Origin of the sequence: Cryobacterium sp. Sr3, from assembly GCF_004402835.1 — a bacterium.
GTDB lineage: Bacteria > Actinomycetota > Actinomycetes > Actinomycetales > Microbacteriaceae > Cryobacterium > Cryobacterium sandaracinum.
This window is the reverse complement of record NZ_SOFA01000042.1, coordinates 57,672-114,314: the sequence shown is the minus strand read 5'-3', so window position 1 is coordinate 114,314 and position 56,643 is coordinate 57,672. Positions and strand designations below refer to the sequence as shown.

Genomic DNA, 56,643 nt, shown 5'->3' with positions numbered 1-56,643 from the left:
GGATTGTGACTCGGTCCGCTCAGGCGCCGGGGGAGAATTGCCCAGCCCCAGCCCCAGCCCCAGCCCAGCCCCAGCCCCAGCCCCAGCCCCGGCCCCGGTCGCACCGCTCACCGAGCGGGAGCGGGTGCTGCTGCGCGAGCTGCCCTTCCATCAATCCGTGGCGGACATCGACCGCAAGCACAATGTGAGCCCGAACACCGTCAAAACTTATCTGCGCAACATCTATCAGAAGCTTGAGGACACCGACCGCACCCGGGCCGTGACTATTGCTCAGGAGCGCGGCCTGCTCTGACCTGCACCCCCCGAATGGGAATGGTTCCGCCTGACCCAGACCACTAGGCTTCGAGGGTCTCGTGCCCGCGCGCGCCGCGCGAAGTGCCAGGCCACGTGCATGATCTTCGTGCCGGCGGAACGGAAGGACCCCATGTTTGAATTCCTGCTCAGCCCCATCCCCGGTCTCATCATGCTGGGTATCGTCGTCTTCCTGATCGGCCTGTTCTATGCCAAGAGCGTCTACAAGAACGCCGGGCCGGACGAAGCCCTGATCATCACCGGCAAGAAATCGAAGAAGACCATCGTCGACGGCGCCACGCTGGAGGAATCCGGGCAACGCGTCGTGCACGGCCAGGGCGTGTTCATCACCCCGTTCTTCCAGAAGGCGTTCAAGATCAGCCTGCGCAGCCGGGCGATCGAGATCACGGCCGTCGCCCAGGACCAGAACGGCGTCACCCTCACCGTGGAAGCAGTCGCCATTGTGAAGGTCGGCGACGACCCGGCCGCCATTCGTGCCGCCGCGCAGAGGTTTCTCGGCCAGGACAAGAACATCGACGGCTTCGCACAGGAAGTACTGTCGGGATCCCTGCGGTCGTCGATCGGTGGCACGAACGTGATGACCATCATCCAGAAGCGCGACGAGCTCGGCTCCTCGGTGCTGGCGACCGCCCGGGAGTCCCTGGCCAACCAGGGCGTCGACGTGGACTCGTTCGAGATTAAGGGCATCACTGACGAGAACGACTACATCCGGGACCTCGGACGCGCCGAGCAGGCCAAGGTGCGGCGCCAGGCCGAGGTTGCCGAGCACGCGGCCAACCGGGAGGCACAGGAGGCCGCCATTCTGGCCGAGCAGGCCATCGCCGAGGCCCAGAACACGCTCGCACTTCGAAAAGCGGCGCTGCAGCTGGACACCGACAAGGCCGCCGCCGAAGCCGCCGCGGCCAAGCCGCTGGCCGAGGCCAAGGCCCAGCAGGCCATCGTTCAGGAGCAGGAGCTCACCGCCCAGCGGCGCGCATCTCTCCGCAAGGCCGAGCTTGAGTCCGAGGTCAACGCGATCGCCGACGCCGAGGCGTACCGCATCCGGGTGACCGCCATCGCGGCGGCGGAGGCCGCCGTGGCCGGCGCGAACGCCGATCGCGACAGCCGCATCGCCAACGCCGAGGCCCTCCGCGCGGAGGGGCAGGCCGAGGCCGACGCCATCCTCGCCCGCGGTACCGCTGAGGCGACCGCTACCCGGCTGTCCGCCGAGGCCGTCGCCGAGCAGAGTGAGGCGCTGATCCAGCTTCGCATGGTGGAAATGCTGCCCGAGATCGCCCGCGAGCTGGCCGCTCCGATGTCGAACATCGACAACCTGACGGTCATCTCCACGGATGGCGCCAGCCAACTGACCAAGAATGTCGCTTCCGGTATCACCGAGGTCGACGGCGTGCTCAAGTCGACCATGGGTATCGGCATCCGGGAACTGCTCGGCAACCTCGTCGGTGGAGCCGCTGTCGGAGCGGCCGCGACCAAAACCGCCAAGCCACAGGCCTCACTCACGACCGCCCAGCAGGCCGACGTCGACAGCGCTCTGGCCGCGCCGGCCGTCGAGGCATAGCACGCAGTCAGGTCGGACGCTGATTCAGGCCTTCGCGCCTGGATCGCTCGCATTTCGAGGGCGTCGACCTGGTCCCGGTGCGAGTAGCGTTGATGTTCACAGAATGCCGCAGTCTGGTCCGCATGGGCTCGGGAACAAGGGGAGATTTCCAGATGACGGATGCCGCGATGGACCCGGTCTCGGCCGTTGCGCCCCTGCTGGCCGGGCGAGCGTCCTCGAGCCAGCGCTGGTCGAATCTGATATTCGTGCACTGGCGCGTGGACGCCGCTCTCGTGGCTCCGCTGCTGCCGGACGGTCTCGTGCCCGACGAATTCGACGGCGCTAGCTGGGTTGGGCTGATCCCGTTCGTGCTGGACCGGGCCACCGTCTTCGGCAGTCCGCCCATTCCCTACTTCGGCACCTTCGTTGAGGTGAACGTGCGCCTGTACGCGGTGGATGCGAACGGGCACCGCGGCGTGGTCTTCGTCTCGCTGGAGGCCTCCCGGCTGGCGGCTGTGCTGGCGGCCCGGGCATTGTTCTCGATCCCGTACATGTGGTCCCGCACCAAGCTTGAGGTCGGGGCGGGGGAATACCGCTACACCGCGCGCCGACACCTGGCCGCCGGGGCGCACACCGAGATCGTGGTGCGGCCGACTGCCCGCCCGGTCTTCGGCGACCCGCTCGCCGATTTCCTGACCGCCCGCTGGGCTCTATTCACCCGTACGCGTGGCCGCACGGTGCACCTGCGCAACCACCATGAGCCGTGGGAGCTCTTCGAGGCCGAACTGGTGAGCCTTGACGACACCCTGCTCGCCGTGGCGGGGTTCCCCGGGCTGGCCGGACGCGAGCCGGATTCCGTGCTGTATTCGCCCGGGGTCACCACCTGGTTCGGCGCCGCCGGCTGAGTCGCGGGCCGACGCTATCGAGGCAAGGTAGGACGGGGCGTTCGCTCGGCGGGCGGAACCGGTCGAGGCGCGCGTCGCTTCGGGCTGGCCCGCGCCGCGTTGGAGTCGGGTGAGATCAGTTGTCAGCATGCGAGGGTGGTGATCGTTCAGGCGTGGTCGGTGCCGACGAGGTGAGGCCGGCGTTCGAGGTGGAGGTTCTGCGTTCGGCAGGCAGGTTGCCGGCGTCGAAGTTGACGTACCAGGCCCCGCGGCATGGCGTCGCGGACGCTCTACGACCGTGCTGAGAAGGTGGCGCTGCGGTCCGATCGCCGCGGAGACGGCCCGGCGGATCGCGGTCGGGTGCCGAGCTTCACCCGGATTCTGGTGCGTCCGGAGGCGGGGGCGGTGCTCTTGGTCGGCCGCGACCGGTACATGGTGCCGGAAGACCCGAAACGGTTCCTGCGGGTGTGGGTCAAACCTGCCGGTTTCCAGGCTGCAACCGGTCGGTCGCAAACTGCGATATCGAGCATTCCCTGGATTGATAGTTCGATGGGCTGACCGCGCACGACAATCTGGCACGTCTGTCTGCGGGCTGTCATGCGCTGACGAGCGAGACCGGTTGGCGGATGTTGCACCGCGGCGGCGGCTTACGTGAGTGGACGTCGCCGACGGGGCGCAGGCTCGTGAGCGAGCCGGCCAGGGTCATCCGCTCGGCTTCGACCGAACCGTCGACCTCCTGGTGCGCAGGCTCGTGAGCGAGCCGGCCAGGGTCATCCGCTCGGCTTCGACCGAACCGTCGACCTCCTGGTGCGCCACCATGCCACGATCATGAGCGTAGTGCTGCTGGTCATCGGCGCGGCCCTGATCTGAGGGGGCCGGTCCGATCGGGGAAGCCCCCGGCCCGACCGCCTGCGCCGAGGATGTCGCCTGGGTCGCACTCTCCCGGGTGCAGCCCCACGATCGACATCTCGTGCGCATGCTCGCGCATGGAGTCGACCGCAACCGTCAAGCCGCGTTACGCGGACTCAACGCGGTCTGACACAGCGCGGACTTCATGAGCGTTGTCGTCGGCAGCGTGAGAGCGGCAGGCTCTCCCGAACGAATTCGACGGAGATTTTGTCAAAATCGGCCCTAAATCGTTTGGAAATCCCGTTTTTCCGGAGAATCTCCGTCGAATTGGTTCCGGCTGCTCACCCAGCGAGACCCCAGTGGCACAATCACGGGCTGGGGCTGGGGCTGGGGCTGGGGCTGGGGCTCGGGCCCAGACCCAGACCCAGACCCGGGCCCAGCTCAACTGAGCACAGACGCGAAGGCGGCATTTGGGATACTCGGAGAATGGTCGACGTCACCCTCACCCTTCCCGCCGGCGCTGTGCTCCTTCGGCGCGCCCTGTCCCAGGATCTGTCTGCAATCGTGGGGCTTCTCGCCGACGACTCCATCAGCGCTTCCCGAGGCGACGCCGACCGGCCGGAAGATCGCGTCGCCTACGAACGGGCATTCGCCGCAATCGACGCAGATCCGGCCCAACAGTTGCTGGTCGCGACGTCGCTTTTGGGCGAGGTGCTGGCCACCATGCAGCTCACCGTCATCCCTGGGCTCGCCCGTGTCGGGTCCACCCGGTTGCAGATCGAGGCCGTCCGGGTTCGCTCGGATCAGAGGAGCCGCGGGCTCGGCGGAGCCATGATTCGGTGGGCCGTGCAGAATGCCCCGGCCTTCGGGGCTCAACTCGTCCAGCTCACGTCGGACGCAGCGCGCGTCGACGCGCACCGGTTCTATGAACGGCTGGGCTTCACCGCGTCCCACGTGGGCTTCAAACACGCCGTGCCGACGGTCTCCTGACGGCAGCACCCCCGCGGGGCAGGATCAGGCAAGCAGGCCGAGGAACCGTCCGGCGAACCCTGCGCACGCGATCGTCGCGGTGAAGAACACGGCCACCCAGACCACGCCCGGGATGTGGGTCAGACGGGCCAGCTGGTCGGCGTCGGAGGCGGTACCGCGGCTCCGCGACCGGGACCGCTGGAGCTCGACCACGGTGCGCACAGCCCCGAGCAGCAGAAACGCCGTGATCAGCAGGGCGAAGATGCTCTGCACCGGAGGAGTGCCGAACCAGGTGATGCCGAAGACCAGTCCAGCGGTAACGAGGACGGACCACAGTCCGAACCAGTTGCGGATCTGCACGAGCAGCAGTGCCAGGGCCGCCAGCGACAGCCACAACAGGCCGATGTCGTAGCCGAGGCTGAGCATCCGTGCCGCGCCGAGCCCCAGCAGGGCAGGGGCGGTATAGCCGGCCAGCAGGGTCAGCACCATGCCGGGTCCGCGCGGGCGTCCGCTGCTGACGGTCAACCCCGAGGTGTCGGAATGCAGACGGATACCGCCGAGCCGGCGACCGCTCACCGTCGCGACCACCGCATGGCCGCCCTCGTGCGCGATCGTGATGACGTGGCGGGTGACCCGCCACGCGGCCGGCACCAGCACGAGCACGGCAGCGGCCGCGATGGTCAGCCAGGCCGTGATCGCGGGCAGAGGCTCGTTTCGGGCGGAGAGTTGCCCCCAGAGATCGACAAGCCCGTCCATGGATTTCAGCCTAGATTACCTTGGGCGGGAGCTTTATACTGATCGCAAAAGCTGGATACGAGTGAAAGGACGGTCCCCATGAGTGCTTCGGACAAGATGAAGAACTCGGCCGAGGAAGCCGTGGGCAAGGCAAAGGAGGCCGCCGGCAAATTGACCGACAACGAGCGGCTGGAAGCCGAGGGCAAGGCTGAACAGGCCAGGGCAAACCTCAAGCAGGCCGGAGAGAACGTCAAGGACGCCGTCACTGATTGAGTCGAATCCGCATCTCCACACCATCAGTGCACGTCAATCAAAAGAAAGGACGGCGAGCAGGATGAACGTACTCCTCGTCATTGTTGCCATCATCGCCATCGCGCTTCTGTTCACCGGAGGGTTCGTCGAGTCGCTCAACTTCCTCATCTGGGTCGGCATCGTGCTCGTCGTGATCGCGCTGATCGTCTGGCTTGCCCGGACGATCTCCGGGAAGCGGGCCTGACCGGGCCGCGCATGTGGTCTCCAACCCGTACCGAGAAAAAGAAAAAGCCCCGACTTTCGGGGCTTTTTCTTGGCTGTGGGCGATACCGGACTCGAACCGATGACCTCTTCCGTGTGAAGGAAGCGCGCTACCAACTGCGCCAATCGCCCCTGTGGCCTCGTACTGTAGCCACAAGTCTCGATACTAACCCAGACCGGGTGGAAGGCGCACATCGTGGGGGCCTCAACACGCCGGAACGACTCGGTTTGAATATGAACAGGACTATCGGCTAGAGTCTTCCAAGCGCGCAGAAATGCGGGCAGTTGCGGATGTGGCGCAGTGGTAGCGCATCACCTTGCCAAGGTGAGGGTCGCGAGTTCGAATCTCGTCATCCGCTCGAATGGGATCGGCCGCGAGGCCGGTTTCTTTCGGTACGAATCCCAAGTGGTGGGTTGGCCGAGAGGCGAGGCAACGGCCTGCAAAGCCGTGTACACGGGTTCGAATCCCGTATCCACCTCCAATCCCGGAAGTCGCAATGCAGGAATGATTTTCAGGAAATGGGCGATTGGCGCAGCGGTAGCGCGCTTCCCTGACACGGAAGAGGTCACTGGTTCGATCCCAGTATCGCCCACAGAGTTGGGAAACAGATAACCCCCGGTAAAGCGGGGGTTTTTTTTGCCCGCACAGCACCGGAAATCCAGGTGCAGTCGGGCCTTCCTCGGGCTCGCCGCGATGAATCGCCAGGGAGGGTGCGGCGGGTTCGGCCGGAATCGGCTAGAGTCTTTCAAGTCAGCGGAAACGTTGATAAGTGCGGATGTGGCGCAGTGGTAGCGCATCACCTTGCCAAGGTGAGGGTCGCGAGTTCGAATCTCGTCATCCGCTCGAATGGAATCGGCCGCAAAGCCGGTTCTTTTTGGTACGAAACGTATGTGGTGGGTTGGCCGAGAGGCGAGGCAGCGGCCTGCAAAGCCGTGTACACGGGTTCGAATCCCGTATCCACCTCCACTTCTGGAATGTCTTTTCAGAGAATGGGCGATTGGCGCAGCGGTAGCGCGCTTCCCTGACACGGAAGAGGTCACTGGTTCGATCCCAGTATCGCCCACAGGCAAACCCCCGGTAACTCGGGGGTTTTTCTTTGCCCAAAATGGCCGTGCCCGTCGTGGTCGAGGCGCGCCGCTAAAGTTATTGGGGTTCGAACAATACTGAAGGAGTAATACACGTGGCTGACGGCTTTGAGCTATTCACCGACCGGTCCGTTGTCGCAATGCGCGTCAACGGCGAGCTCAAGGATCTCGCCACGACGGTGACTCCGACGGATGTCGTCGAACCGGTGACCATCGGCTCGCCCGACGGCCTCAGCATCCTGCGCCACTCGGCCGCGCACGTGCTCGCACAGGCCGTGCAGACCGTGAACCCGGCGGCGCGCCTGGGCATCGGCCCGCCCGTCACCGATGGTTTCTACTACGACTTCGACGTTGAAGAGGCATTCACCCCCGAGGACATCAAGTCGCTCGAGAAGGCCATGGACCGCATCATCCGCCAGGGCCAGCGGTTCGTGCGCCGCGTCGTCACCGACGACCAGGCCCGGGACGAACTCGCCGCCGAGCCGTACAAGCTCGAACTGATCGGGCTCAAGGGCGGGGCCGCCGAGACCGTCGACAACGAGTCGGTCGAGGTCGGCGGCGCCGAACTCACCATTTACGACAACGTGGACCCGAAGACGGGGGAGACGCTCTGGAAAGACCTCTGCCGCGGTCCCCACCTGCCGAACACACGCATGATCGGCAACGGCTACTCCCTGACCCGTCTGGCCGCCGCCTACTGGCGCGGGTCCGAGAAGAACCCGCAGCTGCAGCGCATCTACGGCACCGCCTGGGCCACCAAGGACGAACTGCGGGCCTACCAAGCCCGCCAGGAGGAGGCCGCCAAGCGCGACCATCGCAAGCTCGGCGCCGAACTCGACCTCTTCAGCTTCCCCGAGGAGATCGGCTCCGGCCTGCCCGTCTTCCACCCCAGGGGCGGCATCATCCGTCAGGAGATGGAGAACTACTCCCGCAAGCGCCACACCGAGGCCGGCTACGACTTCGTCTACACGCCGCACATCACCAAGTCGAACCTGTTCGAGACGTCCGGTCACCTCGACTGGTACGCCGATGGCATGTTCCCGCCGATGAAACTCGACGCGGAGTACGACGCCGACGGCCACATGACCCGTCAGGGCGTCGACTACTACCTCAAGCCGATGAACTGCCCGTTCCACAACCTGATCTTCCGCTCCAGCGGCCGCAGCTACCGCGACCTGCCCATGCGCCTGTTCGAATTCGGCTCGGTCTACCGCTACGAGAAGTCCGGCGTCGTGCACGGCCTCACCCGCGTGCGCGGCATGACCCAGGACGACGCGCACATCTACACGACCCGCGAAGGCATGAAAGAGGAGCTCACCAGCACCCTCAACTTCGTGCTCAAGCTGCTCGCCGACTACGGCCTCGAGGACTACTACCTCGAGCTCTCCACGAAGGACCCGAAGAAGTTCGTCGGCACCGACGAGGCCTGGGCGGAAGCGACCGACACCTTGCGCGAAGTCGCCGAAGCATCCGGTCTCGAACTCGTGGCCGACCCGGGCGGCGCCGCCTTCTACGGCCCGAAGATCTCCGTGCAGGCCCGCGACGCGATCGGCCGCACCTGGCAGATGTCCACCATCCAGCTGGACTTCAACCTGCCGGAACGGTTCGACCTCGAGTACACCGCCTCCGACGGCTCCCGCCAGCGCCCGGTGATGATCCACCGGGCCCTGTTCGGTTCGATCGAACGCTTCTTCGCCGTGCTCACCGAGCACTACGCCGGGGCGTTCCCGGTGTGGCTGTCCCCGGTGCAGGTCGTCGGCATCCCCGTGTCCGAGCAATACGGTCCATACCTCGACGAAATCATCGGCCGGCTCGAGACGGCAGGCGTGCGCGCCCAGGTCGACCACTCCGACGACCGCATGCAGAAGAAGATCCGCAACCACACCAAGGCGAAGGTGCCCTTCCAGCTGATCGTCGGCGAGGATGACCGCTCCAATCGCTCGGTGAGCTTCCGGTTCCGCGACGGCACCCAGGAGAACGGCGTACCGGCCGACGAGGCCATCCGTCGCATCATCGCCGCGATCCATGCGCGCGCGCAGGTCACGACCCAGGGCCAGGTCTGAGATGGACACGCACAGCGACGAGTTCGAGGGGCTCGAGCAGTCGTCCGAGTTCGCCGCGGTTCCGGATGCCTTCCAACGGCTATGGACCCCGCACCGCCTGGTCTACATCCAGGACGGCCAGCAGCCGCACCCGGATGACTGCCCCTTCTGCCTGGCCCCGAGCATGACCGACGAGAAGGCACTGATTGTGGCCCGCGGCACGCACGCCTACGTGTTGCTGAACCTGTTCCCGTATAACAGCGGGCATCTGCTGGTCTGTCCGTACCGGCACGTCGCGACTTACGATGAGGCCAGTCCGGAGGAGGTCGCCGAGATCGGCAGTCTCACCCAGGTGGCCATGCGTGTGCTCAAGGCGGTGTCGCACTGCGACGGCTTCAACATCGGCATGAACCAAGGCCGTATTGCCGGCGCGGGCATTGCCGAGCACCTACACCAGCACATCGTTCCCCGCTGGGCGCTCGACTCGAACTTCTTCCCGATCATCGCCGGAACGAAGGCGATTCCCCGTCTTCTGGGCGATGTGCGGCGCGAAGTCGCCGAGGGCTGGCCCCAGGATGGCAACTAGCCGTATATACCCCTCCACCGGCACCCGCCGGGCGGAATCGACACCACCCAAGGAATAGAATCAAAGCTATGACTGAAACCACTTCCGCCTTTGGTTCGAGCCGCGTCAAGCGTGGTCTCGCCGACATGATGAAGGGCGGCGTCATCATGGACGTCGTCAACGCCGAGCAGGCTCGCATCGCCGAGGACGCCGGTGCTGTCGCCGTCATGGCCCTTGAGCGCGTTCCCGCCGACATCCGTTCCCAGGGTGGCGTTGCCCGCATGAGCGACCCCGACCTGATCGACAGCATCATCGCCGAGGTATCCATCCCGGTGATGGCCAAGGCGCGCATCGGCCACTTCGTCGAAGCTCAAATCCTTCAGGCCCTGAACGTCGATTACATCGACGAGTCCGAGGTGCTGAGCCCGGCTGACTACGTCAACCACATCGACAAGTGGAACTTCACGGTCCCGTTCGTCTGTGGCGCGACCAACCTGGGTGAGGCGCTTCGCCGCATCAACGAGGGCGCGGCCATGATCAGGTCCAAGGGCGAAGCCGGCACCGGCGACGTCTCGGAGGCCATGAAGCACATCCGCACCATCAAGGGTGAGGTCGCCCGCCTGTCGGCTCTGACCAAGGACGAACTGTACGTCGCCGCGAAGGAACTGCAGGCGCCGTACGAACTCGTCGCCGAGATCGCCGCCACCGGCAAGCTCCCCGTCGTGCTCTTCGTCGCGGGTGGCGTGGCCACCCCCGCCGACGCGGCCCTGATGATGCAGATGGGTGCGGACGGTGTATTCGTCGGCTCCGGCATCTTCAAGTCGGGCAACCCGCAGGCCCGCGCCAACGCCATCGTCAAGGCCGTCACCTTCTACGACGACCCCAGCGTCATCGCATCCGTCTCGCGCGGACTCGGCGAGGCCATGGTCGGCATCAACGTGTCCGATCTGGCTGCGCCGCACCGCCTCTCAGAGCGCGGCTGGTAGATACCCGTTCGTGAGCGTTGGAGTTCTCGCCCTGCAGGGTGACTTTCGTGAGCACGCCGAGGTACTGCGGTCCCTCGGCGCCGAAGTCGAACTCATCCGCCGCCCAGAGGAACTGGACCGCATCAGCGGGCTCGTGATCCCCGGCGGCGAATCCAGCGTCATGGACAAACTGGCCCGCGCGTTCGGCGTGGCGGAACCGCTGGCCGAGGCCGTGCGGGCCGGCCTGCCCGTCTACGGCACCTGCGCGGGCCTGATCATGCTCGCCGACACCGTCATCGACGGGATCGAAGGGCAGCAGAGCATCGGCGGCTTCGACATCGCCGTGCGTCGCAACGCCTTCGGTTCGCAGACGCTCTCTTTCGAGACCGACCTCGACGTGCCGGTGCTCGGTGAGCCGCCGGTGCACGCCATTTTCATCCGCGCCCCCGTGGTGGAGTCCGTCGGGACCCGGGCCCGCGCGATAGCCACGCTCTCGGACGGGCGCTGCGTCGCGGTCGAGCAGGACAACCTGCTCGGAACCTCATTCCACCCCGAGATCACCGGGGAGCACCGGTTCCACGACTATTTCCTGCAGAAGGTGGCCGCCGCCGGCTTCCGCTACTAGGCTCCGGTCATGGCCGGCTGGGTGGCGCTCCTGCGCGGAATCAACGTCAACGGGATCACGATCACGATGGCGGACCTGCGGGCCGTGTTCCGCGGGCTCGGCTACACGGATGTCCGCACGGTTCTGGCCAGCGGTAACGTGCTCTTCACGGCGGGCGAGACGGATGCCGCGGCCCTCAAGGCCACAATCGAACGCGCTCTCTCCGACAACTTCGGTTATCAGGCGTGGATCGTGCTGCTCGGCGTTGACGCACTCGACAGGGTGGCGCGGGCGTTCCCATTCGATGCGGAGCGGGACGGTTGGCATCCGTATGTCGTGTTCGGATCGGCGCGGACCGCGCTCGAGGAACTGCTCGAGGCGGCTGGGGAACCGGACCCGGAAACGGAGCAGGTTCGGCCCGGAACCGGCGTGCTCTACTGGCAGGTGCGCCGAAGCATCGGCATCAACAGTCCGTTCAGCAAGCTGAGCGGCAAGGCCCGCTACCGGTCGACCACCACCACCCGCAACCTCCGCACCCTGAACAAACTGATCGCCGCGGCCCCGGGCGCGTGAAGCCCGGCCCATCAGGCATCGCGGGTTAGAATGAGGCGCACCCCACGGTGCAACGGCCAATGGCACCAGTAGTGCAGCGACCAGCACGGCGGCGGTACCCCCGCGCCAATCGACAGCCACGTCACGACAGCCAAAGACAACGGGAGACTCATGTCCGGACATTCCAAGTGGGCGACAACAAAGCACCAGAAGGCGGTTACCGACTCGCGTCGGGCCAAGGCCTTCGCCAAGTTGATCAAGAACATCGAAGTCGCGGCCCGCATGGGTGGCGCCGACCTGTCGGGCAACCCGACCCTGGTCGACGCGATCCAGAAAGCCAAGAAGACCTCTGTTCCCAACGACAACATTGACCGTGCCGTCAAGCGCGGCGCCGGCCTGTCCGGCGAAGTAGTCGACTACACCACCATCATGTATGAGGGCTACGCCGCGCACGGCGTCGCCGTCATGATCGAGTGTTTGACCGACAACAAGAACCGCGCGGCCGCCGAGGTGCGCACCACCATGTCCAGAAACGGCGGCAACATGGCCGACCCCGGCAGCGTCGCGTACAACTTCCACCGCAAGGGCATCGTCGTCGTGCCGAAGAGCAACGGCCTCAGCGAAGATGACGTGCTCCTCGCCGTGCTTGACGCGGGCGCCGAAGAGGTCGTCGACGACGGTGAGAAGTTCGAGGTTTTCAGCGAAGCGCACGATCTCGTCGCGACCCGGACCGCCCTGCAGACCGCCGGGATCGACTACGACTCCGCCGACATCGCGTTCGTGCCCCAGCTCAAGGTAGAGGTCGACGCCGAGACCGCCCGCAAGGTGTTCCGGCTGATCGACGCCCTCGAAGAGCTCGACGACGTGCAGAACATCTACAGTAACTACGACGTGTCGCCCGAGGTCATCGCGGAGCTTCAGGCCGAAGCCGAGTAGCGCGCTGTGTCGGTCCGGGTTCTGGGCATCGATCCCGGGCTGACCCGCTGCGGCGTCGGAATCGTAGACGTCGCCGCCAACCGATCCGCGTCCCTGGTCGACGTGACCGTGCTGCGCAGCTCGCCGGACTTGCCGCTCGAGCAGAGGCTCCTGCTGATCAGCCGGGGCCTGGAAGACCTGCTCGACCGGCACAAGCCGGCGGTCGTCGCCATCGAGAGGGTGTTCGCTCAGGACAATGTCAGCACCGTGATGGGCACCGCCCAGCTGAGCGGCGTCGCGCTGCTCCTGGCCGCTCAGCGTGGGCTGACGGTCACCCTGCACACCCCGAGCGAGGTCAAGGCAGCCATCACCGGCTACGGGTCCGCCGACAAAGCCCAGGTCGGCGCCATGGTGGCGCGGGTGCTGGGCCTGGCCGAGGTGCCCAAGCCCGCGGATGCCGCGGACGCGCTGGCCATCGCGATCTGCCATGCCTGGCGCACCGGGGCGGCCGGCGGCACCCTGCCCACCAGCGCCGACGTGGTCCCCGGCACCCTGACCCCGGCCCAGAAGGCGTGGCGCGCCGCCGAGCGCAGCGCAGTGTCGCCGGTGCCCCGTAGTCTGAAGCGGTGATTGCTTCCGTTCGTGGCCTTGTCCTGTCTGCCGTGGGTTCCACGGTCGTGATCGAGGTCGGGGGAGTCGGTCTGGCCGTACAGGTCACCCCGGCCACTGCGCTCTCCCTGCGCGTCGGCACGGAGGCCCGGCTTTCGACCACCCTTATCGTGCGCGAGGACTCGCTCACCCTCTTCGGATTCCCGTCCGCCGACGAACTCGAGGTCTTCGAGCTTTTGGTCGGCGTCACCGGGGTCGGCCCGAAATCGGCCCTCGGCGTACTCGCGGTGCTCAGCCCCGTCCAGATCGCGCAGGCCGTCTCGGCAGAAGACGACGGCGCTTTCCGCAAGGTCAGCGGCATCGGCCCGAAAACGGCCAAACTGATCGTGCTCTCCCTGGCCGGCAAGGTGTTCGTGACCGTCACGGCCGCGGCATCCGCCCGCCCGGAGCCCACCAGCGCGTCGGCGAACGTGCAGGCCGCCCTGATCGGGCTCGGCTGGTCGGAGAAGGTGGCCGCCGAGGCCGTCGACGAGACCCTCGCGGAGACCGTCGAACCCGGGCAGGTCGGCGTCGCAGCGCTCCTTCGCCTCGTACTCGTCAGGCTCGGCCCGGCCCAGCAGGCATCGGAGCGTCGCCCGTGACCGGCGCACAGGGTCTGGCCGGAGATCCCGGCGTGGAGCTCACCAAGCCGGAACTCGGGGGCGACGCCGAACTCGCCTTCGAGGGTGCCCTCCGTCCGCGCAGCCTCGGCGAGTTCGTCGGCCAGCAGAAGGTTCGCGGGCAGCTGCAGCTGCTCCTGACCGCCGCTACCATGCAGAGCCGCACCCCCGACCACATCCTTCTGGCCGGCCCGCCCGGACTCGGCAAGACCACTTTGGCCATGATCATCGCCTACGAGGGCAACCGCCCGCTGCGGATGTCCAGCGGCCCGGCCATCCAGCACGCCGGTGATCTGGCGGCGGTACTCTCCTCGCTGGTGCCCGGTGAGGTGCTGTTCATCGACGAGATCCACCGCATGGCCCGCTCCGCCGAGGAGATGCTCTATCTGGCGATGGAGGACTTCCGCATCGACATCATGGTCGGCAAAGGCGCCGGCGCCACCTCTGTTCCCCTCGACCTGGCACCGTTCACCCTGGTTGGCGCCACGACCCGGTCCGGACTGCTGCCCAACCCATTGCGCGACCGGTTCGGCTTCACCGCCCACCTCGAGTTCTACACCGACGACGAACTCGAGCAGGTGCTCGGCCGGGCAGCCAAACTGCTCGACCTGTCGATCGACACGGCCGCCACCGCCGAGATCGCCGGTCGGTGCCGCGGCACGCCCAGAATCGCCAACCGCCTGCTCCGGCGGGTGCGGGACTACGCGCTGGTGCACGGTGGAGACGCCGATGTGGCCGCGGTGCACGCGGCTCTCGAGCTGTACGACGTCGACGCCATCGGGCTCGACCGGCTCGACCGGGAGGTGATGCGCATCATCCTGACCCGTTTTGGGGGAGGGCCGGTGGGTCTGAACACGCTCGCGGTGTCCGTGGGGGAGGAGTCCGAGACCATCGAGGCCGTCGTGGAGCCGTTCCTGGTGCGGATCGGCTTCCTGATGCGCACCCCGCGCGGCCGGGTGGCGACCGCGGAAGCGTGGCGGCATTTCGGCCTGACGGCGCCTCTGGTGGGCGGGCCGCCAATCCCTCTTATGCTGGATGACCTATAATTCGAGTTGGTTCGCTTCGAACCACTCGTGCTGGTTCCCCCGAGCCAGACGCACAGACTTCGGCCCTCGCGCCGCAACCGGAAGGTCCCACAGTTTTATGGATCCGTTGACTCTCGTCATGCTCGCCGTTCTCGCGGCGCTCGTGTTCTTCATGTTCCGCAACAGCCGCAAACGCCAGAAGGACCTCGCTGCCCTGCAGGCCCAGATGGTCGTCGGCGCCGAGGTCATGACCAACTTCGGCATGTACGGAACCATTCTCGCGATTGACGAGGAGGCGAACAAGGTTGCCCTCGAGATCGCTCCCGGAACCGTCGTGCAGCTGCACCGTCAGACCATCGCCCGCGTGGTGGAACCGGTCGTGGCCGAGCCCGAAGATGAGGGCGTCGCCGAGCTGAACCAGGGCAGCGCCACCGTTATGGGCGAACCTGACTTCGGTCAGCGCGTCGCCGACACCGACGAAGAGCCTAAAAAGGGCGACGCCTAACCAATCCCTCTCCATGCCCGCGCCTCGGCGCGGGCATGAGCATGAGCATAGAAAGCTGAGTTCTCTGGTGGCAAAGTCGTCTCCGGCCAAGAAGGCCTGGCGTTCCCTCACATGGCTGGGTGTGATCATCGTCGGCCTGATTGCGCTCAACACGGCCGGCGTGCTCACCGGCGGCGGATCCTGGACGCCCAAGCTGGCCCTGGACCTCGAGGGCGGCACGCAGATCATCCTCGCGCCGAAGCTCGAGTCCGGGCAGTCCGTCTCCTCGGAGCAGCTCAACGAGGCCGTGAAGATCATTCGGCAGCGCATCGACTCGGCAGGCGTCTCCGAGGCGGAGATCAACACCCAGGGCGGCCAGAACATCGTCGTGTCCATCCCCGGCGTGCCGGACGACGCGACGATCAACCGAATCGAGTCCTCAGCCAAGCTCGAGTTCCGCCCGGTGCTCGTGGCCGGTGCCCCGTCCGCGGCCAGCGTCGGTGAAAACGTTGTCGGAGAGGACGGGGTCGCGACCCCGGTACCGACCCCCACGGTCGACCCGAGTCTGGAAAGCACCCCGACCGCGGTGCCCACCGACGGGAGCGACCTGAACTGGATCACCCCCGCGCTCCAGGCCCAGTACGAGGCCTTCGATTGCAGCAAGATCGATACCACCAATGTGGCACCGGCGGCGGAGCCGCTTGTCACCTGTGAGGCCGACGGCTCCATCAAGTACATCCTCGGCCCGGTCGAAGTCAGCGGCGAGAACGTCTCCGACGCGACCAACGGCCAGCAGACCACGCAGAGCGGCGCCACGACCGGTGAATGGGTCGTCAACATCACCTTCGACGGAACCGGAACCAAGGCCTTCGCCGACGTCAGCACCCGGCTGAATGCGCTCACCGCAGCGCAGAACCAGTTCGCGATCGTGCTCGACGGCAACGTCATCTCGGCCCCGCGCACCCTGGCGGCCATCACCGACGGCAACGCGCAGATCAGCGGTGACTTCGACCAGGACTCGTCGAAGGCCCTCGCCGACCAGCTCAAGTTCGGCGCCCTGCCGATCAGCTTCACGGTGCAGAGCCAGGACACCATCTCGGCGACCCTGGGCTCGAGCCAGCTCACCGGTGGCCTGATCGCAGGCCTGATCGGACTCGTACTGGTCGTGCTCTACTCGCTGATCCAGTATCGCCTGCTCGGCCTCGTCACCGTGGCGTCGCTCACGGTCGCCGCGATCATCACCTACCTGCTGATCACGATCCTGTCCTGGCGCGAGGGCTACCGGCTGTCGTTGGCCGGCGTCGCGGGTCTGATCGTCGCGATCGGCATCACCGCCGACTCCTTCATCGTCTACTTCGAGCGGGTGCGTGATGAGCTCCGGGACGGACGAGGGCTCGAATCCTCCGTCGAGGCCGGCTGGAAGCGCGCCCTGCGCACCATCCTCGCCTCCGACGCGGTCAACATCTTGGCCGCCGGCGTCCTGTTCATCGTCGCCGTCGGCAACGTCAAGGGCTTCGCCCTCACCCTGGGGCTGACCACCCTCGTCGACGTGCTCGTGGTCATGCTCTTCACCCACCCGATGCTCCAGCTGCTGGCACGCACGAAGTTCTTCAGCGACGGACATAAGTTCAGCGGCCTCGACCCGCGGGCCCTGGGCGCGACCTACCGCGGGCGGGCGAAATTCCGTCCCTCGGATGACCTCCCTTCCGCCAAACTGTCCTCGGCCAGCCGTGAGGCAGCCAAGCGCCAGACCATCGCCGAGCGCAAGGCGTCAGAACTCGTCGGTTCCAGTGCGGATCGAACGACCGACGGGAAGGATTCCTAATGGCTAGCTTTTCCCAGTTCGGCAACGACCTGCACACCGGCAAGCGCTCGTTCGACATCGTCGGGCGGCGCAAGACCTGGTACTTGGTCGCGGTCGTGGCACTCTTCGTGGCCATCGTCGTTCCCCAGCTGCGTGGCGGCTTCGTCTTCGGCATCGAGTTCACGGGCGGCTCCGAGTTCAAGATCTCCCAGGTCGCCGACCAGGACCAGCGAGCTGCCGCCGATGCCGTGACCGAGGTCGTCCCGTTGGCGACGCCCAGGGTGTCGAGCGTCAGCACCACCGGCATCCGCGTGCAGACCGACCAGCTCACCAGCGACGAGACCCGGGAGATTCGCGCCGCGCTGGCGGATGCCTACGCCGTGCCGATCGAGCAGGTCACCGCGTCCTTCATCGGTCCGGTCTGGGGCCAGGACATCACCGGCCAGGCCGTGCGCGGACTCCTCATCTTCCTCGTGCTCGCCGCCATCGGCATGGCACTGTACTTCCGCACCTGGAAGATGTCGGTCGCGGCCATGACCGCGCTGATGCACGACCTCGTCATCACCGCCGGGATCTACGGCATCACCGGTTTCGAAATCACCCCGGCCGCCGTGATCGGATTTCTCACGATCCTCGGCTACTCGCTCTACGACACGGTCGTGGTCTTCGACAAGATCCGCGAGAACACGTCGGAGGCGGGCGCCGAGACGCGCACGTTGGCCGAATCCGTGAACCTGGCCGTCAACCAGACCCTGGTGCGCTCGATCAACACCTCCGTCGTCGCGGTGCTGCCGGTCGCCTCGATCCTCTTCATCGGAACGCTCGTGCTCGGGGCAGGAACCCTTCGGGACATCTCGTTGGCACTTCTGATCGGCATCGTCGCCGGCGCCTACTCGACGATCTTCATCGCGTCGCCGCTGTACGCTCAAATCCGCTCCGCGGAGCCGGCCGTGCGCCGGGCCGACCAGAAGGTTCTCGCCCAGCGGGCGAAGGCCGGCCCCGCGCTGAAGGTGGCCGCCGAAGTCAGCACCTAGTCGGCCCTGATCACCGCCGGAGGAGGCCCGCACCCGAGCCGGAAGTGGTACCCGATCCGGCTCGGGAGCAGTAATAATTGATCAAGCGGATGGAGGTGGCCAGATGACTGAACTGACGACTCCTCCTGCCTACCCGGCTCCGCTCCCGCCGGCATCCTTGCGGCGCCTCGTGCCTCGGATCTTTTCCCGGGCCCAACCGGTCGGCGCGGTCGATACGCTGCTGAAGACCGTGCGGATGCACCATCCCAAGGTGGACCTCTCGATCATCGAGCGGGCCTACGTCACCGCGGAGCAGGCGCATGAGGGCCAGTTTCGCCGCAGCGGAGAGCCGTACGTCACACATCCGGTCGCGGTCGCGCAGATCCTGGCGGATCTGGGCATCGGCCCCAAGACCGTCTCGGCGGCACTGCTGCACGACACCGTGGAGGACACCGAGTACACTCTCGACCAGCTGAGGCACGATTTCGGCGACGAGATCACCATGCTGGTCGACGGCGTCACCAAGCTGGACAAGGTCAAGTACGGCGACAGCACCCAGGCCGAGACCGTGCGCAAGATGATCGTGGCGATGTCTAAGGACATTCGTGTGCTGATCATCAAGCTCGCCGACCGGCTGCACAACGCGCGCACGTGGGGATTCGTGCCTGCCGAGTCCGCGGTTCGGAAGGCGACCGAGACGCTGGAGATTTACGCGCCGCTCGCGCATCGCCTGGGCATCCAGGCCATCAAGTGGGAGCTCGAAGACCTCTCGTTCGCGGTGCTGTACCCCAAGCTCTACGCCGAGATCGACAGTCTTGTCAAGCAGCGCACTCCGCAGCGCGAAGAGTTCGTTCAGCACGTCATCGACTCGATCGTCGACGACCTGAAGGCCGCCCGCATCCGGGGCAAGGTCGCCGGCCGGCCCAAGCAGTACTATTCGATCTACCAGAAGATGGTCGTGCGCGGGCGCGAGTTCGACGACATCTACGACCTGGTCGGCATTCGAGTTCTCGTCAACTCGGTGCGGGACTGCTACGCGGTTCTCGGCGCAATCCACGCCCGGTGGACGCCGCTTCCCGGCCGGTTCAAGGACTACATCGCCACCCCCAAATTCAACCTGTACCAGTCGCTGCACACCACGGTTCTCGGCCCGAGCGGGCGCGCCGTGGAGATCCAGATCCGCACCCAGGAAATGCACCAGCGCGCCGAATTCGGCGTGGCCTCGCACTGGAAGTACAAGGAGCAGACCACCGGCAAGAGTTCCGGTCCGGGCCCGCAGAGCGACACCGACATGGCTTGGCTCGCCCACATCTCCGACTGGCAGGCCGAAACGGCCGACCCGGGAGAGTTCCTCGACTCGCTGCGCTACGAGATCGGCGCCAAAGAGGTCTACGTCTTCACCCCCAAGGGCCGGGTGATCGGTCTGCCGGCCGACGCCACCCCGGTCGACTTCGCCTACGCCGTGCACACCGAGGTCGGCCATCGCACCATGGGCGCCAAGGTCAACGGGCGCCTCGTCCCGCTGGAGAGCCCTCTCGTCACCGGTGACGTCGTCGAGGTGTTCACGTCGAAGAATCCCGACTCCGGGCCGAGCAAGGACTGGCTGAACTTCGTCAAGAGCCCCAGGGCTCGCAACAAGATCCGCCAGTGGTTCACCAAGGAGCGCCGCGACGAGGCGATCGAGCAGGGCCGCGACGCCATCGCACGCGCTATGCGCAAGCAGAACCTGCCGCTGCAGAAACTGATGAACCAGGACTCCTTCGCCGAAGTTGCCGCGGTGATGAAGTATGAAGACGTCTCTGCGCTGTACGCCGCCGTCGGCGAGGGGCATGTGTCGACGCAGTCGGTGCTGGAGAAGGTGGTTGCCACCCTGCAGAGCGTCGAGGAGAGCGACGCCACGGACCTGCCGTTCGCGCCCCACGGCCGCACCCAGACGCTCCGCAACAGCGACTCGGGCATCCTCGTGCGCGGCGCCCCCGACATCCTGGTGAAGCTTGCCCGGTGCTGCACTCCCGTGCCGGGCGACAAAGTCGTGGGGTTTATCACGCGCGGCGCTGGGGTATCGGTGCACCAGGCATCCTGTCGCAACGTGCAGTCCCTGCTCAAGGAACCCGAGCGCATGATCGACGTCGATTGGGCGCCCACTTCCAAGAGCCTGTTCCTGGTGCAGATCCAGATCGAGGCTCTCGACCGCTCCGGGCTGCTCTCCGACGTCACCCGGGTGCTGTCGGAGCATCACGTCAACATCCTGTCGGCGACGGTGCACACCTCCTCCGACCGACTCGCGATCAGCCGGTTCGTCTTCGAGATGGGCGACACCACGCACCTCGATCGCGTGCTCAATGCGGTGCGCCGTATCGACGCCGTTTATGACGTCTATCGCGTCAACGAGGGCTGAGCGGCCATTGAGCTCGCATTGGCCTCCCGGTAGAGACATCAGGTGGGGCGCGGATGCTCGTCGAGGTACCGTTGCACCTCTCGCAGTCGGGTGAGGGCCGGAGACTTGAACGGCAGGTTGGGTGCCGCGCATAGGCGACTCGCCGGGTCGGTGCTGGTGCAGCCGGCCAGGCGCAGCAGGGCGGCGATCAGGGCAACCCGGACACCGTCGGTGGGCTCGTCGTGCCAGCGGACGAGGTCGACGGCGGTGCGCAGGGGCAGCGTGACCCGGAGGCCGGAGATCGCCTGAAGCTGGTCGGACGGGCAGCTCACCTCGCGGATCTGCATTCGGGGTGACGGGACCAGTTTCATTCGGGCGGAACTCTGCACGCAGAAGTGGTGGCGGCGAGGTTCCGGCGCCAGACCGTAGATCCAGGCAGCGGTCATCCGCTCGGCGATGGCCCTTGGGGACGCAAGCAGCAACCCGACGGCTCGGGCGCGTCGCACCCGGTCATCGACCTCGTCGACCGGGCACCAAAAGTCGCCCAGGGTGAAGAGTTCCCCGTCGAGACGGGCGCCGCACAGCTCCGCAAGCGGCAGGTCCTGGGCAGAGAGCACCACGGGAAGGCGTGAGTTCATCGATTGTGGGTTCATCGACTCAGCGTGCGCCGGGTGTGTTCTCCCGCCCACAAAAAGCGGGGATCTGTGGACAGATCCCCGCTGGTCGTGCTGTGGACGGCCGGGCTACTGGCCGATGGCCTTCAGCCACGCCTTGCGGGTCTCGAGAGCCTCGGTGGCTTCCGTGATCGCCGCGGCATCCCCGCCGGCCTGCGCCGCGGCCAGTTCGGCCTCGAGCTTGACGATGGCATCGTTCAGCTGACCGGCCAGACCCTCGGCGCGAGCCTTGGTCTCCGGGTTGTTGCGCTTCCAGTGGTCGTCGTCGAGCTTGCGCACGGCTGCCTCAACCTTGCGCATGCGGTCCTCGATGGACTTGACCGAGTCGCGCGGAACCTTGCCGATGGCGTCCCACCGGCGCTGGATGGAGCTCAGCACGCTGCGCGCCTTGGCGCGGTCCGTCTCGGCCAGCAGAAGTTCGGCTTCGGTGAGCAGCTCGACCTTAAGAGTCAGGTTTCCCGCGAACTCCTCGTCGTCGTGCGCGTCGATTTCGGACTTGACCGAGTAAAGCACGTCGCCGGCTGCCTTGAACCTGGCCCACATGGCGTCGTCCTGCTTCTTGCCGCTGCGACCCGCGAGCTTCCACTCGTCGAGCAGATTGCGATAGCCCGGGATGCCATCGGCGCCCTTGGGGGCGAGAGCCTCGGCCTGTTCGATCAGGTGCTGCTTGCGGTTGCGAACGTCCTTGTGGGCGCTGTCCAACTCGGCGAAGAATGCCTTGCGGTTCTGCTCGATCGTGGTGCGGGCCGCGCGGAACCGCTTCCAGAGGTCATTGGCCTCGCCCTTGGGAATGCGCGGAGCATCGTGCTGGTGGGCCTGCCATTTCGCGAACAGGGCTTCCAGAGCAGCGCTGGTCTGCTTCCACTGCGTCTTAGCCGGGTCTTCGGCGGCGAGAGCCTCGGCCTCGGCGACGATCGCGGCACGCTCGGCGACGGCGGCGGTCGCTGCAGCCTTCGCTTCGGCGCCCTGCTGCTCGGTGAGCTCGGTCACCGCGCCGCCGAGGGCACCCAGGCGGGTGGCCAGGGCTGCCAGGTTGCCGACCGCGTTGGCGTTCGCCACAGCCTCGGTCAGATGTTTGACGGACTTCGCGATATCTGCGGCAGGTGCGCCACCCTTGGCGCGCTGTTCGAGAAGCGTGACCTGGCCGTTGAGCTCAACGTATTTCCGTTCGAAGTAGGCAAGCGCCTCTTCCGGCGTCGCGTCGGGATACTGTCCCACGGCGCGCTCGCCTGTCGCTTCGCGCACGTAAACCGTGCCGGTTTCGTCTACGCGACCCCATGGTTGCTGATCTGTCGTAGTCAAGAGCCTCACCTTATCGATGTCGTTGTGTGCTCACAAGTGAGCCAATACCCGGTCAAGCCTATTGCAAGCCCGCGCGCTGTTCGTCTGTTCTACTGAACTGATACCTGAGTGATGCTGGTCGGCACCTGAGGGGTGCCGTCCGAAGAGCCGTCGGCGACGCCGGCAGCCGTGATCTGCGCTTTGATTTCGTCCAGTCCATCGGTCACCCGGCCGAGCACCGTGTAGCCTCCGACCGCGTCGGCGGGGATGGTCGTGTCGTCGTAGACGATGAAGAACTGGCTGCCCATACTGTAGGCGTTGCCGCCCTGTCGGGCCATGGCCAGTGTGCCGGCCGGGTACACATCGTCGGCCGGGGCGTTTTCAATCGGTCCATAACTGTAGCCGGGGCCACCCGATCCCGTTCCGGTCGGGTCCCCGCACTGCAGCACGAAGAAACCGCCGTCGGTGAGCCGGTGGCAGGTCACGTCCTGGTAGAAGCCGGTGGTGATCAGGTTGATGGTCGAGGACACCGCCTGAGGGGCGAGGGCTCCATCGAGCTCGATCTCGAGCGGAATGCCGTTGAGGGCCAGCGTGCCGGTCCAGGTGCGGTCTTCCGCCAGGGTGCTGGGCGGCACCTCGCCGCTGTTCGCGCTGTCGGACGGTGCGGCCGACGCGGAGGGGGAAGCGGTGTCGGCCACGGAGGGTGCCGGGCTGCCGGGGCCTCCGGTGAAGAACAGCACCTGGGCGCCGACGGCCAGCGCCACGACCACGGCCACGCTGACGCCGGCGATGAGGTTGTCCCGCCGTCGCCGCTTCACTTGGTGCGCATTCACCGAACGCCGGGCCTGAAAGGCGCGTACACGCACGCGCGCCTCGCGGGCTTCACGTTCTTGCTTCTTGTTCGGTACCACGTCGTAGCCTCCAGGCGGCCTCCATCGGAAGGCCCGATCGAACGGGGACGGCTCCAGCGTCTGGCGCCCGAACCATGTTGAACTCTACGCAACCCGGAGAGGGCAAACAAACATCCGCTCCGGGCAGCACCGGTTCAGGATCGGCCCGGTCACCGGCACAAACTACGCTGGACCCATGGTGGATTCACAACCGGGACTGCGCAGCGGGGCCACACCCCTCGCCGTACGGATGCGCCCGACGAGCCTCGAGGAGGTCGCCGGTCAGAAGCATCTGCTCACACCGGGCTCCCCGCTGGTCAGCCTGGCCAGTGACAAGACAGGGGAGCAGGGCGCGATCTCCGTCATCCTGTGGGGCCCGCCCGGCACCGGCAAGACCACCCTGGCCCAGGCCATCGCGCGCAGCTCGGGCCGCCGGTTCGTCGAGCTGTCCGCCGTGTCGGCCGGAGTGCGGGACGTGCGCCAGGTAATGGAAGAGGCGCGCACCAGCCGGGACCTCTACGGACTCTCCACCGTGCTCTTCCTGGACGAGATCCACCGGTTCAGCAAGGCGCAGCAGGACGCTCTCCTGCCCGGGGTGGAGAACGGGGTCATCATCCTCGTGGCCGCCACCACCGAGAACCCGTCCTTCTCCGTCATCTCGCCGCTGCTGTCCCGCTCCCTACTGCTCACCCTCGAAACGCTCAGCGACGACGACCTCGCTGTCGTTGTCGACCGGGCCGTGGTCGACCCGCGCGGCCTGGCCGACCGGTTCGTGCTCGACCCCGAAGCCAGGGCCGCGATCATCCGGCTCGCGTCCGGTGACGCCCGACGGGCGCTGACCGCCCTGGAAGCTGGGTCGGTGGCGGCGGCGTCCTCCGTCGACGCCGAGTCCGACGCGAAGCCGGTCATCACCACCGAGGTGGTCGCCCTCGCTGTCGACCGTGCGCTTCTGCGCTACGATCGCAACGGCGACGAGCACTACGACGTCATCAGCGCCTTCATCAAATCGGTACGCGGCTCGGATGTCGACGCGTCCCTCCACTATCTCGCGCGCATGATCGAGGCCGGCGAAGATCCCCGGTTCATCTGCCGCCGCATCATCGTGCTGGCCTCCGAAGACATCGGCATGGCCGACCCGCAGGCGCTGGTGATCGCCATCGCCGCCGCCGACGCCGTGCAGTACATCGGCATGCCCGAGGGCCGCATCCCGCTCGCCCAGGCCGTCGTGCACCTGGCCACCGCACCCAAGTCCAACGCGGCCTACATGGCCCTGGATGCGGCGATCGCCGACGTGCGGAACGGCAAGACCGGCCGGGTGCCCAAACCGTTGCGGGATGCGCACTACCCAGGCGCCAAACGCCTCGGCCACGGCAAGGGCTACAAGTATCCCCACGACGACGCCCTCGGCGTGCTGGCCCAGCAGTACCCGCCGGACGAGCTCGCCGAGGTGCGCTATTACGAGCCCACCGAGCATGGCCACGAGCGCGAGGTCTCGGCCCGCCTCGCCAAGTTGCGCAAGATCATCCGTGCCCGCTGAGCGGAACGGCCGAACAACCCGATGTGCTAACCTGATCGCTGCCTACAAATGGAATCGGCATGCGGCTGCGTCCGATTCCGGATTTGATGGTCTCGCCCTGTAGCCGGGCGTCCCGTGGCACCACCCCTCTGAACTCCCATGACGTTGAGCCGTGCTGTCTCATCGCGCGGCCGCCGCCCTGGTTTCCCCTTGTTTGCAGTTCCATCGAAAGGACACCGTGTCTACCAAGTCACGTACCCGCAGTAAGACCCGCCTCTCGCGGGCCCTGGGCATCGCCCTGACCCCGAAGGCCGCGCGCTATCTGGAGAAGCGTCCGTACGCCCCGGGCGAGCACGGTCGCACCAAGCGCAAGACCGACTCCGACTACGCTGTCCGCCTCCGCGAAAAGCAGCGCTTACGCGCTCAGTACGGCATCCGCGAAGCCCAGCTCAAGATCGCGTTCGAGGAAGCTCGCCGCGCCCAGGGACTGACCGGTGAGAACCTCGTCGAGATCCTCGAGACCCGTCTCGACGCTCTTCTCGTTCGCTCCGCGATCGCCCGCACCACCGCCCAGGCCCGTCAGATGATCGTGCACCGTCACATCCTGATCGACGGCCAGCTGGTCGACCGTCCCTCCTTCCGCGTGAAGCCGGGACAGCTCATCCACGTCAAGCCCAAGAGCGAGGCCATGGAGCCGTTCCAGGTCGCAGCCGCCGGCGGTCACGTCGACGTTCTGCCCAAGCTCCCCGCCTACCTCGAGGTCGAGATCGACAAGCTGCAGGCCCGCCTCGTGCGCCGCCCGAAGCGCATCGAAATCCCCGTGACCTGTGAAGTCCAGCTCGTCGTCGAGTACTACGCGGCCCGCTAGGCTCCTTTTCACCCGCACCGCCGTCAGGCGCTGCAACTGAACTACGCTGGAGAGCGGATCACCCTGGGGTGGTCCGCTCTTTGCGTACGCGCACCAAGCTCGTGAATGTCGAATCTGGAATGGATGGTTGGTCAATGTCTGGTGGAGATATTGTCGGGCTCGTGTTCGCCGCTGCCTTCCTGATGTTGGTCGGGTTCCTGGCCCTGCCCCTGGTCAAGCTCGGCCGCGTCTTCGACGAGACGACCGTGGCCATCCGCGACCTGACCCACACCGTCACCCCACTGCTCGAGGAATCCACCAAGACCATTCAGGAGACCAACGCGCAGTTGGCCCGGGTGGACACCATCACCTCGAACGTGGCGGATGTCACGGGCAACGTCTCCGCCCTGGTCGCCCTCGTCGCGGCGACCGTCGGCGGCCCGCTGGTCAAACTGGCCGGCTTCTCCGCGGGGGTTCGCGCGGCGCTGGGGGCTGCCCGCCCGGGCGGCACCCGCCGCCGCCGCCACAGGTAGTCGGGTACTCTGGAACGGAGCCGACCCGTCAGGGATTCGCCGGTCAGACGGTCGTTCCAGACGTTCAACCGCCGTGAACCGACCTTTTCACCACTTTTCAGGGTCTCCACACATATTCAGGGAGCATTGCTATGAAGAATTTCATCTGGTTTGTCGTCGGTGTCACCACGGGGCTGCTCATCGCCCGCGAAGCCGGCAAGACGCGTCAGGGGAAGCAATTCTTCGCCGATCTGGACACCAAGGCGCGCGAATTCGGTGAGGCCATCTCGGACGGCTACCGCAAGCGTGAGGCCGAGCTGCGGGATGCCATCGGCGACATCGAGTCGGAGACCGAAATCACGATCGAAAAACTTGCCAAGTAAGTACTCGCCAAGTACGTGCTCGCCAGGTAGGTATCATCCATATCTTTTCCACTACAACGAACTACGGAACTAATGCAGACTGCTGAAATTCGCGGGCGCTGGCTCGACTTCTTTGCCGATCGCGGTCACACCGTCGTCCCCTCCGCTTCGCTTGTCAGCGACGACCCCACACTCCTGTTCACGGTGGCCGGGATGGTTCCGTTCGTACCGTATTTGACCGGTCTCGTGCCGCCCCCCTACCCGCGAGCGACGAGTGTTCAGAAATGCATCCGCACCAACGACATCGAAGAGGTCGGCAAGACCCCGCGTCACGGCACCTTCTTCCAGATGAACGGCAACTTCTCGTTCGGCGACTACTTCAAGGAACAGGCGATCGGTTACGCCTGGGAGCTACTCACCAGCTCGGATGCCGACGGCGGCTACGGCTTCGCCGAGAAGGACCTCTGGGTCACCGTCTACGAGGACGACGACGAGGCCTTTCGGTACTGGCGCGCCCTCGGCCTGCCCGAGCACCGCATCCAGCGTCTCGGCATGGACTCCAACTACTGGTCGACCGGTCAGCCCGGGCCCGCCGGACCCTGCTCCGAGATCTTCTTCGACCGCGGCCCGGCCTACGGCATCGACGGCGGCCCGGCCACCGACGACGACCGGTACGTCGAAATCTGGAACCTCGTCTTCATGCAGTACCTCCGCGGCGAGGGCACCAGCAAGAACGACTTTGTCATCCTCGGCGACCTGCCGAAGAAGAACATCGACACCGGCATGGGGCTCGAACGTGTCGCCTTCCTCAAACAGGGCGTTCAGAACATGTACGAGATCGACCAGGTGCGCCCGGTCCTCGACCGGGCCGCGGAACTGTCCGGTCGCCGCTACGGGGCCGTCCACGACGACGACGTGCGGATGCGCATCGTCGCCGACCATGTGCGGTCGTCCCTGATGCTGATGAGCGACGGAGTGATGCCGTCCAACGAGGGCCGCGGGTACATCCTGCGCCGCCTGATGCGCCGCAGCGTGCGCGCCATGCGCCTCCTCGGCGTCGACGCCGCGACCTTTCCCGAATTGTTTCCGGCCTCGCGCGACGCCATGGCCGGCGCGTACCCCGAGATCAAGGCGGACTACGCCCGCATCAGCCAGGCTGCGTATGCCGAAGAGGAGACCTTCCTGCGCACCCTCGCCAGTGGCAGCGCCGTGCTCGACCTCGCCGTCGCGAAGACCAAGAAGGCCGACAAGGTCGTTCTGCCGGGCGACACCGCGTTCCTCCTGCATGACACCTACGGCTTCCCGATCGAGATCACCCTCGAGATGGCCGAGGAGGCCGGGCTCAGCGTCAACCGCGAGGCCTTCGACACGCTGATGGCCAAGCAGCGCGCGATGGCCAAGGCCGACGCCAAGGCCAAGAAGACGCACCTCGCCGACCTGTCGGTCTACAGCGCATTCCGCGCGGCGGGGGAGACCGTCTTCACGGGCTACGACGCTCTGCAGACCGAATCCAGCGTGCTTGGGATCATCGTCAACGGTCTCTCCGTCGACCGCGCCGTCTCCGGTGACATCGCCGAGGTGATCCTCGCCGAGACGGCCCTGTACGCGGAGTCCGGCGGCCAGGAGGCCGATGCCGGTTTGATCGTGGGCACCGGCTACGAGCTCGAGGTGCTCGACGTGCAGAAGCCCGTCAAGGGCCTGATCAGTCACAAGGTTCAGGTGCGGACCGGCGAAGTCGGCGTCGGGGACTCCGCCACCAGCGTCGTCGACCCCGACTGGCGCCGCGGTGCCCGACAGGCGCACTCCGGCACACACGTGCTGCATGCCGCCCTCCGCCAGGTGCTCGGCCCGAACGCCCACCAGTCCGGCTCGTACAACAAGGCCGGCTTCTTCCGCCTCGACTTCTCCTGGAACCAGGCACTGTCCCCGGCGACCCGAAGCGAGATCGAAGAGATCTCCAACAACGCCATCCGGGACAACCTGCCCGTGCTCACCCGGGAGCTTCCCCTGGCCGAGGCGAAGGCGCTCGGCGCGATGGCCCTGTTCAGCGAGAAGTACGGCGACCGAGTGCGCGTCGTCGATATCGGCGGCCCCTGGTCTCGCGAACTCTGCGCGGGAACCCACGTCGCCTCCAGCGCCGAGATCGGCATGATCAACCTTGTCAGCGAGGGTTCTGTCGGTTCCACGAACCGCCGGGTGGAGTCGTTGGTCGGCCTCGAGGCCTTCCGCGACCTGGCCACCGAGCGCGCCCTCGTCTCCCAGCTGACCTCACACCTGAAGACGCCGCGGGAGCAGTTGCCAGAGCGCATCAACGAGCTCGTGCAGAGCCTCAAGGCCGCCGAGAAGAAGATCGCCGCGTTCGAGGCGCGGGCCCTCTCCGACAGGGTGCCGGCCCTCGTCGCCTCGGCAAAGCTGGCCGGTTCCGTCAATGTCGTGGCCGAGCAGGTCGGCACGCTGGGCTCCGCTGACGACCTGCGGATGCTGGTCACGGCCACCCGCACGCAGCTCGGCAGCACGCCGGCGGTCGTAGCCCTCGCGGCCGTGGTCGCCGACAAGCCCGTCGTCATCGTGGCCACCAACCCCGCGGCCCGGGAGGCCGGCCAGCGTGCGGGAGCCCTGGCGAAGCAGGTCGCCGGCATCCTCGGCGGCGGCGGCGGCGGCAAGGACGACCTCGCCCAGGGCGGCGGCACCGACGCAGCAGCCATCCCGAACGCTCTCGCGGCCGTTCGATCCGCCGTAGCAGGCTGAACCATGCGTCACGGTGTGCGGGTGGGAGTCGACGTCGGGAAAGCCCGGATCGGCCTGGCCCGCAGCGACGCGCACGGCCTGCTGGCAATCCCGGTCGAGACCGTGGGCCGCGACCACTCCGGCAGCCTGGACGTGGCCCGGATCGTGGCTGTGGTGGCCGAGCTCGACGCCGTTGAGGTGGTGGTCGGGCTGCCGCTCGCGCTCTCCGGCAACCGCACGGCGTCGACCAACGATGCGGTGGGGTTCGCCGAGCTGCTGGCCCGGTCCCTGGCCGTTCCGGTTCGCCTGGTCGATGAGCGCCTTTCCACCGTCGCGGCGCAGTCGGTCCTGCGCTCCGCGGGGCGGAAGGCCAAAACCCAAAAACCCGTGATCGACCAAGTCGCCGCGGTCATCATCCTCCAGCATGCCCTCGACACCGAACGCACCCTGGGCACACCCGCCGGCACCGCCGTCGATCTCGTGCGCGACCAGTTTCCAGCCGGGTCCCCGCCAGCTGCCGCACCGAATGAAGGGCAGCCTCAACGATGACACCGCCTCCCGCCGACAGCACCGGAGCCCCGGCCGAGCCGGGCGACCCGACAAGCCCCATCGACCCGGCGGACCCTCTCAGTTCGCGTCGGGCCATCCGTGAGTCACGGGGCGAAGGCACCCGGTCCAGTCGTCGCGCCCTGCTGGACTCCGCTCCGGTGCCGCAGAAGAGGGGCCGCCGGGGCACCTGGGGCTGCCTGATCGTCTTCCTGATCCTGGCCGGACTCGCCGGTGCCGCCGCCCTCCTGCTCCAGGAGCCGATCGGTACCGTGATCGGCATGGTGCAGGGCCCGGCGGACTACGACGGCGCCGGAGGCGACGAGGTCATCGTGATGATCCACGACGGTGAAACCGGTCAGGACGTCGCGAACTCCCTCCTCGCCCAGGACGTGGTGAAGAGCTACGACGCGTTCTACGAGGTGCTCCGCGCGGAGAGCCCGGCACCCGTCTTCCAGCCCGGCGCCTATCGTTTGGCCGGCAAGATGAGCGGCCGTGCCGCCCTCGACGCCCTGCTCGACCCGGAAAACAAGCTCGAACAGACCGTGGTGATACCCGAGGGAACCACGACTGCCTCGGTGCTCCAGCTGATCAGCGAGGGCACCAGCATTCCCTTGGTCGATCTCGAGGCCGCGGCCGCCGACGTCGAGCCCTACGGCCTGCCGGGCGAGGCAACCACCCTCGAGGGGTTCCTGTTCCCGGCCACCTACACGTTCCCCCCGGAGACCACGGCGCCCGAGGCCATCCGCACGCTCGTCGACCGACAGTTCGAGGCTCTCGACGCTGCCGAGGTCGCGCCCGAGAACCGCTGGAAGACCATCGTTGTCGCGGCCCTGATCCAACGCGAAGCGGGGCTCACGGAGGATTTCTACAAGGTTTCGCGCGTGTTCCTGAACCGGCTCGACCCGGCAAAGTGGCAGAGCGGGCTCCTGCAGTCCGACGCTACCGTGGCCTACGGGACCGGGGCGACCGACCGGGTGAAGACAACGGATGCCGAACGCGCCGACGCCGCCAACGCCTACAACACCTATGTGCACCCCGGGCTTCCCGTGGGGCCGATCTCGAACCCCGGCGACATCGCGATCGACGCCGCCGTGAACCCCGCCGACGGCACCTGGCTGTACTTCGTGTCCTGGAACCTCGACACGGGGGAGACGATCTTCTCCACCACGATCGCGGAGCACGACGCCGCCGTGAACAAATGGCTGGCCTGGATGGACGAGCACCCCGAATATGGTTGAGCCCGAAGCATCCGTGCCGGCCCCCGCCCGTGACTCTGCCCGCGTGCGTCGTCTCGCGGTGCTGGGCTCGCCCGTCGAGCATTCCCTCTCCCCGGCACTGCACCGGGCCGCGTACCAGGCGCTCGGCCTGGACTGGCGCTACGCCGCCGTGCGGGTGCCGGCGGGCGGACTGCCGGACTTCCTCGCGTCCCGGGGCGCAGACTGGCGCGGCCTCTCCCTCACGATGCCCCTCAAGCACGAGGTCCAGGCGCAGCTCGACGGCATCGACCGGGTCGCCGCTCAGACCGGCTCCGTCAACACGGTGCTGTTCGGTGAAGCCGACGGCAGGCGAACGTTGCAGGGTTTCAACACGGACGTCACCGGCCTGGTGCGTGCCCTTGCCGAAGCCGGAGTGCGCCGCGCGGTGCACGTGTGCCTGCTCGGCGCCGGCGCCACCGCGGCATCCGCCCTGGTCGCCGCGGCTGAGCTGGGCGCGGAGCTGGTCGACGTGCTCGTGCGTACCCCGGCGAAGGCGGCCGATCTGGTCGAACTGGGGCAGAGCCTCGGGGTCGTGGTACGGGTATACCCGCTCACCGACCTGCCCGACCCTGCCCGCGTCAGCGAGCTGGTGATCAGCACCCTGCCCGGGGGCAGCGACCCGGGCGCCGAGTTTCCCGCCGGGCTGCGCCGGCAGGCGCTCCTGTTCGACGTCAGCTATTCCCCCTGGCCCAGCGCCCTCGCCCGGTCCTGGTCGTCGGTGGGCGGCACCGCGGTGTCCGGAGAGGGGATGCTGCTGCACCAGGCCCTGATCCAGGTGCGCATCTTCGTCTCCGGCAACCCGTTCGAGCCGCTCCCGAATGAGGACGTGGTGCTGCACGCCATGCGCGGCGCCCTGACCGGGAAGGCTGTGACAGGATAGTGGTCATGCTTCGTTGGCTCACCGCCGGAGAGTCTCACGGCCCCGAACTCATCGCCATTGTCGAGGGTTTGCCCGCTGGAATCCCGGTTACTCTAGATGCGATCCGCCTCGACTTGGCACGCCGCAAACTCGGCTACGGCCGAGGCGCGCGCCAGAAGTTCGAGCAGGACGAACTGAACATCTCGGGCGGCGTGCGCCACGGCCTCACCATGGGCGGACCGGTTGCCCTGCGGATCGGTAACACTGAATGGCCCAAGTGGGCCGAGGTGATGAGTCCCGCACCGGTGGAGACCACGTCCGCGCGCGGACGCGGCGCCCCCCTGACTCGTCCCCGGCCCGGCCACGCCGATCTGGTCGGCATGCAGAAGTACGGCTTCGGCGAGGCCCGCCCGGTACTGGAGCGCGCCAGCGCCCGGGAGACCGCGGCACGCGTCGCGCTCGGCGCCGTCGCCCGGTCGTTCCTGGCCGAGCTCGGCATCACCCTGGTCAGCCACACCCTGTCGATCGGGCCGGTTCGCGTGCCCGTCGACGCCCCGCTACCGCTACCCGGCGACGTCGACGCCCTCGACGCCGACCCGCTGCGCTGCTTCGACGCCGTCACCTCCGCCCGGATGGTGGCCGAGGTCGACCTGGCCCACAAGGAGGGCGACACCCTCGGCGGGGTCGTCGAGGTGCTGGCCTACAACCTTCCTCCCGGACTCGGTTCGTTCGTGCACTGGGATCGCCGCCTCGATTCGCAGCTGGCGGCCGCGCTGATGGGCATCCAGGCCATCAAGGGGGTCGAGGTCGGGGACGGTTTCCTGACCACCACCCGGCGCGGCTCGGAGGCGCACGACGAGCTTGTGCAGGCCGACGGTCGCATCCAGCGGGTCAGCGACCGGGCCGGCGGCACCGAAGGCGGCATGAGCACCGGAACCGTGTTGCGCGTGCGCGCCGGCATGAAGCCCATCTCCACGATCCCGCGCGCCCTCCGCACGGTTGACGTGGCCACGAGCGAGGCTGCCCCCGCGCACCACCAGCGGTCGGATGTCTGTGCCGTGCCGGCCGCCGGCGTGGTCGCGGAAGCCATGGTCGCTCTGGTGCTGGCCAACTCGGTCCTGGAGAAGTTCGGTGGTGACTCCATCGTGGAGACGCGCCGCAACCTGGATTCCTACCTGGCCGGAATGCCGGCGAATCTCCAGACGGGCGCGTCCAGCGACGCTTCCCTTTAGAGGCGCCGGAGAATCACAATGGCCGCGCCGACGCATCCGATCCTGCCCCTCGTCTTCATCGGTCCCATGGCCGCCGGCAAGACCAAGATCGGCCGGAAAGTGGCGAAGTCCCTCGATGTGCCGTTCATCGACACCGACCACCGGATCGTCGCCCTGCACGGGCCGATCACGGACCTCTTCGGGCAGCACGGTGAAGAGCACTTCCGGGTGCTCGAACGCCAGGCCGTGGTGCAGGCCCTCACCGAGCAGGCCGTGGTTTCGCTCGGCGGGGGAGCCGTGCTCGACGAGGAGACTCAGGCCGACCTTGCTGAGTGCTCCGTGGTGTACCTGAGCGTGTCCGCTCGAGCCGTCGGGGCCCGGATCGGCGGGGCGAAACGGCCGCTGCTCACGGGCGGAATCGCCGATTGGAAGCGCATCTACGCCCTCCGGCGCCCGATCTATGAGGCGCTGGCCGGCATCCGTTTCGACACCTCGCACCGTCCCCTGGGCGCCATCGCTGATGACGTCGTGAAATGGACCAAGAAAAGATCATGACCGGAGCACCTGTGCCTGATTCCACCGAGCCCGCCACCACCGTTATCACGGTTGCCGGCGCCGACAGCTACCCCGTTCTGATCGGTCGCGGCCTCGTCGACGACGTCGTCGAACAGCTCGGCCCGAAGGTGGCGAAGGTGCTCATCGTGCACACCTCACACCTGGGCGCCCGCGCCGTCGCCCTGCGCGAGAGCCTGCTCGGCAGATTCGAGGTGCTGATCGCCGAGGTGCCCGACGCCGAGGCTGCCAAGCGCGTCGAGGTGGCCGCGTTCTGCTGGCAGGTCATGGGTCAGGCCGACTTCAGTCGTACGGATGCCGTGATCGGCTTCGGCGGCGGCGCCGTCACCGACCTGGCCGGCTTCGTCGCCGCGACCTGGCTCCGTGGCGTGCGCCTGGTGCAGATCCCGACCAGCGTGCTCGGCATGGTCGACGCCGCCGTCGGCGGCAAGAACGGCATCAACACCGCCGAGGGCAAGAACCTTGTCGGCACCTTCTACGCGCCCGCCGCCGTCATCTGCGATTTGGACGTGCTCGACGACCTGCCGCGTAACGAGATCCTGGCCGGCTTCGCCGAGATCGTGAAGGCCGGGTTCATCCAGCTGCCCGAGATCCTGGACATCGTCGAAGCGGATGTCACGGCCGTCACCGACCCGCACACCCCGCAGTTCCGGCGCGTGCTCGAACTCGCGATCGGGATGAAGGCCCGGGTCGTGGGGGAAGACTTCAGGGAGTCCGGCCTGCGTGAGATTCTGAACTACGGGCACACCCTCGGCCACGCCGTCGAGCACGCCGAACGCTATGGCTGGCGGCACGGGGCGGCCGTTGCCGTCGGCATGATGTTCGCGGCGGAGGTCGCCCGGCTGAGCGGCCGGCTCTCGGACGAGGCCGTCGACCGGCACCGTCGCATCCTCGAATCGCTCACCCTGCCCACCACCTATCCGGTCGGCCGCTGGAGCACCCTGCTCGCCACCATGCAGCGCGACAAGAAGACCCGCAGCGGCATGCTGCGATTCATCGTGCTCGACGACATCGGGAAGCCGACCGTGCTCGAAGGACCGGACTCGTCGTTGTTGTTCGCCGCCTACCAGGAGATCGGCTCCTAACTATTCGCGCCGCATCCGTGGGCCCAGACTGATTCCCAGACCGGCGCAGCCGGTCGCCGCTGACCGAAGCTGTTCGGAGGCTTCAGGACGAGTCCGTGGTTCGTCCGTGCGGCCGGCGAGAGCGGAGGCGGAGACTTCGCGGACCTGACGGCGGCCCAGGAGGCGGCAGTCACGGAACGGTTCGTCGGTCCGGGCGTGCGCAAGCTGGTGCAGGAGTCCTGGCAACGGTCGCTCGCCCTCAGCCTTGATTCGCTGAGGCTCGTCCACTAACACGAACTCAGCTCCGACGAGCTGCGCGACCGGCATCCGCTGGCCGCCGTGCTCCCGGTCGTGCACAACCTGCTCATCCGGCACGCCTTTCACTCCGGCCTGATCGTGGCCATCGGTGACGAGTTCGGTCGCCCGCTCTGGATCGACGGTGACCGAACCGTGCGGAGTAAGGCGGAGGGGATGCTGTTCGTCGAGGGGTCGGACTGGTCCGAGCGCCGGGTCGGCACGAGCGCGCCGGGCACGGCCCTGGCCCTCGATCACGGAATCCAGATTCAGCGGGCCGAGTATTTCAACCAGTTGGCGCATCCGTGGAGTTGCACGGCCGTGCGCATCCCCGACCCGCATTCCGGCTCCATCCTCGGCGTCATCGACATCACGGGCGGCGACGAGGCGGTGGCCCCGCAGACTCTCCCGCTCGTGGCGGCGGCCGTCGCGGCCCTGGAAGCGGAACTGCGCATCCAACGACCGGCTCTCGCTGCTGCTCACCGACCAAACCAACGCGGTCGACAACCTGCGTGCCGAGATGGTGCGGCTACGCGGGGTGCTGTAGCAGACCAGCCCCCGTGGCGGCATCGCCTCCCGGCCCTACCGGCTCGAGACATCCGTCGAACTGGACGCCCAGCGCGTGCTGGCATCCCTGGAGCCCGGCACGCACCGGGTGGCGTTGGGGGCCTACCGGGGGCCCGTGCTACCGAGCTCGACCGCGCCGGGAATCGTCCAGATCCGCGCCGGGATCTCTGCGCGGCTGCGGCAGGCCATGCTCAGCGACGCGTCCGCCGAACTCCTGCTGGAGTACGCCCGCACCGACGAGGCGACCTACGACGCTGAGGTCTGGCGCGCGTGCCTCGAACTGCTGCCGGCGCGGTCGCCGAAGCGGGCATCCGTGGTCGCCCGATTGAACCGGATCGCGGACGAGTTGCGCCGCGACGGCTCCGCGGCCCCGCCCGCAATATCCCGCAACGCTGAAGCAACGTTCTCCTTCCTCGGATCAAGGTCCAGGTCCGCGTCCCGCGGTTCCACACCGACGACGTCGTCGACGAGGAGACATCATGACCGTCTATTCCAACCCCGGAACACCGGGCGCCCTCGTCACCTTCAAGCCCCGCTACGAGAACTGGATCGGCGGCGAGTGGGTCAAGCCCGTCAGGGGCCAGTACTTCGAAGACATCTCACCCGTCAACGGGAAGCCGTTCGCCGAGGTGGCCCGCGGCACCGCGGAGGATATCGAACTGGCCCTGGACGCCGCGCATAGTGCAGCGCCGGTGTGGGGCAAGACCTCGTCGACCGAGCGCGCGGCCGTGCTCAACAAGATCGCCGACATCATCGGTGCGAACCTCGACCTGCTCTCGGTCGACGAGACCTGGGAGAACGGCAAGCCGGTGCGCGAGACGTTGAACGCGGACATCCCGCTCTGTTCCGACGACTTCCGCTATTTCGCTGCCTCCATCCGCGCCTAGGATGGCGACCACGCCGAGCTGGGCGGCGACATGGTCTCCGACCAGTTCCACGAGCCGCTCGGCGTCGTCGGGCAGATCATCCCGTGGGACTTCCCACTCCTGATGGCCGTCTGGAAGCTGGCCCCGGCCCTGGCCGCCGGCAACGCGATCGTGCTGAAGCCGGCCGATCAGACCCCGGTGTCGATCCTCGTGCTGATCGAACTGATCGGCGATGTGCTGCCGACGGGAGGGCTCAACGTCGTCAACGGTTTCGGCATCGAGGCCGGCAAGCCGCTCGCGTCGTCCAACCGTATCCGCAAGATCGCGTTCATGGGAGAGACCTCGACCGGGCGTCGGATCATGCAGTACGCGAGCTCCAATATCATCCCGTCGACCATGAAGCTCGGCAGAAAGAGCCCCAACATCTTCTTCGGCGACGTCGCCCAGGAGAAGGATGCGTTCTACGACAAGGCCCTGGAAGGGTTCGTGCTCTTCGCGTTCAACCAGGGCGAGGTGTGCACCGCGCCCAGCCGGGCGGTGCTGCAGAAGCCGATCTACGATGACTCCCTGAGCGACGCCGTCGAGTTCACTCTCCTCCACCGCTCCCTCCCGAGCCCGGCCCTGTGGACGGGGACCGCGACGGATGTCCGCGCGTCCAGTCTGGGTGGCATGACAACCCCTCTGCGCGTCGAAGACGCTGCCCCAGTGACCACGACCGAGCAGGCGCGAGACCGGGTGGCCGACCTCGTCGGCCACGCGATTAGCCGCCAGCTCTGGTTCATGCTGCTCGACGCCTGCGGGCGGCAGATTCCCCTGCTGATTCCCGTCGACGACATCCCGCTCCGTCCGAAACCCGGCGGTGCCGCCGTCATGGCCGCGGCGGTCGGTCGGCTCCTGTCCGAGCACGGCCCGTGCGGCAGCGTCATCCTCACCCTCGAGCGACCGGGCACCGCGGCGCTGACCGCGCCCGACCAGGCCTGGGCCCGGGAACTCGCCGAATCCTTCGGCAAAGTGGTGCGCATCACGGGCATGTTCGTCGCCCACGACGAGGGCGTCTGCGAACTCCCGGCCACCGTCGTGGATGCAGTGGCAGACTGACAGGATGATGATCAGCGGTGAGCGATTGGAAAGTGTCAACGTCTGTGTTGCCGGCCGGGTGGGCGCGGGGCCGGGCGATGCCTGAACGCACCCTGATCCTGTTGCGGCACGCCAAGTCGGACTGGGCGGGCGGCCAGGCCGACGTCGACCGGCCGCTGGCAAAACGTGGGGTACGGCAGGCGCCGCTCACCGGAGCGTGGCTGTCCCACAGCGGCTACCGCATCGATCTCGCGGTCGTGTCACCGGCGGAGCGCGCGCGGGCCACCTGGGACCTCGTGGCGGCCGAGTTCGAGAGCACTCCGCCGATCCGTGTCGAACATGCGGTGTATGCCACCTCGGCCGGCGAACTGCAGAGCATTGTTCGGGCGCTGCCGGGCACCATGCACACCGTCGTCCTGGTGGGCCACAATCCCGGCCTCGAGGATCTGGCCACCGCTCTCGCCGGCACGACCGTGTCCCTGCCGACCTCGGCTTTCGCCGTGATCGGCTGGGAGGGTCCCTGGTCGTCCGCCGGAGAGTCCCCGGCGGCCCTCCTGGCCCAGGGCCGGCCGCCCAGGGTGAACGCGCCTCCTCGCTAGCGGCGCAGGGCTGCCTGAACGCGCCGAGAAAGAGGACGACCGCGGCGGCAACCGATCCCGTGGTCAGGCCGCGGGGCACGCCACGACGTTCCAGGGCGTTGCGGAGCGTCGGGAAGCGCTGGGGAGCGCGCCAACGGATGCCGGTGCTCTCGCGCCGGGAGGCACTCGAGGGTGCCAGCGCTGGCATCTGCTTTTGACTCGTCGTCTCGTCGTATCCGGCTTGTGCGACGCTGGCCAGAGGGCGCTTTTTCGCCGACGTAGTCCCACGCAGCGCGGCCGAATGGAACGAACGAATTCGACGGAGATTTTGCGCAATCTGGCACGGTTTGGCCGGTTTGGGACGCGTGGGGCCAAAATCTCCGTCGAATTCGCCCGAGACTGGGGGTCTGGTATTGGGGCAAGGGCAAGGGCGGGGGCGGGGGCGGGAACGGGATCGGCGGGGGCGGTGTCGGGGCGGCGGGTCAGCCGCCGAGCCAGGACCAGTGGCTGAGCGGCCAGTTGATCACGAACGCCCGGCCGACCACATGGGAGACGGGCACGAATCCGTTGCCGGGTGTGTCTGTGTGCAGCCGGCTGTCCGCCGAGTTGTAACGGTTGTCGCCCTCGACCCAGAGACCGCCGGCCGGCACGGTCACGGAAAAGTCGTACTCCGACGTTCGGATGGCCCCGGGCGGCAGCTTGAGGTAGGGCTCGGTGATCGGCTCGCCGTTGACGGTAGTGCTGCCCGCCGCGTCGCAACAGGCCACATCGTCGCCGGGGAGGCCGATGACGCGTTTCACGAGGTGGTCATCGGAATCCGGAACCCGGAGGCCGGCCTCAGCGGCGAGCCACTGGATGCCGTCGACAACGGTGTTCCCTGCCTCGATCGGGGCCGGAGCGACCGGACCGAGCCATCCGCCGGGATCCCTGAAAACGACGATGTCGCCGCGATCGATGTCGACGACGTCGGGGACGAGCTCGTTCACGATAATGCGGTCGTCGATCTGCAGGGTGTCCTGCATCGATCCGGTCGGGATGTAGAACGTGCGGATCAGGAAGGCCTCGGTCAGAAACGAGACGACCAGGGCGCTGGCCAGGATGACGAGGAGGTTTCGGAGGACGCGACGCCTCCGTGGTCTGCGGGCGTTGGCGCTACCCGACGCAGATCCTCGCCAGGCGGCGCGGGGCCGACGACCCGCGCTTTCGTGGTCTGTCAATTTCTCCCCTGACGTGACGCGTGGTGGGCCAATTCGACCGATGCAGGGCGACTGCAAGGCCAGAATGAGCAGAACGCTGTTGCACCCCTGTCGCCACGGGGATGACGGTTCGGAGACAGGCGCTGGCCTCAGTGCGTGCGGCGGCTGCGTGGGCTGACGTTGGAGCGCAGAGAGTCAACCATTTTCCGGGCCTCGTCCTCCGTGCAATAGGTCTCCGGCGACGGGATGCTCTGCCCGTTGTCCGCGGAGAAACAGAATCGGTAGCGGCCCGACTGGTCCCGATAGATGGTGAATCTTCCGGCCATGTCACACCCTTGTTCTTGGCCTGGCGCCGACCAAACGACCGGCTTCGACACCCTACCGCCCTGGATCAGCGCCGGATAGAGGCGCCGCGACGCGCGCCAGTGTGATGTCGGCCGGCACGGGTCGTGCACAGATTCGGCGGCATATGATTGATCACGACCGACGACCCGATGGGACCCCTTTCCGCATGACTGCGCGCGTACCATTCTTCGTTCGCAATCGGGTGGACGGCACCGACGGGGCTCTCGCCGGCCGGGCCGACGGCACGGGCATCCGTGACACGGTCACGCTGTACTACTCCCTGACCAAACCCGGCGTTCTCTACGGCAACGCGTTGACGGCCGCGGCGGGCTTTCTACTCGCGGCCCGGGGCCAGGTGGATCTTTTCCTGTTCGCGGCTCTCTGCCTGGGCACCACGCTCGTGATTGCTTCGGCCACCGTGCTCAACAACGTGCTCGACCGCGACATCGACACGGTGATGGAACGCACGAAGAAGCGGGCCACGGTCACCGGCCGCATCGGCGTGCGGAACGCGGTCACCTTCTCAAGCCTGCTGTTCGTTTTCGGCATGGCGACGCTCATCGCCTGGACGAACTGGCTCGTCGTCGCCGTCGGCCTGGTCGGCTTCCTCGTCTATGTCGTGCTCTACGGCATGCTGTCCAAGCGCATGTCGATCCACGGCACCCTGGTCGGCAGCGTCTCGGGCGCAGCGCCCATTCTGGCCGGCTACGTCGCCGTCACCGGCGCCATCGACATCGCAGCCGTGCTCGCCTTCCTGGCCGTGTTCCTCTGGCAGATGCCCGAGTTCTACTCCATCGCCATCTACCGCCACGACGAATACGCCCGTGCCGGCGTGCCCGTCATTTCCGTGGTGCGGGGCGTCCCGAACACCACAGTTCAGATCCTCGTCTACACGGTCGGATTCGTTGTCTCCACCCTCCTCTTGTCGGTATTCGGCTACGTGGGCTACGTCTATACGGCGGTCATGGGCGTGCTCGGCGCTTACTGGATCTGGCTGGGTGTCATCGGCCTGCGCGCCGCCGATCCCGCCGCCTGGGCCAGGCGGATGTTCCGCTACTCGCTGGTGATGATCCTGGTGTACTGCGTGATGATCTCGGTCGGGCCGATCCTGCCCTGATCCTGCCCTGGCCTTCGGCGCCCGCGTACTCCCTTAGGCTGTGGGAATGAGTACAGTTCTCGTTCTGAACGGCCCGAACCTGGGGCGGCTCGGCAGTCGCGAACCCGACGTTTACGGGTCGGCCGATCTCGATCAGCTGCGCGCGATGCTGACGCGGGCCGCCCCGGCGGGGACGACGGTCGACGTGCGCCAGACGGATGACGAGGCCGAGCTCATCCACTGGCTGTACGAGGCCGTCGACGAGCGCATCCCCGTCATCCTGAACCCGGCGGCGTTCACGCACTACAGCTACGCGCTGCGGGATGCCGCCGCTCTCGTGACGAAGGCCGGCGTCACCCTGGTCGAGGTGCACCTGTCCAACCCGCACGCCCGGGAAACGTTCCGCCACACGAGCGTCGTCAGCGCCGTGGCCACCGGGGTGATCGCCGGGTTCGGCTTCGATTCCTACCGTCTGGCCCTGGACTTCATCGCGAGGTCGGTGCCGGCAACCGCCTGACCGGCCGGGTCTCGCGCCTTTGGTGCGCGGGCTGCGGGCAACTACACTCGATGATGGCCGATTCGGCCGCGCACCTTTCTAATTGAACCCAGTGAACGGAACACATTTTCATGGCATCAACCGCCGATATCCGGAATGGCGTCGTGCTCAACATCGATGGCCAGCTGTGGGCAGTCACCGATTTCCAGCACGTCAAGCCGGGCAAGGGCGGCGCCTTCGTCCGCACCAAGCTGAAGAACGTCGTGACGGGCAAGACCGTCGACCGCACCTTCAACGCCGGCGCGAAGATCGAGACCGAGAACGTCGACCGCCAGGACTTCCAGTACCTGTACGCGGACGGCGACTCCTACGTCTTCATGGACGTGTCCGATTTCGATCAGCTGCACGTTCCGGCCGTCGTTGTGGGCGACGCCGTCAACTTCATGCTCGAGAACCAGAACGTGACGATCGCCCTGCACAACGGCAACCCCCTCTACGTCGAGCTGCCGGCCTCCGTCGTTCTCGAAATCACCTACACCGAGCCGGGCCTTCAGGGCGACCGCTCAACCGGCGGCACCAAGCCCGCCACCGTCGAAACGGGCTTCCAGATCCAGGTTCCCCTGTTCCTCGAGCAGGGCACCCGAGTCAAGGTCGACACCCGCACCGGGGACTACCTGGGCCGCGTCAACTAGTGAGCGCTCGGACCAAGGCGCGCAAGCGTGCGATCGACATCCTGTATGCCGCAGACGTGCGGCAGAGCACCATCCCGGAGTCGCTCGCCCTCGAGGCGCAGCGCGCTGCGAGCGAGCCGGCCCGGATGGCCTCCTGGCTCTACGCCCGGGACATCATCGACGGCGTCGTGGATCACCGCGAGGAGATCGACGAACTCATCGAGACGTACTCGCAGGGCTGGACGCTGGCTCGCATGCCCGTCCTCGACCGCGCCATCCTGCGCATCGGCATCTGGGAGATCCTCTTCAACGACGCCGTCCCGCACGCTGTCGCCATCGACGAGGCGGTCGAGGCCGCCAAAATCCTGTCGACGGATGACTCGGCCGGATTCGTGAACGGACTCCTCGGGCGCATCGCCCAGACCGCACCATCCGCGTAATCCGTTCTGCCAGGGGGGGAACGCATGACCAACACCGAGCCCGCCCCGCCCCGCGCCCCGGAGCCGTATCCGCCCGCCTACGGACAGTCGCCCTTCCCGGCGGCGCCGAAGACGAACACACTGGCGATCATCTCCCTGGTGTCGGCGTTCTTCGTGTCCCTGGCGGCCGTGATCACCGGGCACCTCGCCCTGGGGCAGATCAGGCGCACCCATGAGGGCGGCCGAGGTCTGGCGATCACCGGGCTCGTTCTCGGCTACGTGGGCATCGCCGCCACCACCCTGGCGCTCGTGATCGCCCTCGTCGTCACCGCGACCGTGATTCCGCTCATCGCGGCGGCCGTGAACGGAGCCGTGGGCGACCAGCCGTGGAGTTCGTCCACGAGCGAGCCGCAGGCGGATGAGGCGAACGGGGATGCGTCGCAGGAAGCCCTGCCCACCGGCACCGTCGGTGCGGCCCACTTCGACGACGGCTACCTGTCGGTCGGCACCGGCGCCGCGCTCGTCGACGTCTACTTCGACCCGATGTGCCCGTACTGCCGGCAGTTCGAGGAGACGAACGGCGGCGAGCTGGCTGCCTTCGCCTCTGACGGGACCATCACCCTGCGGCTGCACTCGCTCACTTTCCTCGACCGGGTCTCGCAGGGAACGTCCTACTCGACCAGGGCATCCGCCGCGCTTACCTGCCAGGCCACCCTCAACCCGGAGAACCTGCTCGCCTACCAGGCGGCCCTGTTTGCGAACCAGCCCGCCGAGAACACCGTGGGGCTCGGCGATCCGGAGCTTGCGGCCCTCGTCGACAACCCCGTCGACATCGACGACTGCCTCGCGGCCGGCGAGTACCAGGCCTGGTCCCGGGCCAACACCGAGCAAGCCCTGAACGGCGTGATTGCGGATGCCGAGATCACCCGGATCCGGGGCACGCCGACCGTGCTCGTCAACGGCAGGGTCTACGACGGCGGACTGACCGACCCGGCGGAATTCCTGGACTTCCTCAGTAGCAACTCGGTCGGCTGAGCTCAGCCGCGAAGGTCTCAGGTGGAGACCGTGATGCCGGCAACGGTGCCGGCGATGAAGGATGGCCAGGCCGAGCGCATAGGGGTGGTGCCCTGCAGCTGCAGGGTGACGTCGAGGTCCGTGAATGCCCACCGCTGGCTGCTGACGGCCGGGGCGCTCACCTCGGACGCGGACGGGGATGGGCCCGGGGACCTCTCGATGTTCTTCTCGCTGCCATGGGGCGACATGGCGTCGTCCTCCCTCGCCTGGGGCCGGCAACCAATCAAGGTCGGCAGCCACTTCGGCGCCCCTGGGGGCGGTTAGGCCCAGCACGAGGGAGCCCGCGTCGGGTGCTAGTGTAAAATCCGGAAATGACATCCTTTAACAGCCGTCCGGTGAGGCGGGGAAGGAGGTCGGGTTGATGGCACGCACCGTGTTGAACCAGGCTGATATCGCTCGAGCGTTGACTCGGATCTCCCACGAGATCCTGGAGTCCAATCGAGGCGCCGAGAACCTTGTGATCCTCGGCATCCCCACTCGCGGGGTCGTTCTGGCCCGGCGCATCGCCGAGACCATCGCGCGCATCGAGCCCATGGCGACGGATGTCCGGGTCGGCTCCCTCGACGTCACCATGTACCGCGATGACCTCGGCCACACCCGCACCCGCACGCCGACCCGCACCCTGGTGCCCGGCAGCGTCGACGGCGTCACGGTGGTGCTCGTCGACGATGTGCTCTACTCGGGCCGCACCATCCGCGCCGCCCTCGACGCACTCGGCGACCACGGGCGGCCGACCGTCGTGCGCCTGGCGGTGCTCGTGGACCGCGGCCACCGCGAACTGCCGATCCGGGCCGACTTCGTGGGCAAGAACCTGCCCAGCTCCACCGCGGAACGCATCAACCTGCACCTGCTCGAGGTCGACGGCGACGAGTTCGTCAGCATCGACGGCGGACCCCTCGAAGGCGCTGACGAGGGGGTCGCGTGATGAGGCACCTCCTCTCGACCAAGGGCATGAGTCGCGACGAGGCGATCCTGCTGCTCGACATCGCCGAGGACATGGCTGATGTCGCCAACCGCGAGGTGAAGAAGCTGCCCACCCTGCGCGGCAAGACCGTGGTCAACCTGTTCTTCGAGGATTCGACGCGGACCCGGATCTCCTTCGAGGCCGCCGCGAAACGGCTGAGCGCGGACGTGATCAACTTCAGCGCCAAGGGCTCGAGCGTGTCGAAGGGCGAAAGCCTCAAGGACACCGCTCAAACCCTCGCCGCGATGGGTGCCGACGGGGTCGTCATCCGCCATCCGGCCTCCGGGGCACCCCACGTGCTGGCCGAAAGCGGCTGGATCGACGCCGGCATCATCAACGCGGGCGACGGCACCCATGAGCATCCGACCCAGGCGCTGCTGGACGCGTTCACCATCCGTCGTCGGCTGCACCAGGGTGCCGCGCGCGGTCGGGACCTGGACGGCGTCACGGTCACCATCGTCGGTGACATCCTGCACTCCCGGGTGGCCCGCTCGAACCTCTGGCTGCTCACCACGCTCGGCGCGCACGTGAGCCTGATCGCTCCGCCCACCCTGCTGCCGATGGACATGAGCGGTTGGCCGGCCGAGTCGGGCTTCGACCTGGACGCGGCCATCGACGCCGGGCCCGACGTGGTGATGATGCTGCGCATCCAGCAGGAACGCATGGACGCCGCTTTCTTCCCGAACAGCCGCGAGTACTCGCGCCGCTGGGGCCTGGACGATGAGCGCTTCGGCCGTCTGGCCCCGACTACCATTGTGATGCACCCCGGCCCCATGAATCGCGGCTTGGAAATATCTTCAGCGGCGGCCGATTCGGCCGGCTCAACCGTGCGCGAACAGGTCGCAAACGGGGTTTCAGTGCGGATGGCGGCACTGTACCTGCTGTTGTCCGGCGATCGGGAGGATTCATAGATGTCCAGCGACAGCGCGGCCAGCACGCCGTACCTGATTCGAGGTGCGACACTCGCGGACGGCACCCGCACTGACCTTATCCTCGCCGACGGCAAGATTGTGGAGATCGGTTCCAAGCTTTCTGGTGCCGGCGCAACCGTCGTCGACGCGGCCGGCCTGATCGCTCTGCCCGGCCTGGTCGACCTGCACACGCACCTGCGCGAACCGGGCTTCGAACAGAGTGAAACCATCCTGACCGGCAGTCAGGCCGCGGCCGTGGGCGGCTTCACCAGCGTGTTTGCGATGGCCAACACCTCGCCCGTGCAGGACACCGCCGGCGTCGTCGACCAGGTTCTCGCCCTCGGTGAGCGCGCCGGCTATGTCACCGTGCAGCCGATCGGCGCCGTCACCGTCGGGCTTGCGGGGGAGCGCCTGGCCGAACTGGGCGCCATGGCCACCAGTCGTGCCCGGGTTCGGGTCTTCTCCGACGACGGCTTCTGCGTCTCCGACCCGCTGTTGATGCGCCGGGCCCTCGAGTACGTGAAGGCGTTCGACGGCGTTGTCGCCCAGCACTCCCAGGAACCGCGCCTGACCGAGAAGGCGCAGATGAACGAGGGGGCACTCTCAAGCGAACTCGGGATGGTCGGCTGGCCCGCGGTCGCCGAGGAGTCGATCATCGCCCGCGATGTGCTGCTCGCCGAGCACGTCGGGTCGCGTCTGCACGTGTGCCACGTGTCGACGGCCGGCTCGGTCGACGTCATCCGCTGGGCCAAGGCCCGCGGCATCCAGGTGACCGCCGAGGCCACCCCGCACCACCTGCTGCTCACCGAGGACCTGGTCGTCGGCTACGACGCCCGGTTCAAAGTCAACCCGCCGCTCCGCCGCCGCGAAGACGTCGAAGCCCTGCGCGCCGGCCTCGCCGACGGCACCATCGACATCGTTGCCACCGACCACGCCCCGCACCCGGTCGAGGCGAAGGACTGCGAGTGGGACGCCGCGGCGAACGGCATGGTCGGCCTCGAATCCGCCCTCTCCGTGGTGCACGCGGCCGTCGTCAACACCGGGCTGCTCGACTGGACGGACATCGCTCGCGTGCTTTCCAGCAGCCCCGCCCGGATCGGCCGGCTCGCCGGCCAGGGCCAGGGTCTGCTCGTCGGGGCTCCCGCCGAGCTCACCCTCTACGATCCCGCCGCGAGCCGCGTCTTCGAGCGCGGCAACCTGGCCGGCAGGAGCGCCAACTCGCCCTACCTGGCGATGACCCTGCCGGGTCGGGTGCTGGCCACATTCCACCGGGGCTACGCCACGGTTCTGGACGGTGCGCTGCGGCCCGCCGACGAGATCGCGGCACTCGAGGAGCGAACCCATGGCTAGGACCATCGCCACCGTCATCACCGTCGCCGTGCTGCTCGGCCTGCTCGGCCTCATGCTGCGCAGCTGGCGGGGCCGCAGCCGCCGGGACGCCGCCCTGCCGGCCGGCTACCCGCTGCCCGTCGACGCGGCACTAGAGCTGGCCTCCGCCGCCGTGTTCTACGTCGCCACGACCCTCCGCGCCCAGCCGCTCGAACGCCTGAACATCCCTGGCCTGGGTTTCCGGGCCCGGGCCCGCCTGACCGTGACCGACGCGGGTCTGATCCTGGCCCTGGCCGGCGAGGAGGCGGTGTTCATCCCTGCCTCGGCCATCGCCGTGCTGGAAGACGCCACCGTGGCAATCGACCGCGCCGTCGAGACCGACGGCCTGCTGCTGCTCGGCTGGCGGCTGCCCGGCGCCGACAGACAGATCGTCGACAGCTATTTCCGAATCCTTGACCCATCCGACCGCGTCAGCGTGAACGACGCCATTCGAACCATTGCGGCCGACGCCCGGCGCCCGGCCGCGCGCGATGAAAGCGAGGCGTAGCGTGAGCAACGCAACGACCCCCGACCGACCGACTCCTGCCGTGCTCGTACTCGAGGACGGCCGCCGCTACGAAGGCCGTTCCTACGGCAGCGTGGGGCAGACCCTCGGCGAGATCGTCTTCGCCACCGGCATGACCGGCTACCAGGAGACCCTCACCGACCCGTCCTACGCCGGGCAGATCGTGCTGATGACGGCGCCGCACATCGGCAACACGGGTGCCAACGACGAGGACATGGAATCCCGCCGCATCTGGGTCTCCGGCTTCGTCGTGCGCGAGCCTGCCCGCATGGCCTCCAACTTCCGGTCCACCCGCAGCCTCGATGACGACCTGACGGGCGGGGGAGTGGTCGGGATCAGCGGTGTCGACACGCGTGCGATCACCCGTCACATCCGCTCGTCCGGGGCCATGAAGAGCGGGATCTTCTCCGGCGACCGTTTCGGCCTCTCCGATGGCGAGCAGCTCGAGCTGGTGCGTGCCGGCGCCGGCATGCGTGGCCGCAACCTGTCCGATGAGGTCTCCACGGTCGAACCGTTCTCGGTGCCCGCGCAGGGCGAGCGCATCGGCTCGGTCGCCGTGCTCGACCTCGGGGTCAAGACCTCCACCCTGGGCCACCTCGCCGCGCGCGGCTTCGAGGTGCTGGTGCTGCCCCAGTCAGTGACCGCCGAGCACGTGCTGTCCCTCACCCCGTCGGCCCTGTTCTTCTCCAACGGCCCCGGCGACCCGGCAGCCTCCGACCTACACGTGAACCTCCTACAGGAGGTGCTGCGAGCCGGTGTGCCCTACTTCGGGATCTGCTTCGGCAACCAGCTGCTCGGCCGCGCCCTCGGCTTCCGCACCTACAAGCTGCCATTCGGGCACCGGGGAATCAACCAGCCCGTGCTCGACAAGACCACCGGCCGGGTGGAAATCACCTCGCAGAACCACGGGTTCGCCGTGGACATGCCCATCGAGGGAGTGCATGAGTCCCGCACCGGCTTCGGCCGGGTGGAGGTGAGCCACTACAGCCTCAACGACCAGGTGGTCGAGGGCATCCGCTGCCTCGATATCCCCGCTTTCTCGGTGCAGTACCACCCGGAGTCGGCGGCCGGCCCACACGACGCCGAGTACCTTTTCGATCGGTTCAGGGATGTGGTGGTCGCGCATCGTGCGGCCACCGGAGCAGGAGACGCCAAGTAATGCCCAAGCGCGACGACATCAACAGCGTTCTCGTCATCGGATCGGGTCCGATCGTGATCGGCCAGGCCTGCGAGTTCGACTATTCCGGAACTCAGGCCTGCCGGGTGCTGCGGGCCGAGGGGGTCAGGGTCATCCTGGTCAACTCCAACCCGGCCACGATCATGACCGACCCCGACTTCGCCGACGCCACCTACATCGAGCCGATCACCCCGGAGATCCTCGAGACGATCATCGCCAAGGAACGCCCCGACGCGATTCTGCCGACCCTCGGCGGGCAGACAGCGCTGAACGCCGCCATCCAGCTTCACGAGCGCGGCATCCTGGCCAGGTACGACGTCGAACTCATCGGTGCCTCCTTCGACGCCATCCAGAAGGGTGAGGACCGCCAGATCTTCAAGCAACTGGTGCTGGACACGGGCGCCGGCGTCGCCCGGTCCTACATCGCCCACACGGTCGAGGAGGCCGTCGGCTTCGCCGAGGACCTCGGCTACCCGCTCGTCGTGCGCCCCTCCTTCACCATGGGCGGCCTCGGCTCCGGCTTCGCCTACACCGAGCCGGAACTGCGCCGCATCGTCGGCGACGGGCTGCACCAGAGCCCCACCAGCGAGGTCCTGCTCGAGGAATCCATCCTCGGCTGGAAGGAATTCGAGCTCGAGATGATGCGCGACACGGCCGACAACACGGTCGTCGTGTGCTCGATCGAGAACGTCGACCCGGTCGGCGTACACACCGGCGACTCGATCACCGTCGCCCCGGCGCTGACCCTGACCGACCGTGAGTACCAGAAGCTGCGCGACATCAGCATCGACATCATCCGCGCCGTGGGAGTGGACACCGGCGGCTGCAACATCCAGTTCGCGATCAACCCGGCCGACGGTCGCATCATCGTGATCGAGATGAACCCGCGCGTGTCCCGCTCCTCCGCCCTGGCGAGCAAGGCGACGGGCTTCCCGATCGCCAAAATCGCCGCGAAGCTCGCGCTCGGCTACCGGCTCGACGAGATCCCGAACGACATCACCGGTGTCACCCCGGCCAGCTTCGAACCCACCCTCGACTACGTCGTGGTCAAGGTGCCCCGGTTCGCGTTCGAGAAGTTTCCCGCCGCCGACCAGCGCCTGACCACCACCATGAAGTCCGTGGGCGAGGCGATGGCCATCGGCCGCAGTTACGCCTCCGCGCTGCAGAAGGCGCTCCGCTCGCTCGAGAAGCGCGGTTCGTCGTTCCACTGGGGAGCCGAGACCCGCACGGTCGACGAGTTGCTCACGGTCGCCGAAGTACCCACCGACGGCCGGATCGTCACCGTGCAGCAGGCGCTCCGCAAGGGTGCCACCACCGAGCAGGTTTTCGACGCCACCAAGATCGACCCGTGGTTCATCGACCAGATCGTGCTGATCAACGAGATCGCGGACGAGATCGCCGCCGCCGAGCGCCTCGACACAGACATCCTCCGCACCGCCAAAGACCACGGCTTCTCCGACGCCCAGATCGGCGAGCTTCGCGGCTTCGGCGAAGCGGATGTGCGCACGGTGCGCCACATCCTCGGCGTGCGCCCGGTCTTCAAGACCGTCGACACGTGCGCGGGGGAGTTCCCCGCACTCACGCCGTACCACTACTCCAGCTACGACCAGGAGACCGAGGTCGTGCCCAGTGACCGCAAAAAGGTCGTCATCATCGGCTCCGGCCCGAACCGCATCGGCCAGGGCGTCGAGTTCGACTACTCCTGCGTGCACGCCTCGTTTGCCCTCTCCGAGGCTGGCTACGAGACCATCATGATCAACTGCAACCCGGAGACGGTCTCGACCGACTACGACACCTCCGACCGGCTCTACTTCGAGCCGCTCACCCTCGAGGACGTGCTCGAGGTCATTCACGCAGAAAGCCAGAGCGGCGAGCTCGTCGGCGTGGTCGTGCAGCTGGGAGGCCAGACCGCGCTCGGCCTCGCCAAGGGCCTCGAGGCCGAGGGCATCCCGATACTCGGCACCACCCCGGAGGCCATCGACCTGGCGGAGGAGCGCGGACTTTTCTCCGGCATCCTCGACCAGGCCGGCCTGCTCGCCCCCCGCAACGGCGTCGCCACCGACTACGCCGGCGCTGTGGTCGTTGCCGAGGAGATCGGCTATCCCGTGCTCGTGCGCCCGAGCTACGTGCTCGGCGGCCGCGGCATGGAGATCGTCTACGACTCCGCAGCGTTGGCCGACTACTTCAACCGGATGGCCGGACAGGGCATCATCGGCCCGTCGCATCCGCTGCTCGTGGACCGGTTTCTCGACGACGCCATCGAGATCGACGTGGACGCCATCTACGACGGCACCGAGCTCTACATCGGCGGCGTGATGGAGCATATCGAGGAGGCCGGGATCCACTCCGGCGACTCGAGCTGCACCCTGCCTCCGGTCACCCTCGGCCGTGCGGAGATCGACCGCGTGCGCGAGGCGACGCTGGGCATCGCCCGCGGCATCGGCGTGCGCGGCCTGCTCAACGTGCAGTTCGCGATCGGCGCCGGCGTGCTCTACGTGCTCGAAGCGAACCCGCGCGCCTCGCGTACGGTACCGTTCGTGGCCAAGGCCCTCGGCATCACCTTGGCCAAGGCCGCCGCGCTGATCATGGTCGGCAAGACCATCGCCGAACTCAAGGCCGAGGGCAAGCTACCTCTGATCGACGGCTCGCGGGTGCCGATGGATGCTCCGGTCGCCGTGAAGGAAGCCGTGCTGCCGTTCAACCGGTTCCGCACGCCCGAGGGTCTCGTCGTGGACTCCGTGCTCGGCCCGGAGATGCGCTCAACCGGTGAGGTCATGGGCATCGACCGCGACTTCCCGCGGGCCTTCGCCAAGAGCCAGCTCGCCGCCTACGGCGGAATCCCGCTCACCGGCACCGTGTTCGTGTCGGTCTCCGACCGGGACAAGCGCGCGATCATCCTGCCCATGCTGCGCCTCCAGCAGCTCGGCTACTCGATCACCGCCACGGAGGGGACCGCCGAAGTTCTGCAACGCAACGGCATCCGCGCCGCCATCGTCACCAAGTTCAGTGAGAAGGCCGACGAGGCGGACGTGTCGATCGTGGAACTGATCCGCCGCGAAGAGGTGCAGATCGTCATCAACACCCCCGGCGGTCGCACCGCCCGAGCCGACGGCTACGAGATCCGCGCGGCCGCGGTCGCCGCGGACCTGCCGCTGTTCACCACCATCGCCGAGTTGAGCGCCGCAGTGGCCTCGATCGACGCGATTCGCGGCGGCTTCGAGGTGACCTCGCTGCAGGACTACGCCCTCACCCGGACGGCGGCCCTGTGAGCCGCGCGCACGAACAGGACGGGTCGACCGCAGCGGTCGGCCCGGCCGCACCGGCCGCCTTCGGCGACCGGCTGGGTGATGTCTTCTCGGTCCGGGGACAAGTCTGCGTCGGCATCGACCCGCACACCTGGCTCCTGACCGACTGGGGTCTGCCGGACACGGCCGCCGGGGCGGAGTCTTTCGGCCGCCAGGTCGTGGCCGCCGCTGCCGGCCAGGTCGGCCTGGTGAAGCCCCAGGTGGCCTTCTACGAGCGTTTCGGCTCCGCCGGGTACCTCGCCCTGGAACGGGTGCTGGCGGATGCCCGCGCCGCCGGACTGCTCACGATCGCGGACGTCAAGCGCGGCGACCTCGGTACCAGCGTGGAGGCGTACGGCCAGGCCTGGCTGAGCGAGGAGTCCCCCCTGGAGGTCGACGCCATCACCGTGAACGCGTATATGGGCGTCGGGTCGCTGGAACCGGTGTTCCGCCTTGCAGCCCAGACCGGCAAGGGGATCTTTGTGCTGGCCGCCACCTCGAACCCCGAGGCGGCGGCGCTTCAGCGGGCCGTGATCGCCGAGGGGAATCAGACCGGCCAAAGCGTCGCCCAATCCGTCTTCGGCGCCGTGACCGAGCGGAATGCCCGGTCCGGGGCTTCCTCTCTCGGCTCGGTCGGGGTGGTGCTCGGCGCCACACTGGACCTGGCCACGTTCGGACTGGACCTCTCCGTGGCGCCCGCCCGCGGTCTCACCCCCATCCTCGCTCCCGGCTTCGGCCACCAGGGCGCGCAGGTCGCCGATCTGAAGAACTTGTACGGGGGGTACGCGGAAGGCGTTATCGTGAGTGAATCGCGCAGCGTTCTAGAGGTCGGCCCCGACCGAATCAAACAAGCGATTGCGCGCCGAGTAGTTGAAGCAGGAGCTGCCCGTGGCTGAGAATCGCCCCACCCCACCCGACGTCGATCGGGTTGCCGCCTCGCGCGCCGCCGTGGCGGCTCGCCGCGCACGCTCCGCAGTTAAAAGCCAGATTGCGCAGGGAAAACGTAGCGCGCTCGACGTGTTGTCCGCCGCGACCGAGAGCCCGGACGGCGTCGAAGGGCGCCTGCGGGTGACCGAGTTCCTGATCAGCATTCCGGCGATCGGCGTCACCAAGATGCACCGAATCATGGGGCGGCTCGAGATCTCGCCGTCGAAGCGATTGGGGGGGCTGGGCAAGCACCAACGCGATCGGTTGCGAGATTTTCTCACCACGCGCACCGTCGCGAGGCGCGGCGATTCCTCCGCGAAGCTTGTCGTGCTGGCCGGTCCCACCGCGGTCGGCAAGGGAACCGTCGCGGCGCACATCCGTCAGCATCACCCGGGCGTGCACCTGTCGGTGTCGGCCACGACCCGGGCACCTCGCCCAGGCGAGACCGCGGGCGTGAGCTACTTCTTCGTCGACGACGCCGAATTCGACCGGATGGTCGCGGCCGGCGACCTGCTCGAGTGGGCGACCGTGCACAACGCGCACCGCTACGGCACCCCGCGGGGTCCAGTCACGGAGGCCTTGAACGAGGGTCACAGCGTGCTCCTCGAGATCGACATCCAAGGAGCCCGGGCCGTTCGCCGGGCCATGCCGGAGGCCAGACTGGTCTTCCTACTTCCGCCGAGCTGGGACGAACTGGTGCGCCGGCTGATCGGTCGGGACACCGAGGCGCCCGCCGAACAGGCCCGCCGGCTCGAGACGGCCAAACTCGAATTGGCCGCCCAGGGGGAGTTCGATTATCGGGTCGTAAACCACGACGTGGGCGAAGCGGCGCGCGAGGTCGTAGACTTGATGAATCTGCGTACGGCGCCGTTGCTGCCGTAGCGCCCGTTTTCCGTGATTCTGCGCGTCCCGCAGCACAAACCGCTCTGAAGGAGTGACACCAATGGCTACCAAGCTCACTGGCATCATTGACCCGCCCATCGACGACCTGCTCACCAAGGCCGACTCCAAGTACGCCCTCGTGGTCTTCGCCTCCAAGCGCGCGCGTCAGATCAACGACTACTATGCGGACCTGCACGAAGGCAGCCTGTTCGACAATGTCGGCCCGCTCGTCGACTCGACCGTCGACGACAAGCCGCTGTCCGTCGCTCTCCGCGAGATCAACGAAGACAAGCTCACCTCCCGCCCCATCGCCGAGTAACGCACCCACAAGCGCGCAGGATGTCGTCAGGTCGCACGATCGTCGTCGGGATAACCGGCGGCATTGCTGCCTACAAGGCCGTGAACGTCGTGCGCGCTTTCGTGTTGCGGGGGGACTGCGTGCACGTCGTGGCGACGCCGGCGGCGCTGCGATTCGTCGGCAAGCCCACCCTCGAGGCTATCTCCCGCAACCCCGTGCACATGGATCTCTATGAGGGCGTCGCCGAGGTGCGGCACGTGGCCATCGGCCAATCCGCCGACCTGATCGTCGTGGCCCCGGCCACCGCGAACACCATCGCGAAGCTCGCCACCGGCCTCGCCGACGACCTGCTCGGCAACACCATCCTGGCCAGCACCGCCCCGCTCGTGATCGCCCCGGCGATGCACACGGAGATGTGGAACAACGCGGCTACGGTCGCCAATGTGGCCACCCTCCGCGCCCGCGGCGTCATCGTCGTCGGGCCTGGGGTCGGCCAGCTCACCGGCGCCGACGCCGGAGCCGGCCGGATGGAAGAGCCCGACACCATCGTCGCCGCGGCCCTCGCCGCCCTTGCCTTGGCCGACCGCACCGATGGGCCAGGGGCCGACCTGGTCGGCAAGCACGTCGTGATCACCGCTGGCGGCACTCGCGAGCCCCTCGACCCCGTGCGCTTCCTCGGCAACCGTTCCAGCGGTAAGCAGGGGGTCGCCCTGGCGCAGGCCGCCCTGGCTCGGGGTGCGTCCGTGACCCTGATCGCCGCGAATCTCGAGGTTGCCGCACCAACAGCGGTGGAACTGCGGCTCGTGGGCACCGCGCTCGAGCTCGAGGCGGCCGTCACGGATGCCGCCGCCGGGGCCGACGCCGTGATCATGGCGGCCGCGGTCGCCGACTACCGGCCGGTGCAGGTGAGCGCCGGCAAGATCAAGAAAGACGAGACCGGCGACACCCTGCTGCTCGAACTGACCCGCAATCCCGATATCCTCGCCGGGCTCGCCCGGACGAAGCGCACGGGCCAGGTACTGATCGGGTTCGCCGCGGAGACGGAGCCGGATCCGGTTCGCCTGCTTGTACTCGGCCGCGAGAAAATGGCGCGCAAGGGCTGCGACTTCCTGGTGGTCAACCGCGTGGGCTGGGCGGAGGGTTTCGCCTCGGACCGTAACGCGATCACGGTGCTCGATCACGACGGAGATATAGTGTGTGAGGTCTCCGGAACCAAAATGTCGGTGGCCGGGCGCATCCTTGACCTAATCGGCTGAGACCGCTCGGGCATCCGGTCACCTGGGTTGCCGTCGCCGGCAAGGGCAGGGTCTCCGGCGCTTCCCGACCGGCACGACCGGGTGCCCGGTCGGCTCGGCCCGGTCTCAGCGGAGAATTTTTCACGTTCATTTCTTCTACACGTTGTTCTGCAACAGAGACGGGCAAGATGCGCGATCTACGCCTTTTCACTTCGGAGTCGGTAACCGAAGGTCACCCCGACAAGATCTGCGACCAGATCTCCGACAGCATTCTGGATGCGCTCCTGACGGAAGACCCGCACAGCCGGGTCGCCGTCGAGACCCTCGTCACCACCGGGCTCGTACACGTCGCCGGCGAGGTCAGCACCGAGGCCTACGTCGAGATCCCCTCAATCGTGCGCAAGTGCATCACCGATATCGGCTACGACTCTTCGGACGTCTGGTTCGACGGCCGCTCCTGCGGCGTGGAGATCTCCATCGGCGGCCAGTCGCCCGACATCGCGCAGGGCGTGGACAACGCCTTCGAGCGTCGGGAAGAGTCCAGTGTCGAGGACTTCGACCGCCAAGGGGCCGGCGACCAGGGCATCATGTTCGGATACGCCACCCGGGAGACCCCCCAGCTGATGCCGATCCCGATCTGGATCGCACACCGCCTCGCCGAACGCCTCGCCGAGGTGCGCAAGTCCGGCGAACTCGACTACCTTCGGCCCGACGGCAAGACCCAGGTCACCATCGGCTACGACGGCATCACGCCGCGCTCGGTCGAGACCGTCGTGCTGTCGACCCAGCACTCGCCGAAGGTGTCCAACGAGCGGCTGCGTGCGGAGGTCGAGGAACTCGTCATCCGCCCGGTGCTCGACCGCGTGGAACTGGACTCGTCTGAACTGAATACGCTGATCAACCCGACCGGGCGGTTCGAGATCGGCGGCCCTCAGGGCGACGCCGGCCTCACCGGGCGCAAGATCATCATCGACACCTACGGCGGTTCCAGCCGGCACGGCGGGGGTGCGTTCAGCGGCAAGGACCCGTCGAAGGTCGACCGCTCCGCAGCGTACGCGATGCGCTGGGTGGCCAAGAACGCCGTGGCCGCCGGGCTGGCTGACCGTCTCGAGATTCAGGTGGCCTACGCCATCGGCAAGGCCTCGCCCGTCGGACTTTACGTGGAGACCTTCGGCACCGGGGTGATGGCCGACCGGGACATCACCGCGGCGATCCGCGCGGTCTTCGACCTGCGCCCGGCCGCGATCATCCATTCCCTTGACCTGCTGCGCCCGATCTACGCGCAGACCGCCGTCTACGGCCACTTCGGCCGCGAGCTTCCCGACTTCACCTGGGAGCGCCTCGACCGGGTCGACGAGCTGAGAAGCGCTGCCGGACTGTGACCGGGCAGGCGCGGCGCCGATGACCCGCTCCGGCCTCGTGGCCCGGGTGCTCATCGACTCGCCGCTGCCGCAGCTCGACCACCTGTTCGATTACAGCATTCCCGATGAGCTCGCCGGCATCGCCCGGCCCGGCGTGCGCGTGCGGGTGCCGCTGCGCTCGGCCGGTCGCGTCGCCGACGGATACCTGATC

Annotated in this window: 58 protein-coding genes, 7 tRNA genes and 1 pseudogene (2 of these 66 running past the window's edge); 57 read left to right on the top strand and 9 right to left on the bottom strand. The window is 67.4% G+C overall.

Going from position 1 to position 56,643, the window contains the following annotated elements:
* From E3N94_RS16915 to E3N94_RS14265, 6 genes are all read left to right on the top strand, one after another.
* Positions 1-188: the end of a hypothetical protein gene (locus E3N94_RS16915; RefSeq protein WP_198416296.1), read on the top strand. The gene continues 1,486 nt to the left of window position 1, outside the view; only the last 188 of its 1,674 coding nucleotides appear in the window; the start codon falls outside the window, past its left edge; the stop codon is at positions 186-188.
* A complete protein-coding gene (locus tag E3N94_RS14285; RefSeq protein WP_166785917.1) occupies positions 158-292 on the top strand; it encodes a LuxR C-terminal-related transcriptional regulator in 135 nt (44 codons plus the stop codon). Before E3N94_RS16915 ends, E3N94_RS14285 begins: the two co-directional genes overlap by 31 nt.
* Positions 293-424: 132 nt before the next feature.
* Complete coding sequence (locus tag E3N94_RS14280; RefSeq protein WP_158250210.1) at positions 425-1,870, top strand: SPFH domain-containing protein; 1,446 nt, start codon at positions 425-427, stop codon at positions 1,868-1,870.
* 122 nt (positions 1,871-1,992) lie between these two features.
* Entirely contained in the window at positions 1,993-2,754 is a 762-nt protein-coding gene (locus tag E3N94_RS14275; protein ID WP_241987135.1) for a DUF2071 domain-containing protein, read from the top strand.
* Positions 2,755-3,093: 339 nt separating this feature from the next.
* Positions 3,094-3,291: a hypothetical protein gene (locus tag E3N94_RS14270; RefSeq protein ID WP_134371509.1), complete on the top strand. Its 198-nt coding sequence runs from the start codon at positions 3,094-3,096 to the stop codon at positions 3,289-3,291.
* Positions 3,292-4,068: 777 nt separating this feature from the next.
* A complete protein-coding gene (locus tag E3N94_RS14265; RefSeq protein ID WP_104171045.1) occupies positions 4,069-4,572 on the top strand; it encodes a GNAT family N-acetyltransferase in 504 nt (167 codons plus the stop codon).
* 24 nt (positions 4,573-4,596) lie between these two features.
* On the opposite strand, the gene E3N94_RS14260 is transcribed toward E3N94_RS14265, so the two are convergent.
* Complete coding sequence (locus E3N94_RS14260) at positions 4,597-5,307, bottom strand: M50 family metallopeptidase (RefSeq protein WP_134570440.1); 711 nt, start codon at positions 5,305-5,307, stop codon at positions 4,597-4,599.
* 78 nt (positions 5,308-5,385) lie between these two features.
* Between E3N94_RS14260 and E3N94_RS14255 the strand changes: the two genes are divergently transcribed.
* A complete protein-coding gene (locus E3N94_RS14255) occupies positions 5,386-5,559 on the top strand; it encodes a CsbD family protein (RefSeq protein ID WP_104100480.1) in 174 nt (57 codons plus the stop codon).
* Positions 5,560-5,620: 61 nt separating this feature from the next.
* The gene (locus E3N94_RS14250; protein WP_134371589.1) at positions 5,621-5,782 is read left to right on the top strand and encodes a hypothetical protein; all 162 of its coding nucleotides are present in this window, start codon (positions 5,621-5,623) and stop codon (positions 5,780-5,782) included.
* Between the two features lie 76 nt (positions 5,783-5,858).
* Here the strand turns inward: E3N94_RS14250 and E3N94_RS14245 are convergent.
* A tRNA-Val gene (locus E3N94_RS14245) sits at positions 5,859-5,931 on the bottom strand.
* 155 nt (positions 5,932-6,086) lie between these two features.
* Here E3N94_RS14245 and E3N94_RS14240 point away from each other — a divergent pair.
* The 19 genes from E3N94_RS14240 to E3N94_RS14150 all read left to right on the top strand — a co-directional run bounded on the left by E3N94_RS14240 (position 6,087) and on the right by E3N94_RS14150 (position 20,520).
* Positions 6,087-6,158 (top strand) — tRNA-Gly (locus E3N94_RS14240).
* A gap of 49 nt (positions 6,159-6,207) precedes the next feature.
* Positions 6,208-6,281: transfer RNA gene (locus tag E3N94_RS14235), tRNA-Cys, on the top strand.
* Positions 6,282-6,320: 39 nt separating this feature from the next.
* Positions 6,321-6,392, top strand: a tRNA-Val gene (locus E3N94_RS14230).
* Positions 6,393-6,571: 179 nt separating this feature from the next.
* Positions 6,572-6,643: transfer RNA gene (locus tag E3N94_RS14225), tRNA-Gly, on the top strand.
* Between the two features lie 49 nt (positions 6,644-6,692).
* Positions 6,693-6,766 (top strand) — tRNA-Cys (locus E3N94_RS14220).
* 25 nt (positions 6,767-6,791) lie between these two features.
* A tRNA-Val gene (locus tag E3N94_RS14215) sits at positions 6,792-6,863 on the top strand.
* Positions 6,864-7,025: 162 nt separating this feature from the next.
* Positions 7,026-8,948, top strand: coding sequence for a threonine--tRNA ligase (gene thrS, locus E3N94_RS14210; protein WP_233191359.1), 1,923 nt, complete (start codon positions 7,026-7,028; stop codon positions 8,946-8,948).
* 1 nt (position 8,949) lies between these two features.
* Complete coding sequence (locus E3N94_RS14205; protein WP_104100482.1) at positions 8,950-9,513, top strand: HIT domain-containing protein; 564 nt, start codon at positions 8,950-8,952, stop codon at positions 9,511-9,513.
* Positions 9,514-9,581: 68 nt separating this feature from the next.
* Positions 9,582-10,478, top strand: coding sequence for a pyridoxal 5'-phosphate synthase lyase subunit PdxS (pdxS, locus tag E3N94_RS14200; RefSeq protein ID WP_104100483.1), 897 nt, complete (start codon positions 9,582-9,584; stop codon positions 10,476-10,478).
* 10 nt (positions 10,479-10,488) lie between these two features.
* Positions 10,489-11,082: a pyridoxal 5'-phosphate synthase glutaminase subunit PdxT gene (pdxT, locus tag E3N94_RS14195; protein WP_134371513.1), complete on the top strand. Its 594-nt coding sequence runs from the start codon at positions 10,489-10,491 to the stop codon at positions 11,080-11,082.
* A 9-nt stretch (positions 11,083-11,091) separates the two neighbouring features.
* Entirely contained in the window at positions 11,092-11,634 is a 543-nt protein-coding gene (locus E3N94_RS14190; protein ID WP_134371515.1) for a DUF1697 domain-containing protein, read from the top strand.
* 150 nt (positions 11,635-11,784) lie between these two features.
* Positions 11,785-12,549 (top strand): YebC/PmpR family DNA-binding transcriptional regulator, encoded by a 765-nt coding sequence (locus tag E3N94_RS14185; protein WP_104100486.1) that lies wholly within the window; start codon positions 11,785-11,787, stop codon positions 12,547-12,549.
* Between the two features lie 6 nt (positions 12,550-12,555).
* On the top strand, positions 12,556-13,158 hold the full coding sequence (gene ruvC / locus E3N94_RS14180) for a crossover junction endodeoxyribonuclease RuvC (protein WP_104100487.1): 603 nt from the start codon (positions 12,556-12,558) through the stop codon (positions 13,156-13,158).
* A complete protein-coding gene (ruvA, locus tag E3N94_RS14175) occupies positions 13,155-13,778 on the top strand; it encodes a Holliday junction branch migration protein RuvA (RefSeq protein ID WP_134570439.1) in 624 nt (207 codons plus the stop codon). Before ruvC ends, ruvA begins: the two co-directional genes overlap by 4 nt.
* A gap of 32 nt (positions 13,779-13,810) precedes the next feature.
* Positions 13,811-14,842, top strand: coding sequence for a Holliday junction branch migration DNA helicase RuvB (gene ruvB, locus E3N94_RS14170; protein ID WP_104100564.1), 1,032 nt, complete (start codon positions 13,811-13,813; stop codon positions 14,840-14,842).
* Between the two features lie 118 nt (positions 14,843-14,960).
* Entirely contained in the window at positions 14,961-15,326 is a 366-nt protein-coding gene (gene yajC, locus E3N94_RS14165; protein ID WP_241987134.1) for a preprotein translocase subunit YajC, read from the top strand.
* A gap of 67 nt (positions 15,327-15,393) precedes the next feature.
* Positions 15,394-17,130 carry a protein translocase subunit SecD gene (gene secD, locus E3N94_RS14160; protein ID WP_104100490.1) on the top strand — a complete coding sequence of 579 codons (1,737 nt, stop codon included), beginning with the start codon at positions 15,394-15,396 and terminating at the stop codon, positions 17,128-17,130.
* Positions 17,130-18,143 (top strand): protein translocase subunit SecF, encoded by a 1,014-nt coding sequence (gene secF, locus E3N94_RS14155; RefSeq protein WP_104100491.1) that lies wholly within the window; start codon positions 17,130-17,132, stop codon positions 18,141-18,143. Before secD ends, secF begins: the two co-directional genes overlap by 1 nt.
* A 103-nt stretch (positions 18,144-18,246) precedes the next feature.
* Positions 18,247-20,520: a bifunctional (p)ppGpp synthetase/guanosine-3',5'-bis(diphosphate) 3'-pyrophosphohydrolase gene (locus tag E3N94_RS14150; protein ID WP_104100492.1), complete on the top strand. Its 2,274-nt coding sequence runs from the start codon at positions 18,247-18,249 to the stop codon at positions 20,518-20,520.
* Between the two features lie 38 nt (positions 20,521-20,558).
* On the opposite strand, the gene E3N94_RS14145 is transcribed toward E3N94_RS14150, so the two are convergent.
* The 3 genes from E3N94_RS14145 to E3N94_RS14135 form a co-directional block, all read right to left on the bottom strand.
* The gene (locus E3N94_RS14145) at positions 20,559-21,137 is read right to left on the bottom strand and encodes a hypothetical protein (protein ID WP_134570437.1); all 579 of its coding nucleotides are present in this window, start codon (positions 21,135-21,137) and stop codon (positions 20,559-20,561) included.
* Positions 21,138-21,242: 105 nt separating this feature from the next.
* Entirely contained in the window at positions 21,243-22,475 is a 1,233-nt protein-coding gene (locus E3N94_RS14140) for a DUF349 domain-containing protein (RefSeq protein ID WP_134570436.1), read from the bottom strand.
* 89 nt (positions 22,476-22,564) lie between these two features.
* Positions 22,565-23,272: a peptidylprolyl isomerase gene (locus E3N94_RS14135; RefSeq protein WP_241980492.1), complete on the bottom strand. Its 708-nt coding sequence runs from the start codon at positions 23,270-23,272 to the stop codon at positions 22,565-22,567.
* Positions 23,273-23,540: 268 nt separating this feature from the next.
* Here E3N94_RS14135 and E3N94_RS14130 point away from each other — a divergent pair, with 268 nt between their 5' ends.
* The 11 genes from E3N94_RS14130 (at position 23,541) to aroB (ending at position 34,841) form a co-directional block, all read left to right on the top strand.
* On the top strand, positions 23,541-24,881 hold the full coding sequence (locus E3N94_RS14130) for a replication-associated recombination protein A (RefSeq protein ID WP_104100496.1): 1,341 nt from the start codon (positions 23,541-23,543) through the stop codon (positions 24,879-24,881).
* A 217-nt stretch (positions 24,882-25,098) separates the two neighbouring features.
* Positions 25,099-25,728, top strand: coding sequence for a 30S ribosomal protein S4 (rpsD, locus tag E3N94_RS14125; protein WP_104100497.1), 630 nt, complete (start codon positions 25,099-25,101; stop codon positions 25,726-25,728).
* Between the two features lie 134 nt (positions 25,729-25,862).
* A complete protein-coding gene (locus E3N94_RS14120; RefSeq protein WP_104100498.1) occupies positions 25,863-26,240 on the top strand; it encodes a DUF948 domain-containing protein in 378 nt (125 codons plus the stop codon).
* Between the two features lie 131 nt (positions 26,241-26,371).
* Positions 26,372-26,602, top strand: a complete 231-nt coding sequence (locus E3N94_RS14115; protein WP_104100499.1) for a hypothetical protein — start codon at positions 26,372-26,374, stop codon at positions 26,600-26,602.
* A 72-nt stretch (positions 26,603-26,674) separates the two neighbouring features.
* Complete coding sequence (gene alaS, locus E3N94_RS14110; protein WP_134371525.1) at positions 26,675-29,329, top strand: alanine--tRNA ligase; 2,655 nt, start codon at positions 26,675-26,677, stop codon at positions 29,327-29,329.
* A gap of 3 nt (positions 29,330-29,332) precedes the next feature.
* Positions 29,333-29,857 (top strand): Holliday junction resolvase RuvX, encoded by a 525-nt coding sequence (gene ruvX / locus E3N94_RS14105; protein WP_174720173.1) that lies wholly within the window; start codon positions 29,333-29,335, stop codon positions 29,855-29,857.
* Complete coding sequence (gene mltG / locus E3N94_RS14100; protein WP_134371527.1) at positions 29,854-31,095, top strand: endolytic transglycosylase MltG; 1,242 nt, start codon at positions 29,854-29,856, stop codon at positions 31,093-31,095. Before ruvX ends, mltG begins: the two co-directional genes overlap by 4 nt.
* Positions 31,088-31,993, top strand: coding sequence for a shikimate dehydrogenase (locus tag E3N94_RS14095; RefSeq protein WP_134570435.1), 906 nt, complete (start codon positions 31,088-31,090; stop codon positions 31,991-31,993). Before mltG ends, E3N94_RS14095 begins: the two co-directional genes overlap by 8 nt.
* A 5-nt stretch (positions 31,994-31,998) precedes the next feature.
* Positions 31,999-33,204 (top strand): chorismate synthase, encoded by a 1,206-nt coding sequence (gene aroC / locus E3N94_RS14090; protein ID WP_104171053.1) that lies wholly within the window; start codon positions 31,999-32,001, stop codon positions 33,202-33,204.
* 18 nt (positions 33,205-33,222) lie between these two features.
* Positions 33,223-33,738 carry a shikimate kinase gene (locus E3N94_RS14085; RefSeq protein WP_174720172.1) on the top strand — a complete coding sequence of 172 codons (516 nt, stop codon included), beginning with the start codon at positions 33,223-33,225 and terminating at the stop codon, positions 33,736-33,738.
* Complete coding sequence (gene aroB / locus E3N94_RS14080; protein WP_104100503.1) at positions 33,735-34,841, top strand: 3-dehydroquinate synthase; 1,107 nt, start codon at positions 33,735-33,737, stop codon at positions 34,839-34,841. Before E3N94_RS14085 ends, aroB begins: the two co-directional genes overlap by 4 nt.
* Here the strand turns inward: aroB and E3N94_RS14075 are convergent, their stop codons facing one another.
* The gene (locus tag E3N94_RS14075; protein WP_134570434.1) at positions 34,842-35,597 is read right to left on the bottom strand and encodes a hypothetical protein; all 756 of its coding nucleotides are present in this window, start codon (positions 35,595-35,597) and stop codon (positions 34,842-34,844) included.
* A gap of 563 nt (positions 35,598-36,160) precedes the next feature.
* On the opposite strand from E3N94_RS14075, the pseudogene E3N94_RS17310 reads away from it, so the two are divergent.
* A pseudogene (locus tag E3N94_RS17310) lies at positions 36,161-37,129 on the top strand (aldehyde dehydrogenase family protein); the annotation flags it as partial.
* Between the two features lie 593 nt (positions 37,130-37,722).
* Positions 37,723-38,223: a histidine phosphatase family protein gene (locus E3N94_RS14065; protein WP_134420611.1), complete on the top strand. Its 501-nt coding sequence runs from the start codon at positions 37,723-37,725 to the stop codon at positions 38,221-38,223.
* Positions 38,224-38,684: 461 nt separating this feature from the next.
* Here E3N94_RS14065 and lepB read toward each other — a convergent pair whose 3' ends face one another.
* The gene (gene lepB / locus E3N94_RS14060) at positions 38,685-39,419 is read right to left on the bottom strand and encodes a signal peptidase I (protein WP_134570433.1); all 735 of its coding nucleotides are present in this window, start codon (positions 39,417-39,419) and stop codon (positions 38,685-38,687) included.
* A gap of 128 nt (positions 39,420-39,547) precedes the next feature.
* Positions 39,548-39,724: a DUF1508 domain-containing protein gene (locus E3N94_RS16655; RefSeq protein ID WP_166784711.1), complete on the bottom strand. Its 177-nt coding sequence runs from the start codon at positions 39,722-39,724 to the stop codon at positions 39,548-39,550.
* A gap of 185 nt (positions 39,725-39,909) precedes the next feature.
* On the opposite strand from E3N94_RS16655, the gene cyoE reads away from it, so the two are divergent.
* The 5 genes from cyoE (at position 39,910) to E3N94_RS14030 (ending at position 43,460) form a co-directional block, all read left to right on the top strand.
* Positions 39,910-40,860, top strand: coding sequence for a heme o synthase (gene cyoE / locus E3N94_RS14050; RefSeq protein ID WP_166784712.1), 951 nt, complete (start codon positions 39,910-39,912; stop codon positions 40,858-40,860).
* A gap of 46 nt (positions 40,861-40,906) precedes the next feature.
* Entirely contained in the window at positions 40,907-41,356 is a 450-nt protein-coding gene (locus tag E3N94_RS14045; RefSeq protein WP_104100508.1) for a type II 3-dehydroquinate dehydratase, read from the top strand.
* Between the two features lie 110 nt (positions 41,357-41,466).
* Positions 41,467-42,027 carry an elongation factor P gene (efp, locus tag E3N94_RS14040; RefSeq protein ID WP_104100509.1) on the top strand — a complete coding sequence of 187 codons (561 nt, stop codon included), beginning with the start codon at positions 41,467-41,469 and terminating at the stop codon, positions 42,025-42,027.
* Entirely contained in the window at positions 42,027-42,446 is a 420-nt protein-coding gene (gene nusB / locus E3N94_RS14035; protein ID WP_104100510.1) for a transcription antitermination factor NusB, read from the top strand. The genes efp and nusB overlap by 1 nt, the downstream gene beginning before the upstream one ends.
* Before the next feature lie 24 nt (positions 42,447-42,470).
* The gene (locus E3N94_RS14030; RefSeq protein ID WP_134420605.1) at positions 42,471-43,460 is read left to right on the top strand and encodes a DUF4190 domain-containing protein; all 990 of its coding nucleotides are present in this window, start codon (positions 42,471-42,473) and stop codon (positions 43,458-43,460) included.
* 17 nt (positions 43,461-43,477) lie between these two features.
* On the opposite strand, the gene E3N94_RS14025 is transcribed toward E3N94_RS14030, so the two are convergent.
* Complete coding sequence (locus tag E3N94_RS14025; protein WP_134342462.1) at positions 43,478-43,687, bottom strand: hypothetical protein; 210 nt, start codon at positions 43,685-43,687, stop codon at positions 43,478-43,480.
* 170 nt (positions 43,688-43,857) lie between these two features.
* Between E3N94_RS14025 and pyrR the strand changes: the two genes are divergently transcribed.
* From pyrR to E3N94_RS13965, 12 genes are all read left to right on the top strand, one after another.
* Entirely contained in the window at positions 43,858-44,424 is a 567-nt protein-coding gene (gene pyrR, locus E3N94_RS14020) for a bifunctional pyr operon transcriptional regulator/uracil phosphoribosyltransferase PyrR (protein WP_134342461.1), read from the top strand.
* Positions 44,424-45,374 (top strand): aspartate carbamoyltransferase catalytic subunit, encoded by a 951-nt coding sequence (locus E3N94_RS14015; RefSeq protein WP_104100514.1) that lies wholly within the window; start codon positions 44,424-44,426, stop codon positions 45,372-45,374. The genes pyrR and E3N94_RS14015 overlap by 1 nt, the downstream gene beginning before the upstream one ends.
* Positions 45,375-46,724: a dihydroorotase gene (locus tag E3N94_RS14010; RefSeq protein WP_134342460.1), complete on the top strand. Its 1,350-nt coding sequence runs from the start codon at positions 45,375-45,377 to the stop codon at positions 46,722-46,724.
* Positions 46,717-47,250 (top strand): hypothetical protein, encoded by a 534-nt coding sequence (locus E3N94_RS14005; RefSeq protein WP_104194880.1) that lies wholly within the window; start codon positions 46,717-46,719, stop codon positions 47,248-47,250. Before E3N94_RS14010 ends, E3N94_RS14005 begins: the two co-directional genes overlap by 8 nt.
* Before the next feature lies 1 nt (position 47,251).
* Positions 47,252-48,427, top strand: coding sequence for a glutamine-hydrolyzing carbamoyl-phosphate synthase small subunit (gene carA, locus E3N94_RS14000; RefSeq protein WP_233191353.1), 1,176 nt, complete (start codon positions 47,252-47,254; stop codon positions 48,425-48,427).
* Positions 48,427-51,714, top strand: a complete 3,288-nt coding sequence (gene carB / locus E3N94_RS13995; RefSeq protein WP_104100517.1) for a carbamoyl-phosphate synthase large subunit — start codon at positions 48,427-48,429, stop codon at positions 51,712-51,714. Before carA ends, carB begins: the two co-directional genes overlap by 1 nt.
* Positions 51,711-52,625 carry an orotidine-5'-phosphate decarboxylase gene (gene pyrF / locus E3N94_RS13990; RefSeq protein WP_174720170.1) on the top strand — a complete coding sequence of 305 codons (915 nt, stop codon included), beginning with the start codon at positions 51,711-51,713 and terminating at the stop codon, positions 52,623-52,625. The genes carB and pyrF overlap by 4 nt, the downstream gene beginning before the upstream one ends.
* Positions 52,618-53,538, top strand: a complete 921-nt coding sequence (gene gmk / locus E3N94_RS13985) for a guanylate kinase (RefSeq protein WP_134570432.1) — start codon at positions 52,618-52,620, stop codon at positions 53,536-53,538. Before pyrF ends, gmk begins: the two co-directional genes overlap by 8 nt.
* A gap of 61 nt (positions 53,539-53,599) precedes the next feature.
* Positions 53,600-53,857: a DNA-directed RNA polymerase subunit omega gene (gene rpoZ, locus E3N94_RS13980; protein ID WP_104100518.1), complete on the top strand. Its 258-nt coding sequence runs from the start codon at positions 53,600-53,602 to the stop codon at positions 53,855-53,857.
* Between the two features lie 20 nt (positions 53,858-53,877).
* Positions 53,878-55,092 carry a bifunctional phosphopantothenoylcysteine decarboxylase/phosphopantothenate--cysteine ligase CoaBC gene (gene coaBC / locus E3N94_RS13975; protein ID WP_134342457.1) on the top strand — a complete coding sequence of 405 codons (1,215 nt, stop codon included), beginning with the start codon at positions 53,878-53,880 and terminating at the stop codon, positions 55,090-55,092.
* Positions 55,093-55,259: 167 nt separating this feature from the next.
* Positions 55,260-56,453 carry a methionine adenosyltransferase gene (gene metK / locus E3N94_RS13970; RefSeq protein ID WP_134342456.1) on the top strand — a complete coding sequence of 398 codons (1,194 nt, stop codon included), beginning with the start codon at positions 55,260-55,262 and terminating at the stop codon, positions 56,451-56,453.
* Between the two features lie 19 nt (positions 56,454-56,472).
* Positions 56,473-56,643 carry the beginning of a primosomal protein N' gene (locus tag E3N94_RS13965; RefSeq protein WP_134570431.1) on the top strand. It continues 1,920 nt past the right edge of the window, so the window shows 171 of its 2,091 coding nt (coding positions 1-171); it begins with the start codon at positions 56,473-56,475; the stop codon falls past the right edge of the window.

Coding starts and splice junctions, on each gene's coding strand:
- secF (WP_104100491.1), top strand. CDS start 17,130: ATGGCTAGCTTTTCCCAGTTCGGCAACGACCTGCACACCGGCAAGCGC.
- E3N94_RS14265 (WP_104171045.1), top strand. CDS start 4,069: ATGGTCGACGTCACCCTCACCCTTCCCGCCGGCGCTGTGCTCCTTCGG.
- E3N94_RS14260 (WP_134570440.1), bottom strand. CDS start 5,307: ATGGACGGGCTTGTCGATCTCTGGGGGCAACTCTCCGCCCGAAACGAG.
- E3N94_RS14150 (WP_104100492.1), top strand. CDS start 18,247: ATGACTGAACTGACGACTCCTCCTGCCTACCCGGCTCCGCTCCCGCCG.
- cyoE (WP_166784712.1), top strand. CDS start 39,910: ATGACTGCGCGCGTACCATTCTTCGTTCGCAATCGGGTGGACGGCACC.
- E3N94_RS14130 (WP_104100496.1), top strand. CDS start 23,541: ATGGTGGATTCACAACCGGGACTGCGCAGCGGGGCCACACCCCTCGCC.
- yajC (WP_241987134.1), top strand. CDS start 14,961: ATGCTCGCCGTTCTCGCGGCGCTCGTGTTCTTCATGTTCCGCAACAGC.
- E3N94_RS14015 (WP_104100514.1), top strand. CDS start 44,424: ATGAGGCACCTCCTCTCGACCAAGGGCATGAGTCGCGACGAGGCGATC.
- rpoZ (WP_104100518.1), top strand. CDS start 53,600: ATGGCTACCAAGCTCACTGGCATCATTGACCCGCCCATCGACGACCTG.
- aroC (WP_104171053.1), top strand. CDS start 31,999: ATGCTTCGTTGGCTCACCGCCGGAGAGTCTCACGGCCCCGAACTCATC.
- pdxS (WP_104100483.1), top strand. CDS start 9,582: ATGACTGAAACCACTTCCGCCTTTGGTTCGAGCCGCGTCAAGCGTGGT.
- E3N94_RS14275 (WP_241987135.1), top strand. CDS start 1,993: ATGGGCTCGGGAACAAGGGGAGATTTCCAGATGACGGATGCCGCGATG.
- E3N94_RS14280 (WP_158250210.1), top strand. CDS start 425: ATGTTTGAATTCCTGCTCAGCCCCATCCCCGGTCTCATCATGCTGGGT.
- E3N94_RS14025 (WP_134342462.1), bottom strand. CDS start 43,687: ATGTCGCCCCATGGCAGCGAGAAGAACATCGAGAGGTCCCCGGGCCCA.
- carB (WP_104100517.1), top strand. CDS start 48,427: ATGCCCAAGCGCGACGACATCAACAGCGTTCTCGTCATCGGATCGGGT.
- E3N94_RS14010 (WP_134342460.1), top strand. CDS start 45,375: ATGTCCAGCGACAGCGCGGCCAGCACGCCGTACCTGATTCGAGGTGCG.
- aroB (WP_104100503.1), top strand. CDS start 33,735: ATGACCGGAGCACCTGTGCCTGATTCCACCGAGCCCGCCACCACCGTT.
- E3N94_RS14115 (WP_104100499.1), top strand. CDS start 26,372: ATGAAGAATTTCATCTGGTTTGTCGTCGGTGTCACCACGGGGCTGCTC.
- E3N94_RS14065 (WP_134420611.1), top strand. CDS start 37,723: ATGCCTGAACGCACCCTGATCCTGTTGCGGCACGCCAAGTCGGACTGG.
- E3N94_RS14095 (WP_134570435.1), top strand. CDS start 31,088: ATGGTTGAGCCCGAAGCATCCGTGCCGGCCCCCGCCCGTGACTCTGCC.
- mltG (WP_134371527.1), top strand. CDS start 29,854: ATGACACCGCCTCCCGCCGACAGCACCGGAGCCCCGGCCGAGCCGGGC.
- E3N94_RS14255 (WP_104100480.1), top strand. CDS start 5,386: ATGAGTGCTTCGGACAAGATGAAGAACTCGGCCGAGGAAGCCGTGGGC.
- E3N94_RS14005 (WP_104194880.1), top strand. CDS start 46,717: ATGGCTAGGACCATCGCCACCGTCATCACCGTCGCCGTGCTGCTCGGC.
- metK (WP_134342456.1), top strand. CDS start 55,260: ATGCGCGATCTACGCCTTTTCACTTCGGAGTCGGTAACCGAAGGTCAC.
- E3N94_RS16655 (WP_166784711.1), bottom strand. CDS start 39,724: ATGGCCGGAAGATTCACCATCTATCGGGACCAGTCGGGCCGCTACCGA.
- ruvX (WP_174720173.1), top strand. CDS start 29,333: ATGCGTCACGGTGTGCGGGTGGGAGTCGACGTCGGGAAAGCCCGGATC.
- alaS (WP_134371525.1), top strand. CDS start 26,675: ATGCAGACTGCTGAAATTCGCGGGCGCTGGCTCGACTTCTTTGCCGAT.
- coaBC (WP_134342457.1), top strand. CDS start 53,878: ATGTCGTCAGGTCGCACGATCGTCGTCGGGATAACCGGCGGCATTGCT.
- E3N94_RS14185 (WP_104100486.1), top strand. CDS start 11,785: ATGTCCGGACATTCCAAGTGGGCGACAACAAAGCACCAGAAGGCGGTT.
- E3N94_RS14250 (WP_134371589.1), top strand. CDS start 5,621: ATGAACGTACTCCTCGTCATTGTTGCCATCATCGCCATCGCGCTTCTG.
- E3N94_RS14085 (WP_174720172.1), top strand. CDS start 33,223: ATGGCCGCGCCGACGCATCCGATCCTGCCCCTCGTCTTCATCGGTCCC.
- E3N94_RS14205 (WP_104100482.1), top strand. CDS start 8,950: ATGGACACGCACAGCGACGAGTTCGAGGGGCTCGAGCAGTCGTCCGAG.
- E3N94_RS14145 (WP_134570437.1), bottom strand. CDS start 21,137: ATGAACTCACGCCTTCCCGTGGTGCTCTCTGCCCAGGACCTGCCGCTT.
- E3N94_RS14120 (WP_104100498.1), top strand. CDS start 25,863: ATGTCTGGTGGAGATATTGTCGGGCTCGTGTTCGCCGCTGCCTTCCTG.
- E3N94_RS14030 (WP_134420605.1), top strand. CDS start 42,471: ATGACCAACACCGAGCCCGCCCCGCCCCGCGCCCCGGAGCCGTATCCG.
- efp (WP_104100509.1), top strand. CDS start 41,467: ATGGCATCAACCGCCGATATCCGGAATGGCGTCGTGCTCAACATCGAT.
- thrS (WP_233191359.1), top strand. CDS start 7,026: ATGCGCGTCAACGGCGAGCTCAAGGATCTCGCCACGACGGTGACTCCG.
- E3N94_RS14045 (WP_104100508.1), top strand. CDS start 40,907: ATGAGTACAGTTCTCGTTCTGAACGGCCCGAACCTGGGGCGGCTCGGC.
- E3N94_RS14190 (WP_134371515.1), top strand. CDS start 11,092: ATGGCCGGCTGGGTGGCGCTCCTGCGCGGAATCAACGTCAACGGGATC.